Source organism: Cucumibacter marinus DSM 18995 (genome assembly GCF_000429865.1).
Classification (GTDB): Bacteria; Pseudomonadota; Alphaproteobacteria; order Rhizobiales; family Devosiaceae; genus Cucumibacter; species Cucumibacter marinus.
In genome coordinates this window covers 55,163-112,079 of record NZ_AUCR01000010.1, presented here as the reverse complement: position 1 = coordinate 112,079, position 56,917 = coordinate 55,163, and the positions used below count along the sequence as shown (strand labels likewise).

At 63.4% G+C, this 56,917-nt stretch carries 53 protein-coding genes and 1 riboswitch (2 of these 54 cut by a window edge); of the genes, 13 read left to right on the top strand and 40 right to left on the bottom strand.

Annotated features, from left to right (window positions below; translation table 11 throughout):
• Positions 1-383 carry the 5' portion of a 3-hydroxyacyl-[acyl-carrier-protein] dehydratase FabA gene (gene fabA, locus G489_RS0107710; protein ID WP_035871975.1) on the bottom strand. Its footprint begins 145 nt before the window's first position, so the window shows 383 of its 528 coding nt (coding positions 1-383); the start codon lies at positions 381-383; its stop codon lies beyond the left edge, outside the window.
• Between the two features lie 341 nt (positions 384-724).
• Here fabA and irrA point away from each other — a divergent pair, with 341 nt between their 5' ends.
• Positions 725-1,168: an iron response transcriptional regulator IrrA gene (irrA, locus tag G489_RS0107705; protein WP_081691455.1), complete on the top strand. Its 444-nt coding sequence runs from the start codon at positions 725-727 to the stop codon at positions 1,166-1,168.
• A gap of 1,715 nt (positions 1,169-2,883) precedes the next feature.
• Here the strand turns inward: irrA and G489_RS0107690 are convergent.
• A complete protein-coding gene (locus tag G489_RS0107690) occupies positions 2,884-3,447 on the bottom strand; it encodes an SH3 domain-containing protein (RefSeq protein ID WP_029041054.1) in 564 nt (187 codons plus the stop codon).
• An 84-nt stretch (positions 3,448-3,531) separates the two neighbouring features.
• On the opposite strand from G489_RS0107690, the gene G489_RS0107685 reads away from it, so the two are divergent.
• From G489_RS0107685 to G489_RS21710, 3 genes are all read left to right on the top strand, one after another.
• Entirely contained in the window at positions 3,532-4,566 is a 1,035-nt protein-coding gene (locus tag G489_RS0107685; protein WP_051332426.1) for a 2-hydroxyacid dehydrogenase, read from the top strand.
• Positions 4,567-4,602: 36 nt separating this feature from the next.
• Positions 4,603-5,562, top strand: coding sequence for an AEC family transporter (locus G489_RS0107680; protein WP_029041052.1), 960 nt, complete (start codon positions 4,603-4,605; stop codon positions 5,560-5,562).
• 149 nt (positions 5,563-5,711) lie between these two features.
• Positions 5,712-6,194 carry a cupin domain-containing protein gene (locus tag G489_RS21710; protein WP_051332411.1) on the top strand — a complete coding sequence of 161 codons (483 nt, stop codon included), beginning with the start codon at positions 5,712-5,714 and terminating at the stop codon, positions 6,192-6,194.
• 66 nt (positions 6,195-6,260) lie between these two features.
• On the opposite strand, the gene G489_RS0107670 is transcribed toward G489_RS21710, so the two are convergent.
• From G489_RS0107670 to rpsO, 4 genes are all read right to left on the bottom strand, one after another.
• Positions 6,261-6,680 carry a YciI family protein gene (locus tag G489_RS0107670; RefSeq protein WP_029041051.1) on the bottom strand — a complete coding sequence of 140 codons (420 nt, stop codon included), beginning with the start codon at positions 6,678-6,680 and terminating at the stop codon, positions 6,261-6,263.
• Positions 6,681-6,728: 48 nt separating this feature from the next.
• Positions 6,729-7,100 carry a YciI family protein gene (locus tag G489_RS19565; protein WP_051332410.1) on the bottom strand — a complete coding sequence of 124 codons (372 nt, stop codon included), beginning with the start codon at positions 7,098-7,100 and terminating at the stop codon, positions 6,729-6,731.
• A 226-nt stretch (positions 7,101-7,326) separates the two neighbouring features.
• The gene (pnp, locus tag G489_RS0107660; RefSeq protein ID WP_029041050.1) at positions 7,327-9,456 is read right to left on the bottom strand and encodes a polyribonucleotide nucleotidyltransferase; all 2,130 of its coding nucleotides are present in this window, start codon (positions 9,454-9,456) and stop codon (positions 7,327-7,329) included.
• A 300-nt stretch (positions 9,457-9,756) separates the two neighbouring features.
• Positions 9,757-10,026, bottom strand: coding sequence for a 30S ribosomal protein S15 (gene rpsO / locus G489_RS0107655; protein ID WP_029041049.1), 270 nt, complete (start codon positions 10,024-10,026; stop codon positions 9,757-9,759).
• Positions 10,027-10,260: 234 nt separating this feature from the next.
• Between rpsO and G489_RS0107650 the strand changes: the two genes are divergently transcribed.
• A complete protein-coding gene (locus G489_RS0107650; RefSeq protein WP_051332409.1) occupies positions 10,261-11,472 on the top strand; it encodes a serine hydrolase in 1,212 nt (403 codons plus the stop codon).
• 17 nt (positions 11,473-11,489) lie between these two features.
• Here G489_RS0107650 and truB read toward each other — a convergent pair whose 3' ends face one another.
• The 10 genes from truB to trmB all read right to left on the bottom strand — a co-directional run bounded on the left by truB (position 11,490) and on the right by trmB (position 21,141).
• Complete coding sequence (gene truB, locus G489_RS0107645) at positions 11,490-12,398, bottom strand: tRNA pseudouridine(55) synthase TruB (protein WP_029041047.1); 909 nt, start codon at positions 12,396-12,398, stop codon at positions 11,490-11,492.
• A gap of 109 nt (positions 12,399-12,507) precedes the next feature.
• Positions 12,508-12,927: a 30S ribosome-binding factor RbfA gene (rbfA, locus tag G489_RS0107640; RefSeq protein ID WP_029041046.1), complete on the bottom strand. Its 420-nt coding sequence runs from the start codon at positions 12,925-12,927 to the stop codon at positions 12,508-12,510.
• 6 nt (positions 12,928-12,933) lie between these two features.
• Complete coding sequence (locus tag G489_RS0107635) at positions 12,934-13,545, bottom strand: hypothetical protein (protein WP_155889336.1); 612 nt, start codon at positions 13,543-13,545, stop codon at positions 12,934-12,936.
• 68 nt (positions 13,546-13,613) lie between these two features.
• Positions 13,614-16,151, bottom strand: coding sequence for a translation initiation factor IF-2 (gene infB / locus G489_RS0107630; protein ID WP_029041044.1), 2,538 nt, complete (start codon positions 16,149-16,151; stop codon positions 13,614-13,616).
• 3 nt (positions 16,152-16,154) lie between these two features.
• Positions 16,155-16,766, bottom strand: coding sequence for an RNA-binding protein (locus G489_RS19560; RefSeq protein ID WP_035871969.1), 612 nt, complete (start codon positions 16,764-16,766; stop codon positions 16,155-16,157).
• A 25-nt stretch (positions 16,767-16,791) separates the two neighbouring features.
• Positions 16,792-18,417, bottom strand: coding sequence for a transcription termination factor NusA (gene nusA, locus G489_RS0107620; RefSeq protein WP_029041043.1), 1,626 nt, complete (start codon positions 18,415-18,417; stop codon positions 16,792-16,794).
• 29 nt (positions 18,418-18,446) lie between these two features.
• The gene (gene rimP / locus G489_RS0107615; RefSeq protein WP_029041042.1) at positions 18,447-19,049 is read right to left on the bottom strand and encodes a ribosome maturation factor RimP; all 603 of its coding nucleotides are present in this window, start codon (positions 19,047-19,049) and stop codon (positions 18,447-18,449) included.
• Between the two features lie 175 nt (positions 19,050-19,224).
• Positions 19,225-19,893: a ferredoxin reductase domain-containing protein gene (locus G489_RS0107610; protein WP_029041041.1), complete on the bottom strand. Its 669-nt coding sequence runs from the start codon at positions 19,891-19,893 to the stop codon at positions 19,225-19,227.
• Between the two features lie 63 nt (positions 19,894-19,956).
• Complete coding sequence (locus tag G489_RS0107605) at positions 19,957-20,352, bottom strand: YybH family protein (protein ID WP_029041040.1); 396 nt, start codon at positions 20,350-20,352, stop codon at positions 19,957-19,959.
• A 75-nt stretch (positions 20,353-20,427) separates the two neighbouring features.
• On the bottom strand, positions 20,428-21,141 hold the full coding sequence (trmB, locus tag G489_RS0107600) for a tRNA (guanosine(46)-N7)-methyltransferase TrmB (protein WP_029041039.1): 714 nt from the start codon (positions 21,139-21,141) through the stop codon (positions 20,428-20,430).
• Positions 21,142-21,247: 106 nt separating this feature from the next.
• Between trmB and G489_RS0107595 the strand changes: the two genes are divergently transcribed.
• On the top strand, positions 21,248-21,619 hold the full coding sequence (locus G489_RS0107595) for a DUF6713 family protein (protein ID WP_029041038.1): 372 nt from the start codon (positions 21,248-21,250) through the stop codon (positions 21,617-21,619).
• Here G489_RS0107595 and metK read toward each other — a convergent pair.
• The 18 genes from metK to G489_RS0107505 all read right to left on the bottom strand — a co-directional run bounded on the left by metK (position 21,609) and on the right by G489_RS0107505 (position 42,961).
• On the bottom strand, positions 21,609-22,874 hold the full coding sequence (metK, locus tag G489_RS0107590) for a methionine adenosyltransferase (protein WP_029041037.1): 1,266 nt from the start codon (positions 22,872-22,874) through the stop codon (positions 21,609-21,611). The two genes, G489_RS0107595 and metK, sit on opposite strands and share 11 nt — an antisense overlap.
• A gap of 146 nt (positions 22,875-23,020) precedes the next feature.
• Positions 23,021-23,410: a helix-turn-helix domain-containing protein gene (locus G489_RS19555; RefSeq protein WP_051332408.1), complete on the bottom strand. Its 390-nt coding sequence runs from the start codon at positions 23,408-23,410 to the stop codon at positions 23,021-23,023.
• A 101-nt stretch (positions 23,411-23,511) separates the two neighbouring features.
• Positions 23,512-25,125, bottom strand: coding sequence for an apolipoprotein N-acyltransferase (lnt, locus tag G489_RS0107580; protein WP_035871963.1), 1,614 nt, complete (start codon positions 25,123-25,125; stop codon positions 23,512-23,514).
• A 90-nt stretch (positions 25,126-25,215) separates the two neighbouring features.
• Complete coding sequence (locus G489_RS19550) at positions 25,216-26,280, bottom strand: transporter associated domain-containing protein (protein WP_245578845.1); 1,065 nt, start codon at positions 26,278-26,280, stop codon at positions 25,216-25,218.
• Positions 26,281-26,467: 187 nt separating this feature from the next.
• Positions 26,468-26,971 carry an rRNA maturation RNase YbeY gene (gene ybeY, locus G489_RS0107570; protein ID WP_029041035.1) on the bottom strand — a complete coding sequence of 168 codons (504 nt, stop codon included), beginning with the start codon at positions 26,969-26,971 and terminating at the stop codon, positions 26,468-26,470.
• A complete protein-coding gene (locus G489_RS0107565; RefSeq protein ID WP_029041034.1) occupies positions 26,968-27,987 on the bottom strand; it encodes a PhoH family protein in 1,020 nt (339 codons plus the stop codon). The genes ybeY and G489_RS0107565 overlap by 4 nt, the downstream gene beginning before the upstream one ends.
• 59 nt (positions 27,988-28,046) lie before the next feature.
• Positions 28,047-29,453, bottom strand: a complete 1,407-nt coding sequence (gene miaB / locus G489_RS0107560) for a tRNA (N6-isopentenyl adenosine(37)-C2)-methylthiotransferase MiaB (RefSeq protein ID WP_081691453.1) — start codon at positions 29,451-29,453, stop codon at positions 28,047-28,049.
• Between the two features lie 88 nt (positions 29,454-29,541).
• On the bottom strand, positions 29,542-30,387 hold the full coding sequence (locus tag G489_RS0107555) for a lysophospholipid acyltransferase family protein (protein WP_029041032.1): 846 nt from the start codon (positions 30,385-30,387) through the stop codon (positions 29,542-29,544).
• Complete coding sequence (locus G489_RS0107550) at positions 30,384-30,842, bottom strand: Fur family transcriptional regulator (protein ID WP_029041031.1); 459 nt, start codon at positions 30,840-30,842, stop codon at positions 30,384-30,386. The genes G489_RS0107555 and G489_RS0107550 overlap by 4 nt, the downstream gene beginning before the upstream one ends.
• Positions 30,843-30,882: 40 nt before the next feature.
• Positions 30,883-31,359: a ribosomal protein S18-alanine N-acetyltransferase gene (rimI, locus tag G489_RS0107545; protein WP_029041030.1), complete on the bottom strand. Its 477-nt coding sequence runs from the start codon at positions 31,357-31,359 to the stop codon at positions 30,883-30,885.
• Entirely contained in the window at positions 31,359-32,054 is a 696-nt protein-coding gene (gene tsaB / locus G489_RS0107540) for a tRNA (adenosine(37)-N6)-threonylcarbamoyltransferase complex dimerization subunit type 1 TsaB (protein ID WP_029041029.1), read from the bottom strand. Before tsaB ends, rimI begins: the two co-directional genes overlap by 1 nt.
• Positions 32,055-32,250: 196 nt before the next feature.
• Positions 32,251-32,814, bottom strand: coding sequence for a NifU family protein (locus G489_RS0107535; RefSeq protein ID WP_029041028.1), 564 nt, complete (start codon positions 32,812-32,814; stop codon positions 32,251-32,253).
• 521 nt (positions 32,815-33,335) lie between these two features.
• On the bottom strand, positions 33,336-33,845 hold the full coding sequence (locus tag G489_RS0107530) for a universal stress protein (protein ID WP_029041027.1): 510 nt from the start codon (positions 33,843-33,845) through the stop codon (positions 33,336-33,338).
• A gap of 107 nt (positions 33,846-33,952) precedes the next feature.
• Positions 33,953-34,987: a tryptophan--tRNA ligase gene (gene trpS / locus G489_RS0107525; protein ID WP_029041026.1), complete on the bottom strand. Its 1,035-nt coding sequence runs from the start codon at positions 34,985-34,987 to the stop codon at positions 33,953-33,955.
• 88 nt (positions 34,988-35,075) lie between these two features.
• Positions 35,076-36,653, bottom strand: coding sequence for a murein biosynthesis integral membrane protein MurJ (gene murJ, locus G489_RS0107520; protein WP_029041025.1), 1,578 nt, complete (start codon positions 36,651-36,653; stop codon positions 35,076-35,078).
• A gap of 91 nt (positions 36,654-36,744) precedes the next feature.
• A complete protein-coding gene (locus G489_RS19545; protein WP_081691452.1) occupies positions 36,745-39,564 on the bottom strand; it encodes a [protein-PII] uridylyltransferase in 2,820 nt (939 codons plus the stop codon).
• Positions 39,545-42,232, bottom strand: a complete 2,688-nt coding sequence (gene mutS, locus G489_RS0107510) for a DNA mismatch repair protein MutS (RefSeq protein WP_029041024.1) — start codon at positions 42,230-42,232, stop codon at positions 39,545-39,547. The genes G489_RS19545 and mutS overlap by 20 nt, the downstream gene beginning before the upstream one ends.
• A 27-nt stretch (positions 42,233-42,259) precedes the next feature.
• A complete protein-coding gene (locus G489_RS0107505) occupies positions 42,260-42,961 on the bottom strand; it encodes a GNAT family N-acyltransferase (RefSeq protein WP_029041023.1) in 702 nt (233 codons plus the stop codon).
• Between the two features lie 335 nt (positions 42,962-43,296).
• Positions 43,297-43,467: riboswitch (FMN riboswitch) on the top strand.
• A gap of 102 nt (positions 43,468-43,569) precedes the next feature.
• Between G489_RS0107505 and G489_RS0107500 the strand changes: the two genes are divergently transcribed.
• A complete protein-coding gene (locus G489_RS0107500; protein WP_029041022.1) occupies positions 43,570-44,478 on the top strand; it encodes a DMT family transporter in 909 nt (302 codons plus the stop codon).
• Positions 44,479-44,635: 157 nt separating this feature from the next.
• Here the strand turns inward: G489_RS0107500 and G489_RS0107495 are convergent, their stop codons facing one another.
• Entirely contained in the window at positions 44,636-46,057 is a 1,422-nt protein-coding gene (locus tag G489_RS0107495) for a helix-turn-helix domain-containing protein (RefSeq protein WP_029041021.1), read from the bottom strand.
• 220 nt (positions 46,058-46,277) lie between these two features.
• Here G489_RS0107495 and G489_RS0107490 point away from each other — a divergent pair, with 220 nt between their 5' ends.
• Positions 46,278-46,520, top strand: a complete 243-nt coding sequence (locus G489_RS0107490) for a hypothetical protein (protein ID WP_029041020.1) — start codon at positions 46,278-46,280, stop codon at positions 46,518-46,520.
• 222 nt (positions 46,521-46,742) lie between these two features.
• Entirely contained in the window at positions 46,743-48,035 is a 1,293-nt protein-coding gene (aceA, locus tag G489_RS0107485) for an isocitrate lyase (RefSeq protein WP_029041019.1), read from the top strand.
• Between the two features lie 200 nt (positions 48,036-48,235).
• Here the strand turns inward: aceA and G489_RS0107480 are convergent, their stop codons facing one another.
• Positions 48,236-49,279 carry a phosphatase PAP2 family protein gene (locus tag G489_RS0107480; protein ID WP_051332406.1) on the bottom strand — a complete coding sequence of 348 codons (1,044 nt, stop codon included), beginning with the start codon at positions 49,277-49,279 and terminating at the stop codon, positions 48,236-48,238.
• 125 nt (positions 49,280-49,404) lie between these two features.
• Between G489_RS0107480 and cfa the strand changes: the two genes are divergently transcribed.
• Entirely contained in the window at positions 49,405-50,520 is a 1,116-nt protein-coding gene (gene cfa / locus G489_RS0107475; protein ID WP_029041017.1) for a cyclopropane fatty acyl phospholipid synthase, read from the top strand.
• Between the two features lie 25 nt (positions 50,521-50,545).
• Positions 50,546-50,938 carry a hypothetical protein gene (locus G489_RS0107470; protein ID WP_029041016.1) on the top strand — a complete coding sequence of 131 codons (393 nt, stop codon included), beginning with the start codon at positions 50,546-50,548 and terminating at the stop codon, positions 50,936-50,938.
• Here the strand turns inward: G489_RS0107470 and G489_RS0107465 are convergent.
• The gene (locus tag G489_RS0107465) at positions 50,935-52,455 is read right to left on the bottom strand and encodes a YifB family Mg chelatase-like AAA ATPase (RefSeq protein WP_029041015.1); all 1,521 of its coding nucleotides are present in this window, start codon (positions 52,453-52,455) and stop codon (positions 50,935-50,937) included. The genes G489_RS0107470 and G489_RS0107465 overlap by 4 nt on opposite strands.
• Before the next feature lie 230 nt (positions 52,456-52,685).
• Between G489_RS0107465 and G489_RS21705 the strand changes: the two genes are divergently transcribed.
• Positions 52,686-53,522, top strand: coding sequence for a pentapeptide repeat-containing protein (locus G489_RS21705; protein WP_051332405.1), 837 nt, complete (start codon positions 52,686-52,688; stop codon positions 53,520-53,522).
• A gap of 172 nt (positions 53,523-53,694) precedes the next feature.
• Entirely contained in the window at positions 53,695-54,546 is an 852-nt protein-coding gene (locus G489_RS0107455) for a glycoside hydrolase family 25 protein (protein WP_245578844.1), read from the top strand.
• Positions 54,547-54,662: 116 nt separating this feature from the next.
• Here the strand turns inward: G489_RS0107455 and G489_RS21700 are convergent, their stop codons facing one another.
• The 3 genes from G489_RS21700 to G489_RS0107440 all read right to left on the bottom strand — a co-directional run.
• Entirely contained in the window at positions 54,663-55,604 is a 942-nt protein-coding gene (locus G489_RS21700) for a hypothetical protein (RefSeq protein WP_029041013.1), read from the bottom strand.
• A gap of 157 nt (positions 55,605-55,761) precedes the next feature.
• The gene (locus tag G489_RS0107445) at positions 55,762-56,628 is read right to left on the bottom strand and encodes a methylated-DNA--[protein]-cysteine S-methyltransferase (protein WP_029041012.1); all 867 of its coding nucleotides are present in this window, start codon (positions 56,626-56,628) and stop codon (positions 55,762-55,764) included.
• A gap of 57 nt (positions 56,629-56,685) precedes the next feature.
• Positions 56,686-56,917, bottom strand: partial view of a DUF2244 domain-containing protein gene (locus G489_RS0107440; RefSeq protein ID WP_051332404.1) — the final stretch only. Its footprint extends 275 nt past the window's final position; only the last 232 of its 507 coding nucleotides appear in the window; its start codon lies off the right edge, out of view; it ends in the stop codon at positions 56,686-56,688.

The window sequence follows — 56,917 nt, the reverse complement described above, 5'->3', positions numbered from 1 at the left end:
ACGTCATTGGTGATCTGACCGGTGAACTTGATGTCCCCGCCAAGGGCACGGCCGGCGCCGGGCGAGCCGGACCAGCACAGGAAGAATCCCGTCATCTGCCACAGCGCGTCAAGCCCCAGACAGCCCGGCATCACCGGGTCGCCCTCAAAATGACACTTGAAGAACCACAGATCGGGGTTCACATCGAGTTCGGCGCGCACATAGCCCTTGTTGTAAGGGCCGCCTTCGTCGTGGATTTCGGTGATGCGGTCGAACATCAGCATCGGCGGGAGCGGCAGCTGGGCATAACCCTTGCCGAACAATGTGCCGTGCCCGCTTTCGAGAAGCTGCTCGTAGGAGTAGGAGTGCAGCCTGTCGGCCGGGCGCTGGTGGGTTTCCGTCATTGGTCCTCGCGGGTGGATGCGCGGCAAGTGCGCGGGTCAATAACACCTTTTGTGATGGACCGCCAAGCCTTCGCAGACCGCCAAGCCTTCACGCATGTCTTCGCTCTTGCCTCGTTGTGAGCGTCACACACCACTGGACAAAGCCTTCACAGCTGTGTCAACAGCGCAGACCACCTGCAAAACCGGGCAAATCCCGGTTACTATGTCGCAGTCCATCGCTTGAGCAGGCCTCAAGGGCACACTATAGTCTGACCAAACCCACTTCTGGACCAGAATCGCAATTCGTGACTGAGCGCTCCAAATCGCCGACAAGATCCGGCCCGGCCAGCAAGACCGGCCCGATGAGCATTTCCGACCGGCTGAACCGGTTTCCGCCTTCGCGTCGCCCCTGTTTGACGGCGGTGCTGCGGATGGCCGGGTTGCGCCCGACCAAGCAGCGCGTGGCGCTGGCCGAACTGTTGTTCGGCGGTGGACACCGCCATGTCAGCGCCGAGCAACTGCATGGCGAAGCGGAAGATGACGGCGTGCCGGTGTCGCTGGCGACGGTCTATAATACCCTGCGCCAGTTCAAGACCGCCGGGCTCCTGCGGGAAGTGACCGTTGATGCCGCGCGATCCTATTTCGATACCGACACCTCGGACCACCACCATTTCTTCATCGAAGACGAACAGCGGGTGATGGATATCCCAGCCAATTCCATCGTCGTCAAAGGGCTTCCCGAAGCCCCCAAGGGCATGGAAGTCACCCATGTCGACGTGGTCGTCCGCGTGCGCCGCCGGCCCTAGGCCTCGATTTCCGACCAGTGCCGGCATGCTGCCCCGATCTCTGCGACGGGCTGTAGCCCGTTGTGCGCTTGTCCTGGGACAAGCTCAGGGTGAGGGCTCAGAGTGAGGGTTTCTATCCCACGGGCCGCCCCGGACGCCTTTTGCCTCACGCCCGGGGGGCTGATCCGGGGCCTAGACGACTTTACAGGAAGTCCCGGCTCTCTCTTTGTCTCACGGCGCGCACCGCTCCGGTCACGACGCTGGTCGCTGTGACCTCCGCTGCGCCTGCGACGCCGCGGCGCAAAAGTGCGCCGGGGTCCTCATTCGGGCTGCGCCCTCTCTCGTCCTCCTTTTCCCTCGCCAGGTATTTCGGGCCGCCCCGGACTTGATCCGGGGCCAAGATCATTTCTAACGAGGTCCCGGCTCTCTCCTTGCCTCGCGCCGGAGGGCTGGCCGGGACAGCGCGGTATGGGTGCAAGCGTTCACCCCAAAGCGCCCGGCAGGCTTTAACCTCCGAGGTTTCAAAAAGCAGAGCGGGAGTGGGACGCGGAACGTCTCATCCGTAAACTAATAGAAGCGAGGCGCACCGCGTCCCACTCATCCGGGGTTTTGGGCTTGGACTGCGGCAACGGGCTGGGGTCAATCCCCGCTCTCTTTCGAGAGTACACCGCCGCCTTGACGGCAGCCGGCTCCGGCGCAGTTTTGGCCTTCCCTGAGGCGACCCTCATGGAACCCGGACCCTTTCCGGCGGAAGGCTCGTATGCATCCTCGCTCCGTGCCGGCAGGTAGGTGGATGATAAGAGAGGTAGTGTGGGTGGGGATAAGTTTTTCGAAAGAGGCTGCTCCAACTCCCTCGTCACCCTCGGACTTGATCCGAGGGTCCATGAGGCATCGCATGTGGCGCAGCGGTACTGACCAGTCACGAGCGGTACCCGCAAAGCATCTCATCATGGATGCTCGGGTCGAGCCCGAGCATGACGAAGGTGGTGAGCGCAGCGAACCGGTTGGGGGGGTCAAAGAAAGTTCCAGTCACATCCGGTGTCACCCCCACCCTGTCTCGCAACGGATTTGGCAAGCCAAATCCTGCTCAACGTCCCTCCCCGCAAGGGGGAGGGAAAGGCAGATCACAGTCGCTGTCACATTCCGCCCTCGCCCTTTGTGGTTCGACAAGCTCACCATGAGGGCTCGGGGTGAGGGCGTTGATGAGCATCGGCAACCGTCGACCACCCACCTCGTCACCCTCGGACTTGATCCGAGGGTCCATGAGGCGCTGCAACGGGTTCAACGGTTGTGCAGGATTACGACAGGTTTCAGCGCGACATCTCATCATGGATGCTCTTCATGCCCAGTAGAGGCCCCCTCACCCGATCCTTCGGATCGACCTCTCCCCCAAGGGAGAGGTGAAACCCGTGCCAGCCTGGCAGAGGTCCCGGCTCTCTGCTTGCCTCGCGCCGGCGGGCTGGTCCGGGACAGCGCGGTGATTGCAGCTGTTCAACCCTTCGAACGGCCTTTCGAGCATAGCTCTCAAGGCGTTCCTTCGCTTCCAAAGGTCCACCGGACCTTTGGATCAGGCGTTGCCCGACCGCTCCTCACTCTCAGGGTGTTCGTGCGCTGCCAAGGCTCCACCGGAGCCTTGGCTTGGGCTTTGCCCAACCGCTTCTCACTCCCTCAGGCCGGCGGGCTGATTGCCTCAAGCCGGCGGGCTGGTTCGGGATGACGGCGGGGAATGAGGCGGGCTAGTCGATTTCCTCGTCGGGATAGACGCCCCAGAGCTTGTCCTGCTCGATCCAGCCGCCGAAATTCTTCTGGGCGCTGCCCTGTGGCGTGTAGGAGCCGGAGACATCGCACCAGCCGCCTTCGCATTTGCGAAGGTGCACCAGCACCATGGGCCCGACAAAGGCGCGGGCGGCAGCGGCCATATCGGGCCGGGCCTTGAGCGATTCCTGGGTGTCGCGGGCCCAGGGCGCGACCAGCGCGGTGCGCTCGCCGCTCAGCAGGTTCTTGTGAATCCAGCCCTCGGCGCCCTCATGATCGCGGATCTTCCGCCAATTGTCGTATTCCTGGATGATCTCGACCGGCAGGCCAGACTGGACATAGACCCAGGCGACGTCGAAACGCTGGCCGGGGCCGACACGGACATTGATCTCATTGGCGCGCAGGGAGGCGAATCGCGGCAGCGGCAGGCCGGAGGTGCCCGATGTCTGGGCGAAAGCCGGGGTGGTGACAGCGGGCGTCAGAGCCGTGATGGCGAGCATCACGAGCATCAAGATTGCGGCGATGCGATGCCCCGATTTGCTCATTGCCCTCATATCTTTGCCATGCTGCCTGACTTGCTCTAACACTTACGCCCGAAGACCTTAATGGTCGTTGAAGAAGGCGACGGGATGACTGAACAGACTGGTTTCGACACGCGCACAAGGGTGGTGGTCACCCGGCGGCTGCCCGAACCGGTGGAAACGCGCATGCAGGCGCTTTTCGATGTGCGGTTCAACGATGTCGACATCCCCTTGAGCGCCGATGAACTGGTCGAGCGCACCGCCCATTGTGATGTGCTGGTCTCGGCGATCACCGACACGCTGGATGCGGAGACCATTGGCCGGCTTGGTCCCGATGTGCGCCTGATCGCCCAGTTCGGCAATGGTTATGACAATATCGATATCGATGCCGCGGCACGGCGCGGGATCACCGTTACCAACACGCCTTCTGTGCTGACCGACGATACCGCCGACATGACCATGGCGCTGATCGTGGCGGTGCCGCGCCGGATCATCGAGGGGGCGCAGGTCCTGCTGAAGGACGGCACCTGGGCCGGATGGTCACCCACCTGGATGCTGGGGCGGCGGCTTGGCGGCAAATCGCTCGGGATTGTCGGGCTCGGGCGGATCGGCACGGCGGTGGCGCGGCGGGCGCGGGCCTTTGGCCTGTCGATCCATTATTTCGGACGCGAGCGAAAACCGGAGCCGCTCGAAGCGCAACTCGGCGCCCGCTACTGGTCCTCGCTCGACGATATGCTTGCCGAAGTCGATATCGTGACCCTGCACACCCCTCTCAATGCGGGCACGAGGCATATCCTCAATGCCGAGCGGATCTCTCGGATGAAACAGGGCGCCTATCTGGTCAATATCGCGCGGCCCGAACTGGTTGATGAAGCCGCGCTGATCGAGGCGATCGAGGCGGGTCATCTGAGTGGGGCAGCGCTCGATGTGTTCGAACACAAGCGCGGCGTCGATCCCCGGCTCCTGGCGCTGGCACGTCGGCACAAGGTGGTTCTGACCACCCATATGGCCTCGGCAACGCTCGAAAGCCGCGTCGAGACCGGTGAAACGGTCATCGTCAATATCCGCACCTTCCTGGACGGGCATCAGCCGCCGCACCGGGTTCTGCCCGAGCGGGGCAGCGAGGCAACGCCCACCCGCTGATGCCGCCCGGCGCGCGCTCCAACCCCCCGGCCCACCATGCTCGACATCATCGCGATCATCCTGCCGCTGTTCATCCTGATCGGGGTGGGATTCGGCTGCGTGCGCACCGGGTTCTTGCGAAAGCAGGACGTGCGGGTGTTCGGCGCCTTCGTGTTGCATCTGGCGTTGCCGGTGCTGGTGTTCCTGGCGCTGTCGGGCAGCCGTTTCTCCGACATTCTCAACCTCGATTATGTCGGCGTTTACGGGCTCGGCTCGATCGCCTGCTTCATGATCGCGCTCCTGTTCGCGCGTCTTGTGCGGCGCCAGCCGCTCGAGGGATCGGCAATGCTGGCGCTGGGGAGCGCCACCTCCAATAGCGGGTTCATCGGCTATCCGCTGGCGCTGCTGGTGGTCGGTGCGCCGACCGCGGCCATCGTGATGGCGCTCAATATCTTCATCGAGAACGCCTTCATCATTCCGCTGGCGCTGGCCCTCGGTGCGGCGGGGCAAGCCGGCAAGGTCGCGTTCGGGCGGTTGGTGGTCGATACCGTCAAGCGGCTGGCGCGCAGCCCGCTGATCATCGCCATCGTGCTCGGCGCGGGATCTTCCTATTTCGGGCTGACGCTGCCTGGCCCGGTGCTCGATGCGGCCAACCGTCTGGCGGATGCGGCCGGGGCGCTGTCGCTGATTTATGTCGGGGGCACGCTGGCTTCGCTCGAAGTGCGCCGGCTCGGCGCCGATGTGGGCCAGGGGGTGATCGGCAAGCTGTTCCTGCACCCAATGGTGGTGCTGATCGGCATCTGGCTGTGGCCCGGTCTGCCGGCGGACTATGCCACCGCCGCGCTGTTGTTCGCCGCGGTGCCGATGTTTGCAGTGTTCCCGATCTTCGGCGCCCAGTTCGGGCGGCAGGACATGTGCGCGGCGATCCTGTTCGTGACCGTGATCGTCTCGTTTTTCACCCTCACGGGTGTGTTGTGGCTGGTCACCCAGCATCCGGGCTGGCTCGGGCTTTCGTAGCGCCGCCCAGCCGCGCGGGACGCAAAGTCAGACGTTCATTGTCTTTTTGTATATACAATTAAATTCAGCTAAGCTAGGTTTCCTTTGCCCGAGGAATCAACGCTTTCGGGTTTGGTTTAACGCATCAAGTGAACAAGGAATTGGGCAATATGGCCAAGGGAGATTTTGAAAAGTATATCATCCGCAGTCCGCGTTTCGAGGATCTGCCGTTCGGCGCGATGATGTCGGGCAATGACAAGCGCGGCGGCAAGACCAAGGACCGCATCTTTTCGAGCGCCAACTTCATTCCCGGCGCCAAGATGCATATCGATGCGGGCTGGATTTTCGAGATCCCGACCCCCAACCCCTATATCGACACGCATACCCATGACGTCGACGAGATCCTGTTCTTCATCGGCACGGATCCGGACGATATCGACAATCTGCACGGGGAAGCGGAAGTGTTTCTCGACGGGCACAACTACCTGATCGACACCACCTGCGCGATCTATGTGCCGGCCGGGGTGGAGCACTGCCCGATCAAATACAACCGGGTCGACAGGCCGCACCAGTTCATGTCGATCCTGTTGAACGGGACCTATACGGGGTCGGACCAGAACGGTTTCGCCGAGGCGTTTCTGGAAGACGCATAAGCGTTCCGCCTTGGGTTCGAGCGAACCAGGCCGGCCCGGACGCAATGCCCGGGCCGCCTGATATGCCTAGCCGCGCTCGGCGAGCTGGTCGGCAACCTTGTGATGCTGATCGACACCCTCCCCATCACCGAAATCCTCGAGTTCGAAAAGCTGCCGGATCTCGATATTGAAGCCCGACGATGCCGAATCGCCGGGACAGCGGCGGGCCCATTCGGTGGCCTCGGCGAGGCTTTCGCATTGCCACAGCCAGTAGCCGGCGATCAGCTCCTTGGTTTCGGCGAACGGACCGTCGATGACCGAGGACTTGCCATTCTCGATGTGGATTCGGACGCCTTTCGAGCTGGGGTGCAGGCCGGCGCCGTCGATCATGATGCCGGCTTTGACGAGCTCCTCATTGTATTTCCCCATGGCCAGGAGATCTTCCTGGGAGGGCATGATGCCGGCTTCGGACTCCGGCGATGCCTTGACGATGACCATGAAACGCATGCTGTTTCTCCTTGATGGCCGCGCGCCTCAGGGCGGCGGCGCGAACAATTATTCGGCGGCGGGGACGTCTTCCATGCGGCGGATCTCGCAGGTGACGTCGGTGTAGCCGGTCCGGGTGTGCAGCCCGATGAATTCGCGCACGACCTCGCGGGCATGGGCTTCGTCCCTGACATCGACGATCGCGTAGCCGCCGATGATCTCCTTGGCCTCGGTGAAGGGGCCATCGGTGATGGAAATCTCGCCATTGCGGGCATGGGCCTTGAAGCCCTGGCTCGAGGGCATGAGCCCGGCGCCATCGACGAAAATGCCTTCTGCAGCCATCCGTCCGATATATTCGCCCATCAGGGCCTGCAATTCGTCCGAGGCGGGTTTGCCGGCCTCGAAATCGGCATCGCCCATCACCATCATCATGTAACGCATGTCACTCTCCTCATGACCGGGCATTGATGCGGGAACCCTCATGGCCCGGCTCGACAATGCCCTTACACAATCACGTCGAACGGGGTTCGAACAGATCGACAGTGACACCAGGATTTTTTGATTTTTTTCGCATCGCTGCAGCGGGAAACGCGCAAAGGCTTGAAATCAAAGAAAAAGGCCCGGGGCAGCGCCCCGGGCCTTCTGCAGTCCAGAAAGGGAGAGACGATCAGTCGTCGTCTTCGTCCTTCTTGATTTCCTTGCCGGTCTCCTGATCGACGACCTTCATCGACAGGCGGACCTTGCCGCGCTCGTCAAAGCCCATCAGCTTGACCCAGACCTTGTCGCCTTCCTTGATCACGTCGGTGGTCTTGGCGACCCGGCCATCGGTGAGCTGGGAGATGTGCACAAGGCCATCGCGGGCGCCGAAGAAATTGACGAAGGCGCCGAAATCGACGGTCTTGACGACGGTGCCCTGGTAGATCTCGCCCACTTCCGGCTCGTCGGTGATCGACTTGATCCACTTGATGGCGGCTTCGATCGACTTGCCGTCCGAAGAAGCGACCTTGATGGTGCCATCGTCGGCGATGTCGATCTTGGCGCCCGTCTTTTCGACGATCTCGCGGATGACCTTGCCGCCGGTGCCGATCACTTCGCGGATCTTGTCGGTCGGGATGTTGATGGTTTCAATGCGCGGAGCGAACTCGCCAACCTCATCACGGGCGGTGTCGATGGCCTTGGCCATCTCTTCCAGGATGTGGATGCGGCCGCCATTGGCCTGTTCGAGGGCGATCTTCATGATCTCCTCGGTGATGCCGGCGATCTTGATGTCCATCTGCAGCGAGGTGATGCCGCCAGCGGTGCCGGCCACCTTGAAGTCCATGTCGCCGAGGTGATCCTCGTCCCCGAGAATATCGGAGAGCACGGCGAATTTTTCGCCTTCGAGGATGAGGCCCATCGCAATACCGGAGACGGCACGCGGCATGGGCACACCGGCATCCATCAGCGCCAGCGAGGTGCCGCACACGGTCGCCATGGAGGACGAGCCGTTGGATTCGGTGATCTCGGACACCACACGCAGGGTGTAGGGGAATTCCTCGGTGCCCGGACGGACCGGGTTGATGGCGCGCCAGGCCAGCTTGCCGTGGCCGATCTCGCGGCGCGAGGCACCGCCCATGCGGCCCGCTTCACCGACCGAATAGGGCGGGAAGTTGTAATGCAGCATGAAGTTCTGCTTGTAGGTGCCCTCGAGCGAATCGACGAACTGTTCGTCGTCGCCGGTGCCAAGGGTGGCCACAACCAGCGCCTGGGTTTCACCGCGGGTGAACAGGGCCGAACCATGGGTGCGGGGCAGAACGCCGACTTCGGCAACGATCGGGCGGACCTGGTCGAGGTCGCGGCCGTCAATGCGCTTCTTGGTGTCGAGGATGTTCCAGCGCACGATCTTGGCCTGAAGCGACTTGAAGACCGCGTTCACCTGTTCACCGGTGAATTCAGGCTCTTCCTCGCCCTCAGGCAGCAGGGCTTCCTTGACCTTGGCCTTGGCGGCGTCGACGGCGTCGTAGCGTTCCTGCTTGTCGGTGATCTGATAGGCAGCGCGCAGATCGTTTTCGACGATGCCGAGCATCTTTTCTTCGAGCGCCGAGAGATCCTCTGGCTGGAATTCGCGCGGTTCCTTGGCGGCCAGTTCGGCGAGCTTGATGATCGCCTCGATCACCTTCTGCATCTCGCGATGGCCGAACATGACGGCGCCGAGCATGATGTCCTCGGACAGCTCCTGGGCCTCGGATTCAACCATCAGGACGGCGTCCTGGGTGCCGGCGACGGTCAGGTCGAGCTTGGAATCGCCACGCTGGTCGATCGGGGTGTTGAGCACATATTCGCCATCGATATAGCCGACGCGGGCAGCGCCGATCGGGCCCATGAAGGGAATGCCCGAAATGGTCAGGGCCGCGGAGGCGGCAACCATGGCAAGAATGTCGGGTTCGTTTTCCATGTCGTGCTGGAGAACGGTGATGACGACCTGGGTCTCGTGCTTGTAGCCCTTGGGGAAGAGCGGACGGATCGGCCGGTCAATCAGGCGCGAGGTCAGGGTTTCCGCTTCGGTCGGGCGCCCTTCGCGCTTGAAGTAGCCGCCCGGGATCTTGCCGGCGGCGAAGAATTTTTCCTGATAGTTGACGGTCAGGGGGAAGAAGTCGATGCCGACCTTGGGTTCCTTGGCCGACACGGCAGTGGCGAGAACCACGGTCTCGCCCAGGGTGGCGAGCACGGCGCCATCAGCCTGGCGGGCAACCTTGCCCGTTTCCAGGGTCAGCGGCTGGCCGCCCCAGTTGAGTTCTACCTTGTGGTGATCAAACATTGATTGTCCTCATGTTCCAAAACGCAGGCCGCCCCCATGGCGGCCGGCGCGTCGCCGGTCCGGGTGTCGGGTGGAACATGGGCAAGATGGCAAGACGCTTCTGAGGGGCCCGAAGGGCCGGGAATTCAAAAGCGGCCGGCGATCCTGCCATGCCCCACTTCAGCACGGCGAACTGGCCTGTCGAACCGGGGCGGATCGTCTTGGTTCCGCAGGTCCGGCCCGTTGCCCCGGGCACCCGTTGCCGGCATGCCCAAAGCGCAACGCCGCGCCCGGTGGGCGCGGCGTCAGATCTTTCGCCGGTTAGCGGCGCAGACCAAGCCTTTCAATGAGGCTCTTGTAGCGCGCCTCGTCGCGAGCCCTGACATAGTCAAGAAGACGGCGGCGCTGGCTGACAAGCTTCAAAAGCCCACGGCGGGAATGGTTATCCTTCTTGTGGGTGTTGAAGTGCTCGGTCAAATTCGAGATGCGTTCGGTCAGGATCGCAACCTGGACTTCCGGAGAACCGGTATCGTCCCCTTTGGTCGCATATTCCTTGATCAGTTCCGATTTGCGCTCAGGCGTAATCGACATCGGATTTCCTTTCAAAATGAGAGGGGTGAGACGCCCTGTGCCGGGATGTCGTCCAGCATGGGCCAAAGTCACCGCGCATGCGGTTGCGGCGGCTTATAGGGCAAGGCACGGTTTGTGTAAAGCACCAGCCCGGCGGGCGGGGCGCGAGATGCGCAAACCACGTGTTGAAACCGATGGCGCGCTTCCCATGTTTGCCGAACAGGCCATCAGACAGCGAGAGCAAAGGACCCTTTCATGACCCGCCTCCCGAACACCACTTTGGGCCGCATCGTGACTTTCCTCATGGCACTGGGCGCTGCCAGCCTGATGGTCTCGCCTTCGCTCGCCCAACCCGCCAACCCCGAAAAGGAGGTCATCGAAGAGCTTTTGACCGCGGGCGAAGCGGAGGCCAACCAATTCGCGCCTTCGTTCTTGCAGATGGTGCCGGTCTCAGAGGTCAACACTCTGCTCAGCCAGCTTCACAACGATATCGGGGAGCCAACCGGGATAGAAGGCAGTGACGGGCGCTATGTGGTGACCACACCGAGCCATGAAATGGTGGTCGAGATCGTCCTTGATCAGGAGGGCAGGATTGCCGGGCTGTTGTTCCGCGCACCGGTCGAAACCGGCGGCGAATTCACCGCGCAGGCCGACAAGCTGCTGGCGTTCGGGGAACAGGTGCATCTGCTTGTGACGCGCAATGGCGAAGTGATCCATGAGCACGGCGCCAACACCGAACTGGCTGTCGGGTCGGCCTTCAAGCTGGGCGTATTGCAGGCCCTCACAGACAAAATCGAGGCCGGCGAGCATGATTGGGACGAGGTCATTACCCTGACCGAGACCGACCGCTCGCTGCCCAGCGGCATATTACAGGCCTATCCGGCCGGATCACCGCTGACCATCCACACGGCGGCCAGCCTGATGATCTCGCAAAGCGACAACACGGCCACCGATTTGCTGATGCGGGTTGTCGGACAGGAGCCGGTGGAGGCGGCGCTGGGCGGTCAGGTCACCATGCGCACCCAGGACCTGTTCAAGCTCAAGGCCGAGGATGATCTGCGCAAGCGCTTTGCCGAGGGCAGTGATGCCGAAAAACGGGCAGTGCTTGCCGAGCTGCAGGATCTACCGCTGCCTGCCGCCCGTGACGTCGGCGCGCCGCATGAAAAGGGTGTCGAATGGTATTTGAGCGCCTATCAGCTTTGCGGGCTGATCGAGGATGTGCGCGATCTCGACCTGTTTGCCATCAATCCCGGGGTGGCCGACGCCAATGACTGGGCAAAGATCGCCTTCAAGGGCGGCAGCGAGACCGGCGTGCTCAATCTCACCACATGGCTCGAAAACGAGGATGGCGACGGGTTCTGTGTCGCCTATACGGTCAACGACCCCGAGGCGATCGACGAGAATGACGCGATCACCGCCTACGGCTCGCTTCTCGGCCAACTGGCAAGGGACGACAGCGCCAATTGATCAACAGCGTGATGTGATCAACCCGGCAGGATCACCCGGCTGGGCTTGAACTGGCCCTTTTCGACATAGCCGATGGCGACGAGCTCGCCGGCGCAGATGGCGGCGGCCTCATCCATGGCAATCGGAGCATTGGCCCCGGTCAACAGCACCGGATTGCCGAGCCGGATGGTGGCTGACTGGCGGGTGTCGACATTTACTTCGGGCAAATCCGCAATCCCGGCAGAGACCGGCAGCAGCATGGCGTCGCGGTCATCGCGCGACACCGCCTCGAGCGCATCGACGGTGACCGCATCCTCTTCGGCAAAAGGGCCGACACGAGTACGCCGGAGCGCGCCGACATGGCCGCAGGTACCGAGCACCCTCGCCAGATCACGGGCCAGCGCGCGCACATAAGTGCCCTTCTGGCAGGTGACCTCGAAGCTGGAGCGCTCGGGCGAATGAGAAATCAGCTCAAACGCCTCGATCTCGACCTCGCGGGGCGGCACTTCGACCTTCTCTCCGGCGCGGGCGAGATCGTAAGCCCGTTCGCCCTTGATCTTGATGGCGGAATAGGCCGGCGGGATTTGGGTGATGACCCCGGTGAATTGCGGCAGCGCATTGCGCAATTCGTCTTCGGTCGGGCGACGATCGGAGGTCTCGATGACCGCGCCTTCGGCATCGTCGGTCTCGGTCGCCGAGCCCCAGACAAGGTCGAAGCGATAGATCTTCTCGCCATCCTGGATATAGGGGACGGTCTTGGTCGCTTCCCCGAGCGCGATAGGCAGGATGCCGGTCGCCAGCGGGTCCAGCGTGCCGGCATGGCCGGCCTTTTTGGCCTCGAACAGGAATTTGAGCTTGCCGACGGCCTGGGTCGAGGTCACGTCGAACGGCTTGTCCAGAACGATCCAGCCGGAGATGTTGCGCTTGTTGCGCCGCTTTTGAGTCATTTGTCCGCCGCTTTGCGGAGAGGGCTTGGTGTCTGTCACGGGGTCTCTTGAAATTGGCGCGCTGGCTGAGCCTTGGCGGGTGGCCTCCCTTGCCGGTTCGGCGAACCGGCTAGTCCTCGTCCTGGGGGTCATCATCCCGGGGTTTCTCGAGGTCCTGGCGCACCTTGTCGGACTTCAACAGCGCATCGATCCGGCTGGCCTCGTCAAAGGTCGTGTCGACGAAAAAGCGCAGGTCCGGGGTGAAGCGCATATCGACCCGGTGGCCGAGTTCGCCGCGGATGAACTTCTTGTTCCGGGTCAGTGCGGCAACGATCTTGTCGGCGCCCTCGCCGCCGAGCGGCAGCACATAGACCGAGGCGAGCTTCAGGTCCGAGGTCATGCGCACTTCGGGCACGGTGACCATGACCCCGTCGAGCTCGGGGTCGGCGACTTCGCCGCGCGCGAGCAGATCGGAAATGGCGTGGCGGACCAGTTCGCCGACGCGCAGCATGCGTTGGGAGGGGCCGCGGGATTTTTGGTTCTTGGGCATGATTGTTCAGTTCTTGTCTTGCGCGTCGCCGATCCGGGCCGATAGATGCATGAAGGCGAGGCGCAGCGTGATTTCCTGTTCTGATATCGGCCAGGTCCCTTCGTTTTCAAGGGAAAAGGCGGGTCCGCGAAATTCCTCGTAGAAACGGACGGAACCGCCCTCGTTTTCCAGGATCACGGCGAGCAGGATCTCACCCATCCCGTCGGCGGTGCCGGTGTCGGTTCCCGTGAACTCTCCACACAGGATGACATAAGAAGCGCCTTCATAACCCGGCTGCGGCGGCAGCTTGTTGAGCGAGAGCGAAGACGGGGCGCAATTGAGCACGAAGGCCTGGGCCAGCATTGGCTCCTGGCTTGCAATGGTGCTGCCCGGTTGCTGGATCGACAGCACGGCAGACAAGCGGGTCCAGGTCTCGAAGGTCTCGGAAACCGGGATCATCTCGAACAAGGCCACGCCTTGATCGTTTTCGTCGTGATAGGTGCGGACATGCCCGGCGACATCTTCGGCAGGGACAGAAGGCAAGACCCAGTCGGGTCTGGCGAGCTCGATTTCCACGCCGGTCATCTCGATGCTGACCGTGTTCTCGCCGGCCCGGAAATTGGGCTCGGCCTGGCCCATTGCCGGACCTGCAAAAGACAGAGCCGCGGCGCAAACCGCGGCTCCAAAATTCCGCCGGACCGCGATCATCACAGCGTCCGGGTGACGTGCTCGACGCGGTAGCATTCGATGATGTCGCCGGCGCGCATGTCCTCGTATTTTTCGAAGGCCATGCCGCATTCCTGACCGCCCTGCACTTCCTTGACCTCGTCCTTGAAGCGCTTGAGGGTCGAGAGCTTGCCTTCGTGAATGACGACGTCGTCGCGGATCAGGCGGACGCCAGCCCCGCGTTCGACCATGCCTTCGGTAACCCGGCAACCGGCAACCTTGCCGACCTTGGTGATGTTGAACACCTCGAGGATCTCGGCATTGCCGATGAAGGTCTCGCGGCGTTCGGGCGACAAAAGGCCGGACATGGCCGACTTCACGTCGTCAACAAGATCGTAGATCACGTTGTAATAGCGGATCTCGATGCCTTCGCGCTCGGCAGACTCGCGGGCCTGCTTGTTGGCGCGGACATTGAAGCCGATGATGATCGCGCCCGAGGCCTGGGCCAGGGTCACGTCGGATTCGGTGATACCACCGACACCCGCCATCAGGATCTGGGCCGTCACCTCATCGGTGCCGAGCTTGTCGAGCGCGCCGACAATGGCTTCGACCGAACCCTGCACGTCGCCCTTGATGACGAGCGGGAACTTGGCCAGATCGTCCTTCTTGAGCTGGGTCATCATCTGCTCGAGCGAGGTCACGCCGCCGCCTGCCGATTTTTCGCGCAGCTTGCGCTGGCGGTATTCGGTGACTTCGCGGGCACGCGCCTCGCTTTCAACAACCGAGAAGCGGTCGCCGGCATCGGGGACACCGGAGAAACCGAGCACTTCGACCGGGGTCGAGGGACCGGCTTCCTTGACCTGCTGGCCCTTGTCGTTGATCAGCGCGCGGACCTTGGCCCATTCGGCGCCGGCCACGAGAATATCGCCGACCTTGAGGGTGCCGCGCTGGACGAGCACGGTCGCCACGGCGCCGCGGCCCTTGTCGAGCTTGGCTTCGATGACGGTACCTTCGGCGCGGCCATTGGGATTGGCCTTGAGTTCGAGCAGTTCGGACTGCAACAGGACCGCATCGAGCAGCTTGTCGAGATTGGTCTTCTTGGCTGCGGACACCTCGACCTCGAGCACTTCACCGCCCAGAGATTCAACGAAGACTTCGTGCTGAAGCAGTTCGTTGCGTACGCGGGAAGGATCGGCCTCGGGCTTATCCATCTTGTTGATCGCCACGATGATCGGCACGCCGGCCGCCTTGGCATGTTTGATCGATTCGATGGTCTGGGGCATGACGCCATCATCCGCCGCCACCACCAGAATGGCGATGTCGGTCGCCTGGGCGCCACGGGCGCGCATGGCGGTGAAGGCTTCGTGGCCCGGCGTATCGAGGAAGGTGATCTGATTGTCACCCTGGGTCACCTGATAGGCGCCGATATGCTGGGTGATGCCACCGGCCTCGCCCGAAACCACATTGGCCGAGCGCAATGCATCAAGCAGCGAGGTCTTGCCGTGGTCGACATGGCCCATGATGGTGACGACCGGCGGGCGCGGCTGCAGATCGGTATCCGCATCGGCGCTGGCTTCGTCGAACAGGCCTTCTTCCACGTCGGATTCCGCCACGCGCTTGACCGTGTGGCCCATCTCGGTGGCGATCAGTTCAGCCGTATCGGCGTCGAGCACATCGTTGATGGTGGCCATCTGGCCCTGCTGCATGAGCAGCTTGATCACATCGACGGAGCGCTCGGCCATGCGGTTGGCCAGTTCCTGGACGGTGATCGCCTCAGGAATGGTCACCTCACGGGCGATCTTCTCATGGCTGGCGGTCTGTTTGCCCTTCTGCTTTTCGCGGCGGCGGCGCATCGCGGCCAGCGAAGGCGCGCGATCACGGTCGCCATCGCCAGACAGGGCACGGGTGACGGTCAGCCGGGTGCGACGGCGATCGTCGCTTGTGGGCTTTTTCGAAGGCGCAGGCTTGGCCGCGCGCTTGGCGCGGGCCAGTTCGTCCTCGTTGACGAGCGGCGCGCCGCGATTGGTGTTGCGCGTGATCGGCTTTTCCGAAGGCGGTGCGGGCGGTTCGGCCGGCACGTCGGGGGCCTTGGCCGGCTGCTCGCGCTTGCGGGTCTTGGCCTCCTCGCGTTCCTTCTTTTCGCGCTCGGCCTCGAGCCGCGCTTCCTCTTCGGCGCGCAGGCGTTCGGCTTCTTCACGCTCGGCCTTGCGGCGGGCGTCTTCCTCGGCGCGGCGCTTGGCCTGGCGTTCGGCTTCCTCGCGCTCCTGAACGGCGCGGGAGGCCGCCTCGCGCAGGGCGCGTTCGCGGGCCTCGGATTCGCGCTCGGTCAAACCGGCGGAACGCGGCACGGCGGACCTGCGGTTTTGCGGGCTGCCGGGGCGTCCCTTGTCGGCAGCGGGCTGCGGACGCGACGGACCGCCCGGCGCGGCGACGCGGCGGGTCCGTTTTTCGACCACGACAGTCCGGGAAGACCGCGATCCGCCCGGGCGCGAGCCAAGATTGGCCGGGCCCTTCAGCGTCAGGGTCTTTTTGCCCCCGGCACCGAGCGTTGAATCGCTGCGCTTGTCCTTGTCACTCATTCGCTACCTAACTGATTCATCCGTTGTTGCGGTATAGCGGGCCAATCTGTGGTACCGGTCCACCGCCGTTTTTGCCGCCGCTCCGTCGATGAGCGCAGCATGTATCACATTTTCGCCTCCCAATGCCAAACCCAATCGGTCACTGGAAAACGATTCAATATGCGGCGTGTGATCGATGCGACCGGCACGCTGCATGACCGCCAGAATTTTGCGCCTGCCATCGGGTCGGGCATCGCTGGCTGTGATCAGCGCCAAAACGGTCCCGGCAGCAATCGCCGCTTCGGTTTTGGCTGCGCCCATGACCAGTTGCCCCGCCTTGCGCGCCAGGCCCAACGCGCCAAGGAGCCGCTGTTCTAAACGCGCACGGGTCAGATTGGCAAGGTCCGAGGGCACCGAGACCGGCGATTTGAGCGCCCGCGCGAAGGCATTGCGCCGAACCGCCTCGTCCACCCGGGCCTGATCGAGGGTGACCCAGGCCCCGCGCCCGCCCGCGCGATTATCGATATCAGGGGCGAGCGACCCGTCCGGCCCCACGGCAAAACGCACCATGTCCGCCGCCGGCAGAGACTGCCGGGTCACACAGCACTGGCGCTCTATTTCGCCGCGTTTGGGCATCGGGCCGGGTCATCCTCTCTGACCGTCAGGCGCTGGTCTCGGCGTCGGCTTCAGCCTCCGCCTCGACATCGCCATCGGTTTCTTCTTCGGCCGGGGCGAGGTCTTCCTCGGTCACCCAGCCGGCCTTGAGGCGCGCGGTCATGATCATGTCCTCGGCTTCCTCGCGGGAGACCGGGAACTCAGACAGCGTGCCTTCAAAGCGTTTCACTTCGCCATCCTGGCGCTCGACCCAACCGACCAGATCGTCAGCGGCGCAACCGGCAAAGTCTTCCATCGTCTTGATGTCTTCCTTGCCGAGGGCCACGAGCATGGCAGCGTTGAGACCGTCGATCTCATAAAGATCGTCGGAAACGCCAAGCGCCTGGCGTTCTTCATCGCGATCGCGCTCGAGCTGTTCGAGGAACTCGCGGGCGCGGGCCTGGATCTCGGCAGCGGTGTCTTCGTCAAAGCCCTCGATCGAGGAGATTTCCTCGGGCTCGACATAAGCGACTTCCTCGAGCGAGGAGAAGCCTTCGGACGCCAGCAGCTGGGCCACCATCTCGTCGACATTCATGGCGTTCATGAACAGCTCGGAGCGTTCGGTGAATTCCTTCTGGCGGCGTTCGGATTCTTCCTGCTCGGTCAGGATGTCGATATCCCAGCCGATGAGCTGGCTGGCGAGACGCACATTCTGGCCGCGCCGGCCAATGGCCAGCGAAAGCTGTTCGTCGGGCACCACGACCTCGATGCGCTCGGCCTGTTCGTCGAGCACGACCTTGGCCACTTCGGCGGGCTGCAGGGCGGAGACGACGAGATCGGCGATCTGGTCGGTCCAGGGGATGATGTCGATCTTTTCGCCCTGGAGTTCGTTGACCACAGCCTGGACACGCGAACCGCGCATACCCACACAGGCGCCGACCGGATCGATCGAGGATTCGTTCGAGGTGACGGCGATCTTGGCGCGCGAGCCCGGATCGCGGGCGATCGAGCGGATCTGGATGATGCCGTCGTAAATCTCCGGCACTTCCTGCATGAACAATTTGGCCATGAATTGCGGGTGCGAGCGCGACAGGAAGATCTGCGGCCCGCGCTGTTCGCGGCGCACATCGTAGATATAGGCGCGGACGCGGTCGCCATAGCGGAAGGTCTCGCGCGGGATCAGCTCGTCGCGGCGGATGATGGCTTCGCCACGGCCGAGATCGACGATGACATTGCCGTATTCGACGCGCTTGACGGTGCCATTGACGATCTCGCCAATGCGGTCCTTGTATTCCTCGAACATGCGCTCGCGCTCGGCCTCGCGGACCTTTTGCACGATCACCTGCTTGGCCGACTGGGCGGCAACGCGGTTGAACTCGAGCGGGGGGAGCGGCTCGGTGATATAATCACCAAGGGTCGCGGCGCTGTTCTTGGCCTTGGCATCCTCGAGCGAGATCTGGCGGCCATATTCCTCGACATTGTCGACAATCTCGAGTAGGCGCCACATGCGCAGTTCGCCGGTCTTGGGATTGATCTCGGCGCGGATTTCGGTCTCGGCGCCATAGCGCGAACGGGCCGCCTTCTCGATGGCGTCCTCCATCGCGTCGATGACCAGGGTGCGGTCGATGGATTTCTCCCGCGCGAGCGCGTCCGCGACCTGCAAAAGCTCAAGCCTGTTGGCGGAAACGGCCATTGTCGTTCACTCCTCGATTGGCGGGCGCATCAGGCGCCGGCATCCTCGTCATTGTCAGTTTCGGTTTCGATCTCGGGATCCTCGAGCGGATCGGCCTCGCGCTGGCGCTTGGCCGCCTCGTCCAGCAGCCGGTCGGTCAGGACCAGCTTGGCCTCGGCGATCTCGGAGATCGGGAAGCGGAATACCGGGTCGGTGCCCTCGGGGGCGTCGGGCAGGCGAATGCCGACTTCATTGCCCTCGACCGGTTCGAGAAAACCACGGAACCGGCGGCGACCATCGATCATGGCATGCAGTTCGATCTTGGCGTCGTGGCCCACATAGCGCTCGAAATCGACAAGCCGAACCAAAGGGCGGTCAACGCCGGGGGACGAGACCTCGAGATGGTATTCGGTCGAGATCGGGTCCTCGAGATCGAGCACCGGAGACAGATCGTGGCTCAGCGTCTCGCAATCGGCGATCGAAAACTCGCCATCCGGGCGCTCGGCCATGATCTGGACCGTGCAGCCGCGTTCGCCGGTCACCCTGACACGCACGATACGAAAACCGAGCCCGTCGGCGACCGGTTCGGCGATCGCGGCGATGCGGGCTTCGACACCGGATTCGCGGATATGGCGTTTGTCTGTCGCTTCCACGTTGGCCCTTTGCAACTTGACGCTTGCTTGACGCTTGCTTGACCCTTGGCGGGCAACAAAAAAGAGCGGGGCCGGTTGGCACCCACTCTCCGGTTAACCCTGAGATGTTGGGGACTATATAAACCCGATCCGGTTTGCCCGCAAGGGGGCGGAATCACGGCGGCTTCCAACAGACCTATTCCTCGAAGGTCAGTGCGTCTGGCTCGGCCCCCATCTCGGTAAGGATCGACTTGATGTCGTCGACCATATCGTCGGGCCCGCAGACATAGAAGTTCTGGGTGTTGTCTTCGACATGGCGCTTGAGGAAATCGCGGTCGACAAAGCCCTGCATGTGCTCGGGCGCGCTGTCGTCATCGGTCACGACCCAGACGCATTCGAGCCCGGGCATGGCCTCGAATTCCTCACGCAGGATGATGTCACGCTCGGTCTTGTTGGCGAAGATCAGCCTGTGGCCGGCCAGCCCGCCTTCAGCATTGCGGGCGCGCAGGATGGCGATGAAGGGCGTGACGCCCGCGCCGCCGGCGATGAAGGTGCCGGGGCCCTTGTAATTGATCGTGCCCCAGGGGTCTTCGAGAATCAGGCGGTCCCCGGCGGCAAGCTCACCGATCCGGGCGGTGAGACCGTCATGATCGGGGTAGATCTTGATGGTGAATTCCAGATCGTCCCACTCATTGAGCGAGGTGAAGGTGAAGGGATGGCGCTCCTCGCGCCAGCCATCGCGGTCGATGCCGACAAGCGTCGCCTGGCCGGGGGTAAACCGGTAGCCATCGGGCTTTTCGACGCGCAGGCGGCGGACATTGTGGGTGACGGGGCTGGCTTCAAGGATTTCGACGGTGTGTGTCATGCCCTGAAGACGCATGGCGGTGCGAAAAGTTCCCGGGCCGGTTACGCCCTGAAACGAAGGGTTTCAGCCCTCGGGCAGGGTGAAGCCGATACAGGCATTGACCAGCCAGTCGCCCTCGATCCGGACCCAGTAGAACATCTGGCGGAAGGTCCAGCCCGGTTCGTCGGGATCACGGGGGGTCACGCGGTAGTCGGTGAAGTCCCAGCCGGCGTCACCGGCGACCCAGGAGCGAATCGGGATAACCTCAACCCTATCTTTTTGCACGACTTCCTCGAACAGGCCGCGCAGTGCCTCGCGGCCTTCATGGCGGGGATAACCGTGATATTCCCACAGTGCATCCGGCGTGAAAAACCGGGTCAGAACAGGTTCGGGGTCCTTGTCCTCAAAAGCGCGTTCATGAAGCCGGTATTTCGCGTCGATGGCGGCCCTGAAGGCCTCGAATTCCTCGGTTCCGGTCATGTGGTCTCCCCTTGTGCAAGGGGAGACGCTAGGCGATCAGAATCGAGCCCGCAATCAACCGAAATATCGGGGCGATCATTTACGGCTGAAAGTCAGATACCAGGACTTGTTGCGGCCTTCGCGCCGCGCCTTCATTTCATAGCGGGTCGGTTTCCAGCCCGGGAAGGGTTCGTGCCAGCGGCCCGATTCGGGCGCGGCCCAAGTGAAATCCGGATGATCGAGGATGTGGGCCAGGGTCCAATCGGCATAGTCCTCGATATCGGTAGCGAAGCGGAATTCGGCGCCCGGTTTGAGCGCAGCGGCGAGGGCATCAAGGGATTGCGGGGAGACAAAGCGGCGCTTGTGGTGGCGGCGCTTGGGCCAGGGATCGGGATAGAGCAGGAAGGCCCCCGAGAGCATGCCCGGCTGCATGGCCAGGAGAAGCGGCAGGGCATCCTCGGTGTGGAGCCGGACATTGGAAAGATCCTGATCCCGGATCGCGGTGAGCATCTTGCCGATGCCGCCGGTAAAGACCTCACAGCCGATGAAGTTGACCTCGGGCTGCAGGCCGGCCTGCCGCGCCAGATGCTCGCCGCCGCCATAACCGATTTCGAGCCAGACCGCATGGTCGTTGCCGAACAGGGCCTCGCCGGTGAGCGGGGCGTCATCGAGGCTGACCGCCAGTTCGGGCAACAGGTCGCGCATCAGCGCCTCCTGCCCTTCATGCAGGCGATGACCGGCGCGGCGGCCGAAAAAGGCGCGCGGTTTGTCTGGGTCGTAGAAGCCGCGGGTCGCGCGCTTGTCGGTCATGCGTGTGTTGCCCCTTGGGTCCATGAACGCGGGCTCAATACCCAAGCCGCTTGTTAGGCTCAAGCCCGACCGTAATACTCTGCGCCGATTCGGGCGGGAGGGGATGATGCTGGAGACCGTGTTTACGCTTAGCGTGGCGCTGATCGTGACCCATGAAATCGATGCGGTGGCGCGCCATGAATGGCGGGTGCTGCCGCTGACCGCCTTTCTGCCTGAGAAGGCCGGTTTTGCGGTCTTCGTGCTAGCGCATGTGCCGCTCATATGGCTGGCGCTGTGGGGCGGCTATCACGCGGAAGCGGGCACCGCCGCCCTCTCCCGGTTGCTGATCGCCGGGTCCTGCGTGGTGCATGTGGGGCTGCATTTCATCTACCGGAAGCATCCGGCCTATGAATTCGACAATCCCTTGTCACAAAGCCTGATCTGGGGCGCCGGGGCTGCCGGCGCCGCCTATCTCGCGGGTGCTACATTCAGCCCTTGAGCGCTGCCTTGAGCGGTTTGGCGAGGTCGGTCTTCTCCCAGGAGAAAGTGCCGCCGCGCCCGGGCTTGCGCCCGAAATGGCCATAGGCCGCGGTCTTGGCGTAGATCGGCTTGACCAGATCGAGATGCCGGCGAATGCCGGAAGGCGAAAGGTCCATCACCTCACGCAGGGCGGTTTCAAGCGCGGCTTCGTCGACCTTGCCGGTGCCGTGCAGATCGACATAGATCGAGAGCGGCTGGGCAACGCCAATGGCGTAGGAAAGCTGGATGGTGCAGCGGTCGGCCAGCTTGGCGGCAACGACATTCTTGGCGAGGTAGCGCGCCGCATAGGCGGCGGAACGGTCGACCTTGGTGGTGTCCTTGCCCGAAAAGGCACCGCCGCCATGGGGCGCGGCCCCGCCATAGGTATCGACGATGATCTTGCGGCCGGTCAGCCCCGCATCCCCGTCGGGTCCACCGATGACGAACTTGCCGGTGGGGTTGATGTACCATTTGCAGTCGCTGTCGATGGCGATGTCGGAAAGAGCCTCCCGGATCACGGGTTCGACGACTGCGCGGACCTTTTTGGAATCCCAGCCCGGATCGAGATGCTGGGTCGACAGAACGATCTGCGTCACCCCGGCAGGCATGCCGTTTTCATAACGCACGGTGATCTGGGTCTTGGCGTCGGGGCCAAGCCTGGCGATGTCGCCCTGGCCGGCCTTGCGGGCCTCGGCCAGCATTTCGAGGATCTTGTGCGCGTAATAGATCGGCGCCGGCATGAGCTCGGGGGTTTCGCGGCAGGCATAGCCGAACATGATGCCCTGGTCGCCCGCGCCTTCCTGGTTATCCGCATCGGAGGCCTTGTCGACGCCTTGCGCGATATCGGCGCTCTGGGAGTGCAAAAGCACATCTATCTTGGCGGTGTTCCAGTGAAAGCCGGCCTGCTCATAGCCGATGTCGCGAATGGCGCGGCGGGCCGCGGCACGGAAGCGGCGCGGCGCAACGACCGGATTGCCGGCCTCGTCGGTTGCCACCTTGCCGGACTTGTCGGTCTTCAACAGCGTCTCTGGCACGCGCACTTCACCGGCGATGACCACGCGGTTGGTGGTGGTCAGCACTTCGACGGCGGCGCGCACGGATTGCGGATCGGTGCCGGTCTTTTTCGCCTCTTTGTAGATCATGTCGACGATTTCGTCGGAGATCCGGTCGCACACCTTGTCGGGGTGCCCTTCGGAGACGGATTCGGACGTAAACAGGTAAGAGGATCTGGCCACGTCGGCACCCCCGCAAGCAATAATGGAATCGGGACCGCCCCAGCGGGCCCCCGGGGCTGCGTTTGTGCCAGCCGCGCCGGGTCAGGTCAAGACGGATATAAAGCAAGTGTTATATCCGTCGGCCGCGCCAGATTGCGGCCCGAACTTTATTCCCGGCGGCTCGAGACGGCGAGCTTTTCCGCCAGTTCGATCAAGGACCTGCGGGTGTCCGGATCGGCAATCCGCTCCATGGCGTTGACCAGCCGCGCGATATCGCCGGTTTCGGGATCGAGCGCGCTCTGATCGGTATCGGCAAAGCCGCCATTGGCGTGCTCGACCTTGTCGAGAAAATAGCTGGTGGGCACGCCCAGAACCGTCGCCGCCATCTTCAACTTGGAGGCGGTGATGCGGTTGACGCCCTTTTCGTATTTCTGGATCTGCTGGAAAGAAACGCCGAGCGCGGCGCCAAGAGCGCTCTGGCTCATATTGAGATCCTTGCGCCGCTTGCGGATCCTTGTGCCGACCATCACGTCGGTGGGATTGGGTGTGCGCGGCACGCTAGCTTCCCTCAAATTCCATCCGCCAGCTCGGCGTCGATCAGACCGGATCAGTCCGGCGATACGCAGGCCGGCCGCCGGGCCAGTTCACTTGAAACGCTCTAGCGCGACGATCGTTCAGCCCTGTTGCGCAGGAAAACGATCGCGGCCGAGACCAAAAGCATAAGCAACAGGGGTGCATCACGATAGCGGGAAAAGGCAGTTTTGTTAACAGGTTTATTAATTTGACCGTCAAGCACTCCCGATTCATCGGGGGATAATCTTGCAGTGATCCGCCCGAGCGGATCGACCAGTGCGGTCACCCCGGTATTGGCGACGCGCACCAGCGGCAATCCCTCCTCGACCGCCCGCAACCGGGCATGGTGGAAGTGCTGGTCAGGGCCGATCGAACCGGTGAACCAGGCGTCATTGGTGAGATTCAGGATCCATTCGGCATTATCCGCCTTGGAGCCGAGATCGCCGGAGAAGATCGCCTCATAGCAGATCAGCGGCAGAACCGGAGGCGTGCCGGCGGGGGCGAAGGCCCGCTCGGTGCCTGCACCGGGCGCGAAGCTCGACTGGCTGGCGACGAGCTCGGAAAAGCCGAGCGCCGCGAACACGGGCCTGAAGGGCAGGAATTCGCCGAACGGCACAAGGCGCAGCTTGTCATAGGTCGCAGTGATCTCGCCCTGATCGGAAATCGCAAGGATCGAGTTGAGAACACCGGTTGCCTCGTCGCCGGTGAAGGAGGTGGCCACCTCTTCGCGCGCGGCGCCGGTGATCAGGGTGGTGCCGGGCGGCAGGAGCCGGGCGATCCGTGCCAGCGCATTGGGGTGCTCGGCGACCAGGAAGGGAAAGGCGGATTCAGGCCAGATCAGATGGGTCGCGGCAATCAGCCCGGGATTGTCGGGCGTGGTGCGCATGGCGGAGAGATCGAGGAAGCGGGCGAGGATGAACTCCTCATTGCCGGGGCGCCACTTGTCCTCCTGCGCGATATTGGGCTGCACCAGGCGCAGGCGCATATCGGGCCGGATCTCGAGGCTGGTCATGTCGAGCCGGAGTTGACCGCCGCCAACCCCGAGCGCAAGCGCCAGCAAACCGGTGACAAGCGGGGTGGCGCGGCGCCACACCGGCTGGCCGCTGGCCGGCCATAACAACGCCGGGGTGGCGGCAATCGCCAACGCCACGAAGGTGAGCCCATAGACCCCGATAAAGGCCGCGCCCTGCATCAGCTGGGGCGCACCGGTGAGGGCATAGCCGGGCAGGTTCCAGGGGAATCCGGTAAGGATATGCCCGCGCAGATATTCGGTGAGGGACAGGGCGCCGGCCAGCGCCAGCACCCGATGGCCGCCATCGCTCCAGAGCAAATGGGCCAGCGCCGTGCCCGCCCCGAAGAACAGGGCGAGAATCGCCGGCAGGGCAATGATGGCGGCGGGTGCGAGCCAGCCGGTCAATGCCGGATCGACGAAAAAGGCGGTGCCGATCCAGTGCAGGGAGGCAATGAAATAGCCGAAGCCGAAGGCCCACCCCGTGCCGAAAGCGGCAAAGGGCAGGCGGCGGCGGGACGGCCGCGGCATGCCATCGATCAGCCAGACCAGAAGGGTCATGCCGAGGAACAGGCCGGGCAGGATGAAGAAGGGCGGCATGGCGGCCGCAGAAACAAGGCCAGCCAAAAGCGCAATGAGCAGCCGCCGCCAGCCATCGGTCAGCATGATAGAATGAGCGATGGCGGTCACGCGCGGGCGACTCCGGTGATCGATTGCAATCTCAGGCGCAAGATTGGTCGCGCGTTGGCGCGCCGGGGTCAAGCCCCGGCGGCACGGGGTCTATTCGGCGGCACTGCGCTCGGATTCGCGGTTTGGCTCGCTGGACGCCGGACGGTCCTGAACCGGCCGTTCGGTGCCAGTCCGCTGCGAAGCAGGGCGGTCTGACACAGGGCGTTCTGACACGGGGCGGTCTGACACGGGGCCTGGGGGCGGCCCCTCGCCGGCAGCGGGTGCCTCGGTCCCGCGCGGGGCCGCGCGGCTGCGGCGGCGGCGGGTGATCTTGACCTTCTTGATGCGGCGCGGGTCGGCCTGAACGACTTCGAACTCGAACCCGCGCAGACGCGAGATCACTTCGCCCCGTACCGGGACGCGGCCGAGCAGGTTGAACAGCAGCCCGCCAAGCGTGTCGACTTCATCGCCATGGCGGCCCGGATCGAAAGGCGGGCCGATCATCTCGGCCAGCGCATCGAGCTCGACACGGGCATCGGCCATATAGACGCCATCGGCGATCTGGCGCACCAGATCGGCATCGTCCTCGTCATGCTCGTCCTCGATGTCGCCGACAACGGTTTCGAGCAGGTCCTCGATGGTCACGAGCCCGTCGGTGCCGCCATATTCATCGACGACGATCGCCATATGCACCCGGGTCGCCTGCATGGACTGCAAAAGATCGGACACCGGCATGGAGGGCGGCACGTAAAGCACCTTGCGGATGAGGTCGGCGCGGCCGATGCGGGATTTGAGCACCGAGGAGCGCAGCCTGACCGGCAGGCCGGACGCGCTGTTCTGGGGGGCGGGCTCGGACAGCTTGGCGACGAGGTCCTTGATATGGACCATGCCGACAATGCGGTCGAGATTGTCTTCAAAGACCGGCAGGCGCGAATGCTCGGCACGGCGGAACTCGTCCACCAGATGGGCGACCGAATCGGCGATATCGACCGCCTCGATATCGGCGCGGGGCACCATGACATCATCGACGCGGACCTGGGAGAGCTTGAGAACGTTCTGGATCAGCGAGCGTTCGCCGGCGGAGAACATGTCGTCGCCATTGACGGATTCATCACGCAAGGCTTCGTGAAGATCGTCGCGAAGGGAAGCCGAACGGCGGGTGAATAGGGCCTTCAAACGGGTCCATAAACCCGGTTTCATGCCGTTGGCGGAGAGTGCGTGGTCGCCCTCGGGGCGATGCGGCCGGGACGCCGCGGCGCTAGATTGGTCTTTGTCGTTCATCTCAAAAGGGGCTGATGGAACAGCCCGATCTCTCCTCGATTAATCGGTCCGGCCCGCTTGGACCGGCGGTTTCGCCGCCCAGTCAGCCGGACGCGCCCTCCAGATCGTTGACCCCCATATGGTCATAAGGGTCGGGAATGTCCAGTTGCGCAAGGATGGTGCGCTCGCGCGCTTCCATGGCCTCGGCCTCATCGTCTTCGATGTGATCATAGCCCAGTATGTGCAGAAAGCCATGCACCAGCAGATGGGCGAAATGATGGGCAAAGGGTTTTTGCTGCTCTTCGGCCTCGCGCTCAAGGGTCTCGATGGCGAGGGAAATATCGCCCAGAAGCCCCATGACCGGGTCTTCCGGCTCGATCTGGGGGAAGCTCAACACATTGGTCGGCTTGTCGATCTCGCGCCAACGCGCGTTCAATTCGCGCTGGGCGGCATCGGTCGTCAAAAGCACAGAAATCTCTGCCGGACCGGCCAGCGCACGGCCCGACCCCTCGAGCGCGGCGAGAAGCGCGCGCTCGGCCAAGGGCTCGAGATCGGCGGGCCAGTCGCCCGCCTCGATGGTGATGTCGATGGAAAGGTCGGGGGTCATTGCGGGGCGGGGCCGCCGGCCTTTTCGTCATAGGCGCGCACGATGCGGGCCACCAGTTCGTGGCGCACCACGTCCTTGTCGGTGAACTTGGTGATGTGAATGCCCTCGACGCCGGACAGGATCTTGAGCGCTTCGACAAGCCCGGACACCTGGCCGCGCGGCAAATCGATCTGGCTGGGATCCCCGGTGACAATCATTTTCGAGTTTTCGCCCAGCCGGGTGAGGAACATCTTCATCTGCATCGAGGTGGTGTTCTGCGCCTCGTCGAGGATGACCACCGCATTGGTGAGCGTGCGCCCGCGCATGAAGGCGAGCGGGGCAACCTCGATGACGCCGGAAGCGATGCAGCGCTCGACATGTTCGGGCTGCATCATGTCGTAAAGCGCGTCATAGAGCGGGCGGAGATAGGGATCGACCTTCTCCTTCATGTCCCCGGGCAGGAAGCCGAGCCGTTCGCCGGCCTCGACCGCGGGGCGCGAAAGTATGATGCGGTTGATGTCGCCGCGCTCGAGCAGGGTCGCGGCATAGGCAACCGCCAGATAGGTCTTGCCGGTACCCGCAGGGCCGGTGCCGAAGACGAGCTCGCACCGGTCCATGGCACGGATATAGGTATCCTGGGCCGGGGAACGGGCGACGATGGTCGATTTGCGGGTGGCGATCTGGGCCATGCGCACGCGGCCACGCTTTTCGAAGCTGGGGAGCGTCAGCTGGCTGTCATCGGTCAGGATCATGCGAATCACTCCATCGACATCGCCGATGACGACCGAACGGCCTTCCTCGAGCATGTCGTAAAGCGATTCGAGCACGCGGCGGGCCTGATCGACCCCGCTGGCGGGACCGCGCAGCATGACGTGATTGCCGCGCGGGGCAGCCTCGACGCCGAGTTTCTGCTCGATAAGGGCAAGATTCTGGTCGAATTCGCCGTAAAGCTGGGAGACAAGACGGTTGTCTTCGAAAGCCAGTTCCAGATGGGCGGCCTCGCGGCGGCCGCCAGGCGCGGACCTAGTCTCGGTCAAGCGGTGGGCTCCAAATGACGGATCATTGCATCAAACGCTTAGCATCCTTGGGAAGATTGTTATGTGACAATCTTACCAAAAAGTGAATTTTTGCCGACCCCGGTGATCGTAACCTGCGAAATCGTTCCAATTTGAGACAAATCGGTATCAACCAGCACGGTCTGCAGGTAGGGAGAACGCCCGGCGAGCTGGCCGGGTTCCCGGCCGCGCTTTTCGAACAGAACCGGCATGGTGCGGCCTTCACAGGCCGAATTGAACGCGGTCTGCTGGTCCGCAATCAGCGCCTGGAGGCGCTGCAGGCGCTCGTTCTTGACTTCTTCGGGGACCTGATCGGTCAATTCGGCTCCCGGGGTGCCGGGGCGCGGGGAATATTTGAACGAGAAGGCGGAGGCGTAGCGCACCTCGCGCACGATCTGCATGGTCGCCTCGAAATCGGCCTCGGTCTCGCCGGGAAAGCCGACGATGAAATCGCCGGACATGGCGATATCGGGCCGGGCGGCGCGGATGCGCTCGAGAAGCTTCAGATAATCATCCGCCGTGTGGCGGCGATTCATGGATTTGAGGATCGCGTCCGACCCCGATTGCACGGGCAAATGCAGATAGGGCATCAAGGTGTCGAGCTCGGCATGGGCGGCGATCAGATCGTCATCCATGTCACGCGGATGCGAAGTGGTGTAGCGCAGGCGCTCGAGCCCCTCGATTTCCGACAAACGGCGCACCAGCCCGGCCAGACCCACGGTTTCGCCGGTGCCGTCGAGCCCGTGATAGGCATTGACGTTCTGGCCCAGAAGCGTGATCTCGCGCACCCCGGCATCAACGAGCTGGCGGGCTTCGGCTTCGACCTGGGCAACCGGGCGCGAGGTTTCGGCGCCACGGGTATAGGGCACCACGCAGAACGAGCAGAACTTGTCGCAGCCTTCCTGGACGGTGAGGAAGGCGGTGACGCCCCTGGCAATCGTCGCCTCCCTGGCGGGCGCGGGCAGGTGCTCGAACTTGTCTTCGGCCGGGAAATCGGTCTCGACCACCGGGCCGGCCTTTGCGCGGGTCAGAAGGTCGGGCAGGCGGTGATAGGATTGCGGGCCGAACACCAGATCGACCATGGGCGCGCGGGCGATGATCTCCTCGCCTTCGGCCTGGGCGACGCAGCCGGCGACCCCGATCATGGTGGATTTGCCCTCAGCCGCTCTTTGGGCCTGCAGGATGCGCAGGCGGCCCAGCTCGGAATAGACCTTTTCGGCGGCCTTTTCGCGGATATGGCAAGTGTTGAGGACAATGAGATCGGCCTCGTCAGCGGTCTCGGACATGGCATAGCCGGCGCCGGCGAGCGCATCGGTCATGCGGTCGCTGTCATAGACATTCATCTGGCAGCCATAGGTCTTGATGAAGAGCTTTTTCGGCTCCTGATCGCCTGGCATCGCATTGTCTGTTCCGGAGACTGGCCCGGAACGGCTCTGGGTATCGGCCATTACTCATCCTTGCGGGCGCACCGCCCGATGAAACCCGCGCTGACTACACCAAATGCCCCCGGCGCGCCAAGGGGTGACCGGATCACGGCTATTCGGCGGCCTTCTGAGGCGGCTCGATGGCCTCAACCGGATCGCCATGGGCGGGCGGCAGCGGGCGGTGGCGATTGAGCGCCACCAGCATTTCGCGGACCTTGATCTCGGCGAGCCTTGTCACCGCCTTGCGGTTGGTCTGAGGCGTCACGATGATCGGCTCGCCAAAGGCGATGGTGACGGCCTTGGTGCCGGAATTGAGAATATCGAAGAGATTGTCCATCACCCCCATATCCCCGACCCAGGCGATCAGGGACCGCTCCGTGCGCCCCAGCGGCATGCCGTCGAGCCGCGTATAGGCGATGGTCATGGGCTGGATGACCATCTCCTCGGTGCCGGAAAAAGCCATGGCCTCCTGGGTGGCCCCGACCAGCGCCGAGCGGAAGGGCAGCACATGGGTGCCGATATCGGAGGTGCCTTCGGCAAACAGCACCACTGCTTCCCCCCTTGCGAGGCGCTGACCCATTTCCCTGGAGGTGCGCGCGGAATCGGTGCGGCGTTTGCGATTGACGAAGATGGTCTTTTGCAGCCCGGCCATGAAGCCCACGATCGGCCATTTGGCGATGTCGGACTTGGCGACAAAGGCCATGGGCAGCGATGCGCCGATGGCGGGGATATCCATCCAGGAAATGTGGTTGGAGACGATGAGGTTCGGCTTGTCGGTATAGGGCTTGCCGACAATGGTGATCTTGAGCCCGAGAAAACGCGCGCACAGCTTGTGAAAGCCGCGCGGCAGCACATTCCAGCCCGGCAGGCGCAACAGGATGATCAGAATCTGCACCGGCAAGAAAATGACGGTGTAGGGCAACAGGATGAAAATGAAAAACAATAGCCTGAAGGTCATTGTCCGGAGCCGGTGCCGTCCTTCTCGTCGTCCTCGATCGGCACACCATAAAGCTCAAGCCGGTGATCGACCAGCTTGAACCCCAGGGTTCTGGCAATATGCTCCTGGATCGCCTCGATTTCCTCGTTGCGGAACTCGATGACCCGGCCCGAGCGCACATCGATCAGATGGTCGTGATGCTCGTCTGGCAACTGCTCGAAACGGGCGCGGCCATCCTTGAAGTCATGCTTGGCGATCAACCCCGCATCCTCGAACAGATTGACCGTACGGTAGACGGTCGACAGGGAAATGCCGGAATCAACGGCCGAAGCGCGGCGATAAAGCTCCTCGACATCGGGATGGTCGGTGGCCGCCTCGAGCACACGCGCGATCACGCGGCGCTGCTCGGTCATGCGCATGCCGCGTTCGACGCAAAGATGCTCGAGATTGGATTCGGCGGGCTGATCCTGGGTCATACTGGCCCCTTCACGCTGGCCCCTGTTCGGTTGAGGCGGCTTAACCGAGTTCCAGCCGCAAGACAAGGGCGGTGGCCGGCCGCCCGTCGGGCCTTGGATAATAGCCCTGCCGGCTGCCGATTTCAGCAAATCCGAGCCGGGAATAAAGACGCCGCGCGGCGGCATTGTCCTCGTCGACCTCTAGGAGAAGCCGCCGGGCCGGCGTGGTGCCGAGATCAGCGGTGGCAGCCGCCATCAACGCGCGCCCCAGGCCCTTTTTGCGCCGGCGCTTGTCGACAGCGATGGTCAGCAATTCGGCCTCGTCGGCGGCGATGCGGATCATGGCAAAGCCGGCGATCCGGTGTTTGGCATCGCAGGCGATATAGGTGCGGATATCGCGCTCGGCGAGAAACCGCTCGAACTCGCTCACCGACCAGCCACGAAAGAACGACGCCGCGTGGAGCTTGGCCAAAACGGTGGAATCCTCGGTGCGGGCGGGTTCGATATGCAGGCCGGCGGGGGCCATCCAGTATTGCATCACCTGCCCTCGCGTCTGTTCTGGCGGGCGACGGCAAAGCCGGTCTGGGGCTTGGCGTCAGGTGCGCGCAGATAGAAGGGGTCGGGCGGAAAGTCCGCCGGATCGGCGGTCTGCGCGAAGCGTGCCAGCGCCGCGATACCGACAAAGCCCCGTGCCGCGGGCGCGAGATGGGCTTCGAGATCGACAGCGCCCCGTGTCTCACAGGCCAGCGGGGCGCCGGTGCCCAGCACCGCATCACCGGGTTCGAGCCCTTCGAGTGCGGCTTCGACGGGCAGGATCGCGGCGTCACCGACCGGGAGGCCGGGCCCTGCGAAATCCTGACGATACATCTCATCCCGCCGCGCATCGACAAGGATGCGGGCCGAGGTGTTTTCGGGCATGGCGAGCGACATGGCCAGAAGCGTCGGCACACCAATGACGGGAATATCGAGCGACAACCCAAAGGCACGGGCAGCGGACAGCCCGACACGCAGGCCGGTAAACGACCCCGGTCCCGTGGTCACCGCGATCCGTTCGAGATCGGCATAGGCGAGGCCGGCGCGGGCCAGAAGGGTATCGACCTGCCCGATCAGGACCTCGGCGTGGCCTTTCTGGCGGTCCTCGATCTCGCTGAGCGTGGTCCCGTCACGAAGCGCCAGCGCGCATTGGCAGCGCGGCTGGGCGGTGTCGAGAGCGAGGGTAAGCGGGAGAACCATAGGCTTGCCGGGTTGGGCGTCAGAATCAGTGACGCATCATGACCGGCGCGGCCGCCTGTCGCCAGATGGAATTGATCTGGAGGGCGCGCGAAAAGTCGCGCGGGTGAGCTTGTTTTGCCTCACGGGCCGCGCCGCTTCGGCCATGACGGCGCCAGATCCGCGCCAATGCCCTTCGCTGGCCCTCCGGCCGGGTGTGTCAGACCTGCTGGACCTGTTCGACGCCGGGTACGAAATGGCGCAGAAGATTCTCGATGCCGTTCTTGAGCGTTGCCGTCGATGAGGGGCAGCCCGAGCAGGCGCCCTGCATGTGCAGGAACACGGTACCGTCGCGGAAGCCGCGGAAGGTGATATCGCCGCCGTCCATGGCCACGGCAGGACGCACGCGGGTGTCGAGCAGTTCGCGGATCACCTCGACCATTTCCGCGTCGCTTTCATCGAAGAACACCTCGCCGCCGGAGTCCTCGGGCGCGGTTTCGCCATCGGCAAGGATCGGATTGCCGGAGAGGAAATGCTCCATGATCGCGCCGAGCACGGCAGGCTTGAGGTGCGACCAGTCCGTGTCGTTCTTGGTCACGGCGACGAAATCGGACCCCAGAAACACGCCGGTGACGCCATCGACCGAGAACAGGGCGCTGGCCAGCGGGGACCGGCCGGCGGCCTCTTCATCCCGGAAATCCATCGGCTCGCCGGACAGAACCTCGCGGCCGGGCAGGAATTTGAGCGTCTGGGGATTGGGGGTGGCTTCGGTCTGGATGAACATCTCGTGTCTCCGTGGCGGCGCGGTCAGGGGCTTTACCGGTCCCGTATCATGACCGCCGGAATCCTGTTTAGAACGGTTCTAGGCAAGATAATCAGTTGGCCCGCGAACGCAAGAGGCCGGTTGGTCAAATCTTGGTGGTGTCGGATGAGGTGGCCGGTTTCGGGGCTTGTTATTCTACTGAATGGGAGATGGACCACCCAGCAGGAAAACCGCCCTCGCCCTTCGCCCTTCGACTAGCTCAGGAGGCTCAGGGTGAGGGCTGTATCGTGTTGAGAGCCCACCCGCGGCGTCATTCCGACGAACGTCGGAATCTACTCGCATCGGCTCTTGAGCAAATCGCCAGCACTTCTGGCCAACCGCGTGAGCGAGTGGATCCCGGATCAGGTCCGGGATGACGGCGGAGTGTATGGCGGGCGTTCGCCTATCATATTGCCCGGCCTCGTCCTTCGAGGCTCGGCTCCGCCTCGCACCTCAGGATGAAGGCCGACAGGAGCCGAGAGCGAAGCAATCCCACCCTCAGTTCAGCTCAAGGCCTCGATCTCTTCGTCCGAGAGGCTGCCGGGAACGATGGCGACGGGAATCGGGAAGGCGTTGGACGAGCGCGAGGCAATGGAGGAGACCAGGGGCCCCGGCCCTTCATTGGAGGTGCCGGCGGCGAGAACCAGGATGGCGATGTCGGGGTCCTCGTGGATCAGGGCCTCGACCTCTTCGGCCCGGTCACCCTCACGCACCACGCGTTCGACCTTGATATTGCCGCAAGCCTTGATGCGGCTTTCATGCACATCGAAAAGCGCATTGGCCTCTTCCATGGCCTCCGCTCGCATGATGTTTTCGACCCCGAGCCAGTGCTGGAACTGGTCGGGCTCGATCACCACCAGAAGAACCACTGTGCCCCCGGTGCGCCGGACGCGATAGGCCGCAAAGCTGACGGCCTTGGCGCACTCCTCGGTGCCATCCAGAACCACCAGCCATTTGCGATTGTATTCGCCCCGCTTTTCGGCGCCCTCACGGGCTTCGCTTTCGCCGCTCATAAGATCATGCTGCCATCGGACGGGGGCTTTGCCAAGCCGGGAAATACCACGCCCGACACTGGTCAAGACCCGGTCGGTGAACCGGCATCCCCTTCACCTGGAACGCCCTAGGACACGAAGCCGATGATGCGCTTGACGTCCTGGAGCACCGGCTCGGCAATGGCGCGGGACCGCTCGGCCCCGTCGCGGAGCACCGCCTCGATGGCGCCCTTGTCGTCCATCCAGCGGCGCATTTCGCCTGCCATGGGCGCCAGGGTTTCGACCGCGAGGTCGGCGAGGGCCGGCTTGAAGGCTCCAAAGCCCTGCCCGCCGAACTCGGCAAGCACCGCCTCGACCGGCTTTTCGGCCAGCGCGGCGTAGATCTCGACGAGGTTCTTGGCCTCCGGCCGGTCGTCGAGCCCCTTGGCCTCGGAGGGCAACGGCTCGGGATCGGTCTTGGCCTTCTTGATCTTTTTCGCGATCGCGTCCGCATCGTCCATCAGATAGATGGTCGAGAGTTCGGACGGCTCGGATTTCGACATCTTGCGCTTGCCATCCTTCAAGGACATGACGCGGGTTGCCGGGCCGGCAATGATCGGCTCGGTCAGGGGGAAGAACTCCTCCCCGAGGCCGAGCTCCTTCAGCCGGGCGGCGAAATCGTGGTTGAACTTGCCGGCGATGTCGCGGGTCAGTTCGAGATGCTGTTTCTGATCCTCGCCGACCGGCACATGGGTGGCCTTGTAGACAAGGATATCGGCGGCCATCAGCGCGGGATAGGCGAACAGCCCCAGCGAATGCTTTTCGGCATCCTTGCCGACCTTGTCCTTGTACTGGGTCATGCGGCTCATCCAGCCCATGCGCGCAATGCAGGAAAAGATCCAGCCCAGCTCGGCATGCTCGTGAACCTGCGACTGGTTCATGACGATATGCTTTTTCGGGTCGATCCCGGCGGCAAGATAGGCGGCGGCGATTTCAAGGGTCCCGCGCTTGAGATCAGCGGGGTCCTGCCAGACGGTGATCGCATGCATGTCGACGACGCCAAAAATGCAGGCATAGTCATTCTGCAACGGCACGAAACGGCGGATGGCGCCGAGATAGTTGCCGAGGTGGAGATCGCCCGAAGGCTTGATGCCGGAAAAGATCCGGGGGGTGAAATCGGCCATGATCGTCTTTGTCCATTTCAACGGGTAAGCCCGGGCTTCAAGCCCGGGCGGTGCGCTTATCACCCGAAACCGCGTGGCGAGGCAACACTCAGGACGCTTCGGGCGTTTCCTTGCGGGTGAGATCGGCGATCAGGCGGTCGATGCGCTGCACGCCGGTGAGGTGAATAGGCACCAGATAAAAGCCGATGCCCGCGATCACCAGCGCCCCGAGCGCCAGGATGCGGATGAAGAGACCGGCGCCGGTTTCAAGGAATGGGCCCAGGGGCATGGCGATAGCCCAGACGGCCAGCCCCATGATGGCGGCGCTGACCAGCAAGAGCCCGTAACGCCGCCATTGCCGTCCGGTGACGGTGAACTGGCCGCGCGCGGCGAGACGGGTCGCCAGCAGGACCACGTTGACCCAGGCGGCGATGGAGGTGGCGATGGCGATGCCGACATGGGCGAATTGGGGAAAAAGGATGACCGAAAGGGCGATGTTCACCCCCGCCGAAATGGCGGCGAACAGGGTCGGCGTCGCGGTATCCTCGCGGGCGAAGAAGCCGGGCTGGAAGACCTTGACCAAGACGAAGCCGGGCAGGCCAAACGAGAAGGCCATCAGCGCGGCGGCGGTCTGGCGGGTGGCCCCGGCATCAAAGGCGCCGCGCTCGAACAACACCGAAATCACCGGGCCGGCGATGACAGCGAGGGCAACTGCAGCAGGAACCGTGAGCAGAAGCGCGAAGAGCAGCGACTGGTCCTGTGCGCGGCGGGCATCGTCGAGCCGCCCACCTTTGAGGTGCCGGGACAGTTCGGGCAGGAGCACGATGCCAATGGCAATGCCGATAATCCCGAGGGGGAGCTGATAAAGCCGGTCGGCATAATAAAGATAAGAGATGGCGCTCGGTTGGATCGAGGCGATGATGGTGCCGACGAAAATATTGATCTGGGTGATGCCGCCGGTGAGGATGGCGGGCAGGGCCAGCACCCAGAAGCGAGCGACATTGCGGTTGAAGCGCGGGAAGACGAGGCCGGGGAAATAGCCGGTGCGCGACAGGCCCCAAGCGACCAGCGCAAGCTGAGCCACGCCGCCGACGATAACGCCGACGGAAACCCAGATGGCGGTGTCGGCAGCACCGGATTCGGCCCACAGCACCAAAAGACCAAGCGCGATGATCAGCACGACATTGAGCAGCGCCGGGGCGATGGCAGCGATGAAGAATTTGCGCAGCCCGTTGAGCATGGCGCCATAGGCCGCCATCAGCGACATGCAGGCGAGATAGGGAAAGCAGATCCGGGTCAGCAGCACCGTCAGGTCGAAGATTTCCGGATCATCGAGAAAGCCGGGCACGAAGGGCACCAGCAGCCAGGGCATGAAGATCTCGGCCAGTACGGTGAGAACCAGCAGGAAGGCAATCAGCCAGGAGATGATCTCGCGGGCAAACTGCCGGGCCGGCTCCTCGCCGCCCTGTTCGAGGGCCTTGGAGAACAGGGGCACGAAAGCGGCGTTGAAAGCACCTTCGGCAAAAAGCCGCCGGAACAGGTTGGGGAAGCGGAAGGCGGCAAAGAACGCATCGGCGACCGGGCCGGTGCCAAGCGCTGCCGCCATCAGCATGTCGCGGACAAAGCCGAGCACGCGGGAGACGAGCGTTGCGCCCCCGACATTGGCGAAATTGCGCAGCATGCTCATCGTGTCGTCAGCCCCTCACCGGCCTAATGCCGATCACCATGGATTCACGTGAATTCAGGCGGAATTGCAACCGGTTTCGCGGCGGCTTTCGTCAGGCGATGGCCGGGTGGCGCTCGGCGCCCTCCTCGGCATGGGCCGGATCGAGCGCGGCCATCAGCTTATCGCGGATGCGCTTTTGCCGTGCCTTGTTCTCGACCCGCATGCCGGTGAGATCGGTGACGTAGAAGACATCGACCGCCTTTTCGCCATAGGTGGCGATATGGGCCGAACCGATGGTGAGGCTGAGGTCCGACAGGGCGCGGGTGAGATCGTACAAAAGGCCGGTACGGTCGAGGCCCGAAACCTCGATGACGGTGAATTTGCGCGACAGGGAATTGGAAATCTGCACCTCGGCGGGCACCGAGAAGGGCCTGAGCCGCTTGTTGTGGCGCGAATCGAGCCCGAGCCCCTTGGGCAGGTATTTCTGGCCGTGCAGGAGCTGTTTGACGTTCTGGATGATGCGTTCGGCGCGGATGCGCTCATCTTCGTCGCCGGTGAAGGCGCGCTTCACCCGGAAGGTATCGAGGGCATAGCCGTCACGGGTCGAAAAGATCTGGGCGCCGATGATATTCGCATCGGCCAGCGTGCAGGCGCCGGCGATCACCGAGAGAAGCCGGGGGTGGTCTGGGGTGAAGAAGGAAATCTCGGTCACCGCCTCGAAGGCCTTGACCCGGTGGAAGCCGGCAAAGGGCTCGCCGGCGCGCTCGGCCTTTCTGACCATGCGGGCATGGTCGATCTGCAGCTCGTGTTCGGCGCGCAGCCAGTAGGCCGTGTATTGCCGCTCGACGAAACCGGAAATCTCATGATCGGCAAAATCGCCCTTGAGCGCTTCGATCAGGGCATCGCGGGCCTCGGCCACACGGTCGATCTGGGCGACCTGGGAATGCCCGCCGGACAGGAGCGGTTCGGTCGCATAGTAAAGGGCGCGCAGGAGCGAGCCCTTCCAGCCGGTCCAGACCCCGGGACCGACGGCACGGATATCGCAGGCGGTGAGGATGAGGAGAAGGTTCAGCCGATTGAGGCTTTGGACCTCGTCGGCGAAACGGCGGGCGGTTTCGGGGTCCTGGATGTCGCGGGACTGGGCGATCTCGCTCATGTCGAGATGGTGACGCACCAGCCAGACGACGGTCTCGGTTTCCGCGGCATCGAGGCCGAAACGCGGGCAGAGCTTTTTCGCCAGCCGGGCGCCGGCGACGGAGTGATGCTCGCGGCGGCCCTTGGCGATGTCGTGCAGGAACAGCGCGACAAACAAGAGCCGCTTGTCCGCGAGATGGGGCAGCAATTCATGGGTGAGCGGCAGTTCGTCCGTCAGCCCGCCTTCCGTGATCTCGCCGAAGACGCCAACCGCGCGGATCAGGTGCTCGTCGACGGTATAGTGGTGATACATGTTGAACTGCATCAAGGCGACGACGCGCCCGAACTCGGTGACGAACTTGCCGAGCACGCCGGATTCGTTCATGCGCCGCAGGATGCGCTCGACCGATTTGCCATGGGTCAGGATGTCGAGGAAATAGGCATTGGCCTGAGGGTTCTTCCTCAAATCCTTGTCGATCAGGCGCATCGAGCGGGTGATCAGGGTCAGGGCGTCGGGGTGGAACAGCAACCCCTCGCGCCCGGCGACCGCGAAGATCCTGATGAGATTGACCGGATCGCGCACAAAGACCCCATCGTCGGCGACCGAAATGCGGCCGTGTTCGATGACGAAATCGGTTTCGCCCTTGATCTTCTTGCGGCGGGAGATGCGGCGCATGACACGGCCGATGACATCGACATCCTTGGCATGCTCGAATTCGAGCGACGCGCAGAAGATGCGGGTCAGGTCGCCCACATCCTTGGCCACGAGGAAATAGCGCTTCATCAGCCGTTCGACGCCCATCAGCCCGTGCCGGCCGGCGAATTGCACCCGGTCGGCGAGCTCGCGCTGAAGTTCGAAGGTGAGCTTGTTGCCGGACCGCCCGGTCAGGAAGTGCAGATGGCAGCGAATGGCCCAGAGGAAGTCTTCCGAGCGCCGGAAGCGGCGCAGTTCGGTGGCGGAAAACACACCCTTGCCGACCAACTCCTTGGCGGATTTGACCTCGAAGAAATATTTGCCGATCCAGAACAGGGTATCGAGGTCCCTGAGGCCACCCTTGCCTTCCTTGATGTCGGGCTCAACCACATAGCGGGTGTCGCCCATGGCCGCGTGGCGCGCATCGCGCTCGGCAAGCTTGGCGGCGATGAATTCGGGACCGGTGCCGGAGACCACTTTCTCGAAAAACCGCTTCTCAAGCGTGTCGAACAGGGACCGGTCGCCGGTAAGGAAGCGGGCCTCGAGCGTGGCCGTGCGCACGGTCATGTCGGACTGGGCCATGCGGATGCAATCATCGATAGCGCGCACGGCGTGGCCGACCTTCAGCCCCATATCCCACAGCATATAAAGGATATATTCGGTGACGCTCTCGCCCCAGGGTGTCTGCTTGTAGGGCAAAACGAACAACAGATCGATGTCGGAGCCCGGCGCCAGCGTGCCGCGGCCATAACCGCCGACCGCCGCGATGGAGAGGGTTTCACCCGAAGACCGATTATTGACCGGATAGACGTGTTCGGAGGCAAAGCGGAAGATGGCGCGGATGATCTCGTCCTGCGCGGCGCACAGATCATGGGCGCAACGCCGCCCCTTGCCGGAAGCGTAAAGGTCTGTTTCCGCCGCGTTTTGTGCCCGCTTGTGCACGGCCCGGAGCTGAGCCAGGAACGCGTTGCGCGCATCCATGCCGTCGCGCGGCTGGTCGCCCAGTTCTTGTTCGATAGCGGAGAGGATGTCCTCCGCCTTTTCAAGCACGAAGACGCGTTTGGGGGTTGGGCGGGGGCGCGGTTTATGGGGTTCGGCGGGCATTGCGCAGTCGTTTAAGCTCATAGATCAGGTCGATCGCCTGCCCCGGGGTCAGGGCGTCAGGATCAACACTATCCATCCTTTCGCTTAAGGGATCGTCGATATTCTGCGTTTCTTCGCGGCGCGGTCGGCGGGCAAAGAGCGGCAAATCTCCTGTTCCATTATTGTCGGCGCCATTTGACCGGCTTTCAAGGTGTTCGAGCACTTCACGGGCGCGGGCAACGACTTCGGGCGGCAATCCGGCGAGGCGCGCAACCTGAATGCCATAAGACCGGTCGGCGGCGCCGGGGGCCACGGCGTGGAGGAAAATCACGTCGCCCTTGTATTCACGGACCGTCATGGTGTGGTTCGACACCCGGTCGAGCCGGTCCGCCAGTGCGGTCAGTTCATGGTAGTGGGTGGCAAACAGGGCCCGGCAACCGGTCTGCTCATGCAGCGCCTCGACCGCAGCCCAAGCAATCGACAGACCGTCAAAGGTCGCGGTGCCGCGCCCGATCTCGTCGAGCACCACAAGCGAATGCCGCGTGGCGCGGTTGAGAATGGCGGCGGTCTCGATCATCTCGACCATGAAGGTCGAGCGGCCATGGGCGATATCGTCGGCCGCGCCGACGCGCGAGAAGATGCGGTCGATGACCCCGATATGGGCAGCATTTGCCGGCACGAAGCCGCCCATCTGCGCCATCACCGCGATCAGCGCGTTCTGGCGCAGGAATGTCGACTTACCGCCCATATTGGGCCCGGTCAGGAGCCAGAGCGCGCCGCCGGCGTCTCCGCCGAGATCGCAATCATTGGCAACGAAGCGGGTTTCACCCGCTGCCTCGAGCATTTGTTCGACGACCGGATGGCGGCCCTCGTCGATATCGAAGGCAAGGCTTTCATCGATCTTCGGGCGGCAATAGTTCCGGGTCTGGGCGATATGGGCGAGATTGGCGGTGAGATCGGTTTCCGCCAGCGCATCGGCAATCGCCTGCAGGCGCGGTGTTTCATCGAGCACGGCCTGGCGCAGGTTTGCGAAAATCGCCAGTTCGATCTCGAGCGCCGCCGCGCTTGAATGGGCGATCCGGGTTTCAAGGTCTGCCAGTTCGGTGGTGGTGAAGCGCAGCGCGTTGGCGGTGGTCTGCCGGTGGATGAAGGTGGCGTTGAGTGGTTCCGCCAGCAGGCGCGGGCCATGATTGGCGGGCACCTCGACGAAATAGCCGAGCACATTGTTGTGCTTGACCTTCAAGGACTTCACCTCGGCCAGCTCCGCATATTTGGCCTGCAATGCGGCGATGACCGAACGGCTTTCCTGAGACAAGGAGCGCTGCTCGTCGAGGTCAACGTCATAGCCCTTGGCAATGAAGCCGCCGTCGCGGGTAAGCAATGGCAAGTCTTCACCCAGCGCGCGATCGATTTCGGCCATCAGGTCCCGGGGCACATCGGACAACGCGGCGGCGAGCCGGGCCAATCCGCCAGCCGTATCGCGCACAGGGCCGAGTTCACCGGCCAGTGCCTCTGCGCCCGACAGGGCGCCGCCAATGGCGCGCAAATCGCGTGGACCGCCACGCTCGAGCGAGAGGCGCGTGAGCGCGCGGGCCATGTCGGGCACGGATTTCAAACGGTCGCGCAGCCCGTCGGTGACCATGGTGTCGGCGTGAAGCCCTGCGACCATATCGAGCCTGGCCTCGATTTCGACGGGATCGGCGGAGGGCGCCGATAGCCGGGCGGAGAGAAGGCGCAAGCCTGGCGCGGTGACGCAGCGGTCGAGGCAATGGCGCAGCGACCCTCGCGCCTCGCCGCGATTGGTGGCGATCAATTCGAGCGAGGCGCGGGTGGCGGCATCGATGATCAGGGTCTTGCGGGCGCCCAGCTGCGGCGACCGCAAGGGAATGCTGGCGCCTTTCTGGGTGTCAGCGACATAGCCGATCAGCGCGCCCAGCGCCGAACGGGCAACCCGGGTCAGCGAGGTGGGGTCGAGCACGTCCGCCGGGTAGGCCGCGGTAATCCTGTCGGTGGCGTTCTCGGTATCGAACAGGTCTCGGGACTGAGTGATGATCTGGCACGAATCGGGGTGCGGCAGCGCTTTTTCCAGCGCTTGAAGGCTCGCATCGGTGAGGATGATTTCGGCAGGGCCGATGCGGGCGATCTCATCCGACAGTCCGGCCTCGGGGATCTCGGTGCAGCCGATCTCCCCTGTCGAAATGTCAGCCCAGGCCAGCGCCAGATCGCTGTCGCCATGGGGCAAAAGCGCGATCGAGACGAGGTAGTTGTTGGTGTCGGCGGGCAGCAGATCGTCTTCGGTCAGGGTGCCGGCGGTCACGAGCCGGACCACATCGCGTTTGACGACGGATTTCGAACCGCGCTTCTTGGCTTCGGCAGGGTCCTCGGTCTGTTCGCAGACCGCGACCCGGTGACCCAAGGAGATGAGTTTTTTCAGATAGTCCTGGGCGGCGTGCACCGGCACACCGCACATCGGAATGTCGTCGCCCTGGTGCTTGCCGCGCTTGGTGAGGGTGATGCCCAGCGCCCGCGAGGCGATTTCCGCATCCTCAAAGAAGAGCTCGTAGAAATCGCCCATGCGGTAGAACAAGAGGCAATTGGGATTGACCGCCTTGATCTCGAAAAACTGGGCCATCATCGGGGTCATGCCCGAAGTGTCCGGGGATTTGTCGGCCGCTGCTTTGTCAGCCATGGGGAACGAGGTCTCCGGCAATTCGGGTCATGGCGCGGCGAGAAGGGCAGGCCGGGTGAAATGGCGGCGATAGCGCTCGGGCACGTCGGTGAGATCAAGGGCGACGAAGACATCGAGCGTGTCGAAGCGGGTGTCGGCAAAGCCCCCCTGCCCGACCCGCGCGCCAAGGCTGAGATAGCCGCGCAGCAATGGCGGCAGCGGCGGCGGTGTCGCGCCGGGTTTACCGGCGCCGGACGCTGCCGGGTCCCGGCTTGTGACCTGAATATCAAGGCCATGATGGGCCGCCAGCCAGCCCAGCGCTGCGGCGTGACAGGCATGATCGGCATTCGGCAGGCTGGCCATGCCGAAAAAGCCCGTGACCCGGTGTTGCGCCGCGTAAGCGGCCAGCCCGGCAAACATGACCCGGGTCAGCAGCCCCCCGGGGAGCCCCGGGGCAAAGCAGAAGCGCGAGACCTCGCAGGCGCGGCGATAGGCGCGCCGGGCGACGAATTCGCGGACATGGAACTCGGCGGCGCACAGCGGAATGGCCGGCGCGCGCAGCAGCCGGCAGGTGGCGAGCACCGTGCCGGTATCATCGCGAGCGATAAGATGGTCACAATCGGCGTCATGGCTGTCGGCGTCCTCGCCGGACAGGCCAAAAAAGGCGCGCTGGCGCAATTGCCGGGCCGCGCGGAACTCGTCCCCGGTGCCGGCTACGACAACGCTGAGCCCGCCCAGCCGCGCAAGCACGGGGTTCCCGCCGCTGGCGGTGGGGCCGGGGTCGGGCGCCTGTTGTTTTCCTAATGTTGCCGCGTATGACATTTCCGGGCTGTTCGGCTCGTTTCGGGATCAATTTCTACTCTAGCGGGACCGCGGCCGCGATCAATCGGATCGGCACCGATGTCCCCGCTCGCATGACCCACAGGGAAACACAAGCCCCGTCGGACCGGAGCGAGGGACGGGGCTTGGGTCGGAGCAAGGGACGGGGCTTGGGACAGAGCTTGGAACGGGACACAGAATTGTTCCTTCTTGATCGGCAAATGACGATGGACTAGATTGAGACCAGCGCCGGATGACCGGCGCCATGACGTTCTCAGGGCGGGGTGAAAGTCCCCACCGGCGGTGACGGGCCTCAGGTCCGAAGCCCGCGAGCGCCCTTTGCCGGACCCGCCTTGCAGGTCGATCCGGGAAAGGGGTCAGCAGATTCGGTGCGATTCCGAAGCCGACGGTGATAGTCCGGATGAAAGAGAACGGCGATCGAGGCGGGCGCGTTGCGCCCGGTGGCGTACGCATTCTCGTGAGCGCCGGTGAACTGCCTTGGTCCCGTAGCCCTGTCTGTTGGGTTGAAAGGACCAGAAATGCAACAGGCAGTTTCCCTCAATGCGCCGGTGCGCGGCGCGCTTCTCATGGTCTTGGCGGGCATCGGCTTTGCCGGGCTCAATGTGACCACCCAATATGCCGGCATGATCGCGGGCATTCCCTCGACGACAGTGGCCTTCTGGCAATATGCGATTGCCGCAGCGCTGGCCCTGCCCTTTATCTGGCGCGGCGGGTTTGCAGCGCTCAGGACCGACCATCTCGGCCTGCATGTGCTTCGGGTCGTCTTGTCGGCGGGCGGCGTTCAGCTCTGGGTGCTGGCACTCTCGGCGGTGCCGATCTGGCAGGCGGTGGCGCTGGTGATGACCTCGCCCTTTTTCGTGATTGCAGGGGCCAAGCTGTTCCTCGGCGAACGGATCACAGCGGTGCGGCTCGGCGCGGCGGTGGCCGGGTTTTCGGGCGCTGTGATCATACTCGAACCCTGGTCGGCGGGATTCACCCCGATGGCGCTTTTGCCGGTGGCCGCAGCGGCGCTGTGGGCCGGGGCCTCGGTGATCACCAAATATCTGACCCGGGACGAAAACCCGCTTTCGATCACGCTCTATTTGTTGTTGCTGCTGACCCCGGTCAACGCGGCGATCCTTGTGGGCTCGGGTCTCACCCTGCCGCTCGCCGCGCAATGGCCTGTGCTTTTGACCGCCGGCATTTTGACTGCGGGCTCGCAATATGTGCTGACACGAGCCTATTCGGTGGCCGATGCGACCTATCTGCAGCCCTTCGACGACTTGAAGCTGCCTTTGAACATCCTGTTCGGCTGGGTGGTGTTCGCAAGCGCGCCAGGGGCCAATTTCTGGCCCGGCGCGGTGCTGATCGTTCTCGCCTCGCTGACGCTTGTGGCCCAGGAACGGGCACAAGCGAGTGCGCAGATGCAGCGGTTGAAGGCGGCTTAAGCCTTCCGGCCGCGCTCACAACCACCCTCGTCCTTCGACAAGCTCAGGATGAGGGTGGAAGAGAATTGCTCGCTCCCGATGTCATTCGTGGTTCGCCCTTCGACGCGCTCAGGAGGCTCACCATGAGGGGTCAGGATGAGGGTTGTGGCTCGTGCCGCTACAGCATCCGCCCGTAAAGGCTTTCGGCGCGGATGCCGTCCTCGAGACGGAAGCGGTGGTCGGCGGGCGGGTGCGCCCGCTGGCCGCATTCGAGCCGCGGACATTGGCGGCAACCCACACCAATAGGGATCGACAGCGCCTCGTTTTCGAGATCGATGCCGTCCGAATAGATCATCTCGCGGGCCTGGGCGATATCGCAGCCAAGCCCGATGGCAAGATGCCGGGTCGGGGCATTGTAGCGGTAGTCGCCTTTGACGATGGCCTTGGCGATGCAGAAAAAGCGCTGACCGTCGGGCATTTGCGAGATCTGCACATTGATGCGCTCGGGCTGGAGGAACGCCGCATAGACATTCCAGCGCGGGCAGGCACCGGAATGGCGCGGAATATGGATGCCCGAAAGCGAAAAGCGCTTGGAAATGTTCCCCGCAATATCGGTGCGCACCAAATGCAACGGGATGCCCCGGGCGCCGGGCCGCTGCAGGGTGGTCATGCGGTGGCAGACCTGTTCGAAGCTGGCCGAGAAGCGCCGGGCGCAACGCTCGATGTCGTAGCGATAGTCACGGCAGGCCTTGAGGAAGGGCTCATAAGGCATCATCAGGGCGGCGGCGAAATAGGAGGCGAGGACATTGCGGGCCAGCGCCGGGGCGTCGTCCTCGGGCAGGTCGCTTTGCTCGATGATGGCATTGATCTGGGTTTCGGCCGTGAGCAGCCCGATCTGATGGGCGACAGCGAAAATGGCGGATTCGGCCGGCAGCGTGTCGGCGATTTCAATCACCCGCCCGTCTTCGGCGAGGCGTCGCGCGATGCCGCGCGGCAGGGAAGCCAGTCGCCAATCCATGCCGAAGACATTGCCGAGATAGGTGCGCAGCCCCAGGCTCAAAACGTCCGAGGCATTGTCGATATCGGCACGCACACGCTCGGCGGCACGCTCGAGGCTGTCGAAATGATTGGCGTTCTCCTGGATGAAATCGGAGATCGCATCGGTTGCCGCGTGATGGCCGGCGGTGCCGGGCAGGATATCGCCATCATCGGCAGGCGCGCTTGAGCGGTTGCGGTGCTCGTGGCGATAGCGGTCGTAAAGCCTCAGAACGGCGCGGGCGATAGCGGGGTTTGAAGCCGCGAGATCGCGGATATCGTGATTGGTGAGATCATTGTCGGCGAAGACATCGTCGCCGAACATTTCCATGAGATCGCCAGAGAGGCGGCTTTCATCGCTTTCAGCGAGTTCGCCCGGCTCGACCCCGAAATGGCCCGCGAGCTTGAACAGAAGCGGCACGGTGATCTTGCGGCGGTTGTGTTCGATGAGATTGAGATAGCTCGCCGAAATGCCGATAGCGGCCGCAAGGTCCGCCTGGCTGAGGGCGCGCTGACGGCGCAAGCGCCTGATCTTGCCACCGATTTGCGGATCGGAATCGTTCACGCCGCTTTCCTCCCTTTACCGGCTTTACAAGGTCTGGGACTGCAGTGGACTTTACAAGCTTTACATCTTGTCAAGCCCGGCTTTGCAAGTCTTTACGCCGTGACACCGGGATATGCCGATTTATCTTGCATCTGCGCGGCATTTGTCAAATCTTTACATCACGGCGCTGCAGGAAACCAATAGCGGTACCGGCAGAGGTCAAGTGCCAAGGAGAAATGCCATGACCGACATGATCGCAACCCCCGCCCCCGGCGATGAATACGTCACCATCATCGCGCGCAGCATCAACGAAGCCATGGGCCAGTTCCGTGCCCGCGGTCTCGATGCCAAAGGCTATTCGATCGTAGGTCAGGTCAACCGGCACGTCTTCGCCTTTGCCGAAGGCCCCGCTGCCGCCAGCGAGCTTTTTGACGGGAATGCCATGGTCGCGGCCACGTTCCGCCGGCCGGCGGCCAGGGGCTAACCCCGTCATCCAACGGGTGGCCGGCTCGCCCTGAGGCTGGCCACCCGTTCTTTAACCCCGAACCCCGAAATCGCCATCCGCCAAGAGGCGCTGCTCCCATAGGCCTTGTTCCGATGGGCAGCCGGATGGCGCCCCTATGTCCGGCCCAAAGGCCAGACCCCGTGAACGGCGCCCTAAACGCCAAACCAGACAAGACAGAATTCAGAGTTTTTGGAGGAGACCATGCTCGACAAGCCGCAAAACCCGACCGAATTCGAGACGCCTGACTGGGCGCCGGATCGCTGGGACAACATCAAGCGCGATTTCACCCCCGAAGACGTGCACAAGCTTTCGGGCAGCCTCAGAATCGAGCATTCGCTGGCCCAGAACGGCGCCAAGCGGCTTTGGGAATTGCTGCACACAGAAGACTTCGTGCCGACCCTTGGCACCTTCACCGGCAACCAGGCGGTGCAGCAGGTCAAGGCCGGGCTCAAGGCCATCTATCTGTCGGGCTGGCAGGTGGCGGCTGACGCCAATCTGTCGGGCAATATGTATCCCGATCAGAGCCTTTACCCCGCCGACAGCGTTCCGGCGGTCGTCAAGCGCATCAACAAGGGCCTGCAGCGCGCCGACCAGATCCAGCACATGGAAAAGCTCTCGGGCACCGCGACCACGGATTATGAGTTCATGGTGCCGATCATTGCCGATGCCGAAGCCGGGTTTGGCGGTTCGCTCAATGTCTTTGAGCTGATGAAAGGCATGATCGAGGCCGGTGCCGCCGCGGTTCATTTCGAAGACCAGCTCGCCTCCGAAAAGAAGTGCGGACATCTGGGCGGCAAGGTTCTGGTGCCGACCCGCACCTTTGTGCGCACGCTTAACGCGGCCCGGCTCGCCGCCGATGTGATGGGTGTGCCGACACTGATCATGGCGCGGACCGACGCCGAAGCCGCACGGCTGATCACCTCGGATATCGATCCTTATGACGCGCCGTTCGTCACCGGCGAGCGGACCGAGGAAGGCTTCTATCGTCTCAAGGGCGGGTTTGAATGCGCGATCGCCCGCGGGCTCGCCTATGCGCCCTATGCGGATCTGATCTGGTGCGAGACCTCGACCCCGAGCCTTGAAGACGCCAAGCGCTTCGCCGAGGCGATCCGCGCCGAATATCCCGATCAGATGCTGGCCTATAACTGCTCGCCTTCATTCAACTGGGCCAAGCATATGGGCGAAGCGGAGATGGCGCAGTTCCAGCGCGAACTCGGCGCGATGGGCTACAAATACCAGTTCATCACCCTTGCCGGGTTCCACAATCTATCGCTGTCGACCTTCAACCTGGCCCGCGCCTATGCCGGGGACGGCATGGCCGCCTATTCGAAGCTGCAGCAGGCCGAGTTCGCCGCCGAAAAGGACGGGTTCTCCGCCACGCGCCATCAGCGCGAAGTCGGCACCACCTATTTCGATGCGGTCTCGGTGGCGGTCAGCGCCGGCTCGAGCTCGACAACGGCGATGGCGGATTCGACCGAAACCGCCCAGTTCTAAGGCGTTACTGCCTTTCACGCTCCCTCGCAGCGGGAGCGGCGCACCGGGTGATCGCGTGGTCTCATGGGCATGCGGTCACCTCACGAAATACCGGTTCAGTTACCGGAATTGTCCTGATCCCATCTCCCCCTATTCGACCTCTCCCTCGCTAGACCCGTTCAAGATTTCCCGGAATCGGTGAACGGGTCTGGCTCCTTTTTTCAGGATTGATGCTGTTGGGGAGAAGGGCGCAGCGCCCGGCCGGTCACCGCCCAGATGAGCAGCACGACCACGATCGAGACATAGCCATCGATCGCGTAGTGCCAGCTGAGATAGACCGAGCCAAACAGGATGACGCCGGCAAAGGCCCATGCGGCGGCGCCGAGCCAGCGATTGATCGAAGAAAGCACCAGCGCATTGCAGGTCACGACCGCCACATGCATGGACGGCATGGCCGAGATGCCGCTGCCGGCCTGCCCGGAGAAGCCGTAATAGGCGGCGAGCAGGTAATCGCGATAGCCGGCGACCGCATCGCCGACCGGGCCGGCCAGTGCGGCCTCGAGCGGGGCGAACCGGGCGGAACCGACAAGCGGCCCGTAAAAGACAGGGCCGACCGAAGAAAGGGCAGCGGCAAGAAGCGTGCCGAGCCCGACAATCGCCAGAGCCATGGTCCACAAATAGCGCAGGCGCAGATGACGCTCGTGCCAGAAGGCCATGACCAGAATAGTGGCGAACCAATAGACCATCCAGATCTTGGAATAGATATAGGCGAGCCCCCAGGCGAGTTGCCGGGGCAATATTGCATGGGCCCAGACCCAGGGATCGCCGCCATGAAGGGCCGCGTCGATATCGGCGAGGACCGGGTCGGCATAGAAGGGCACGAGATCGGGGATGGAGAGCTTGAAGGTGGTGAAGCCGGCCATGCCGAGAATGAACAAGGCGATGGTGGCGGCACTGCGGGGCAGGATGCCGGTGCTCCGTTTCAACAGCGCAATCGCCTCGGAGACCGGCGCAGCCGGGTTCCTGGACAGACACCCGAGCGGCAGGGCCACGCCCAGCAGCAAGGGCACTGCCATAAGGGTCTGCAAGCCATAAACCGGCAGAAGCTGGAAATAGATCGCCGGCGATAAGGCGGCAGCGAGCGCGGCATAGACCAGCACCAGAAGGGCCAGCGCGGTGCCGGCATCGCGCTGGAGCGCGCGGCCCGCCGGGGCGGAGACGGCGGATATGCCGGGGTCTGAGCTTTGTTGGCGCGGCGTGTTCATTGCGCGCGATGCTAGTATTCGCCTGCTTCGATTTGGTTAAGCGCGCGGGATCCGCAATCCAAGGAATTGAATTCGCGGACAAAAATACCAATAATGAGAAAAGCAGAACATGGGTGGGTGGAGCCATGGCGGGCCGCGCGGAAACGCTGATCACCGAACTTCTCAACCAGTGCGACATCGCGGTGGGCGGGCCGAGCCCCTGGGATGTGCATATCCATGACGAGCGGTTGTTCGACCGGGTAATGCTGCAAGGCACGCTCGGGCTCGGCGAAGCCTATATGGACGGCTGGTGGGACGCCGAAGCGCTCGACCAGGCGCTGTTCCGGCTGATCGATCACGACGTGCGCAACCGGATCAAGATCGATCTGGGACTGATGCTGTCGCTGGTGCGGGGCCGGCTGTTGAACCTGCAGCGGCTCAACAAGGACGAGGTGGGGCGCAAGCATTACGATCTCGGCAATGATCTCTTCGAGGCGATGCTCGACCCGCTGATGATCTATTCCTGCGGCTATTGGCGCGAGGCAGATGATCTCGCTGGCGCACAGCGGGCGAAGCTCGACCTGATTTGCCGCAAAGCCGGGTTGAAGCCGGGTGATCGGGTGCTCGATATCGGCTGTGGCTGGGGCGGGTTCCTCGGATATGCCGCCGAGAATTACGGCATTACCGGGATGGGCATCACGATCTCGAAGCAGCAGGTCGCCTATGCGCAAGAGCGCTACAAGGACGCGCCGCTCGATTTCCGCCTTGTTGACTATGCCGATGTTGACGGCCGGTTCGACAAGATCATCTCGGTCGGCATGTTCGAGCATGTGGGCTACAAAAACTACAATGCCTATTTCGAAAAAGTCGCCGAGCTCCTGCGCGATGATGGCTTGTTCGTTCTGCACACGATCGGGGGCAATCAGTCGACCAGCCATGGCGACCCCTGGACCGAGAAATACATCTTTCCCAATTCGATGCTGCCTTCGATCAAGCAGATCGCTGCCGCGGCGGAAGACGATTTCGTGATGGAAGACTGGCACAATTTCGGCGCCGACTACGATCACACCTTGATGGCCTGGCACGCCAATTTCGAGGCGGCCTGGCCCACCATCAAGGACAATTACGATGAGCGGTTCCACCGCATGTGGCGGTATTATCTGTTGATGTCCGCCGCGCTGTTCCGCGCCCGCTCGACCCAGCTCTGGCAGATCGTTTTTGCCAAGAACGGGGTGCCCGGCGGCTATCCCAGCATTCGCTAGAGCAAGATCGGGGCGAGCCGGCACCATGGCGGATTCCCGGAACCGGCCTATCGCCCATGCCATCGCCATTCTCGGCGGGGCTGAGAAGATCGTCCAGCACGGGCTGACCGCCTTCTGGTTCGTGGCGCCGATCGAGGGGCTTACCGTGCCCGATATCGGTGAGCGGTTCGATGTTTCGGCGCCGGTGATGGCCGGGCTCAACCTTGTCTATGCACTGGCTTTTCTCGCCGCTCTTGTCGGGGTCTGGCAGCACAGGCGGATAGCAATTGCCGTGCTTTTAGGGTTGGCGATACTCGATATTGTACTCGAATTCACCTTTCACGGCCCGGGTTTCATCACCGTCTCGGTGATCGTCTCGCTGCTCTTGAGCGGTGCCTGTTTGCGGCTCTTGATGCGCGAGCGGCGCTCGCAGTTCTAGCTGGCGGAAAAATCGAGACGGTAGCTCAGCGCCTCGGCGATATGGGGCCGGGCGACCGTGTCGGCGCCTGAAAGATCGGCCAAAGTGCGGGCAACCTTGAGGACGCGGTGATAGGCCCGGGCGGAAAGCGAGAATTTCTCCGCCGCCCGGACCAGCAGGTCCCGAGACTCTGTATCCGGATCCGCAACCTGTTCGATGAGTGCCGAGGATGCCGCAGCATTGGTGTAGGTGCCGGGCACGCCCATTTGCCGGTAGCGTTCGGCCTGGGCACGGCGCGCCGCAGCAACCCTTTTGGCAACGGCCTCACTGGGCTCCGACCGGTTCGGTGCGATCATGTCGGTGGCCGAGACGGCGGGGACGTCGATGCGCAAATCGATGCGGTCGAGAAACGGACCGGACACCCGGCCCTGATAATCCGCCGCGCAACGATCCCCACGCCGGCAGGTGTGGCCGGGTGTGCCGGCCATGCCGCATTTGCACGGGTTCATTGCCGCGATGAGCTGGAAACGGGCGGGATAGGCCACCCGCGCATTGGCGCGGGCGATCACGGCCTCGCCAGACTCGAGCGGCTGGCGCAGGCTGTCGAGCACGGCGGGTGCGAATTCGGGCAATTCGTCGAGGAACAAGACACCGTTATGGGCAAGCGAGACTTCGCCCGGGCGGACCTTGAGCCCGCCGCCGACCAGCGCCGCCATGGAGGCGGAGTGATGCGGAGCGCGAAACGGCCGCCGGTCGCTCAGCCGCCCGCCGGCCAGTTCCCCGGCGATCGACTGGATCATCGACACATCAAGCAGTTCGCGCGGATTAAGCGCGGGCAGGATGGAGGGCAGGCGCGAGGCAAGCATGGATTTGCCGGCGCCTGGCGGGCCGATCATCAAGAGGTTATGTCCCCCGGCTGCCGCCACCTCGAGCGCGCGGCGGGCCACTTCCTGCCCCCTGATTTCGCCAAGGTCGGGCAGCACCGCATCCGCCTCACGCTTTTTCGGCTGTGGGCGGGCGGTCAATTGCGTGCCGGCCAGGTGGTTGACCAAGGCAAGCAGGCTTGGCGGGGCGATGATGTCGAGATCCTCGCCGGCCCAGGCCGCCTCGGACCCGCAATCGGCCGGGCAGATGATGCCCATATCGCGGGCCGTCGCATCGATAGCCGCCGGCAAGGTGCCCGAGACCGGGGTCAGCCGCCCGTCAAGCGCGAGCTCGCCGATGACAACATGGCCGGCCACCGCATCGCCGGGCACGGCACCCAGCGCGATCATCAGCCCCAGCGCAATCGGCAGATCGTAGTGACTCCCCTCCTTGGGGAGATCGGCGGGGGCCAGATTGATGGTGATGCGCTTGGGCGGCAGGGACAGACCGGAGGCAATGAGCGCGGCGCGGACCCGTTCGCGGCTTTCGGCAACCGCCTTGTCCGGCAGGCCGACAATGGCAAATCCCGGCATCCCGGGCGCGATCTGCACCTGCACATCGACCGGCACGGCTTCAATACCGCGAAAGGCAACCGTCTGCACCCTTACGGCCATTTACTTATCCGTATTTCCCCTCATCTGCATAGGCTAGCATTATGCTTGATCCTCTACAAGAACATTCAAAGAACATCTGAATACAGTCCGGTTCTGTTTCGATCAGTCCTGATTGCGGTTGACCCGAGGATCAACGCTGGTGCCCGGTCGTCCCGGCCTTGCTGGGTCTGCCTTGACCCCTTCGGGAACCGGGCGCACAGTCGGACCCAGCAGGCAGGAAGGGCGGCAAGATGATCGACTGGGCCATTGTCCTGATGTCGGCGGCGCTGGTCTTCGCACTGGCGCTGGGGCTGCTTTTCTGGCTGCGCCCCCGGGTTCTGGGATTTCAGAACAAGACCGTGTGGGACTGGCTGTCGCTGTTGCTGGTGCCGTGCATTCTGGCCACCGCCTCGTTCGGGGTCGGGACCTTTCAGAGCCAGTTGCAGTTCGACCGCGCCCAGGAAGAAGGCGTGCAGCAATATATCGACCGGATCAGCGCCCTGATGCTCGAACCGGCAACCCGAACCGACCCGGCGACCATCGATGCGGTGGGGCGGGCGCACACCGCGGTTGTGCTCAGGCTCACCGACCGGGACCGCTCAGGCCGCGTCCTGACCTTTCTCGACGAGCTTGACCTGCTGCAACGCTTCTCGGTCAATCTCGAGGGACTTGATCTGACCGGTGCCAATCTCAAGGGCATCGCATTCGGTGCGATCGAGTTCGAGGACGCCCGGCTCTCAGGTGCCGATCTCGAGGATGCAGAACTCCGAGGGGCGGATTTCGAAGGTGCAGACCTCAGCAATGCCGACCTGAAGTTCACCGATCTTCGGGATACCGATTTTACCGAGGCCCGTCTGGCCGGTGCCAATCTCGATTATGCCGACTTGAGAGGTGCCGATATTCGGGCCGCACATGCGCTCGAGATCAGCCAGTTGCGCCTCGCCTGCGTCGATGCCGCCACGCTGCTGCCAGCGGGGTTTGAGCGGTCCTCCCTTTCGCCCGATGCCTGCCACGCGCTCGACGATGATGACGGCGAAATCGACGATCATGACGAGGACGAAAGCGGTGATGGCGGGGCCGGAGACTGAGCCGCGAAATCGCGGTGGCAACCGGCGCGAAAGCGACCCCGAAAACCGGGCCGTTCGGGCACGGCGGCGTTAACCATCCTGAGCGACAAGCGGGCCCCGGTGAGGTTCCGTTAATTGATTTGGATTTGAGTCAAATCCAATCGATTTCTCAGTTTCAGGGTGCGTCCACCAAATGGATCGCTTGCGTTCCGTTCTCCGCTTCGTGCGGTCGAATATCGCCGTTCTCAGCCACATGGTTCTCTATGTGGCGCTGTTGTTCACGCTCACCGCCTGCGGTGCGATGCGCGGCTACACCGTGAAGGGCGACAATGACCCCCATCACGGCGTGCGACGGGCACACACCATGCCGATCCAGGGCATCGACATCGCCCGCTATCAGGGGGATGTGGATTTTTATGCCGCGCGGCAGGCCGGCATGCGTTTCGTCTATATCAAGGCGACCGATGGCGGGGACTATCTCGACCCCAATTTCCATTCCAACTGGCGCCGCGCCCATGATGCGGGGCTGGCCCGCGGGGCCTATCACTTCATGTATTGGTGCCGCCCGGCCGAAGAGCAGGCGGCGTGGTTCATCAAGAATGTGCCTGCGGACCCGACCGCTCTGCCCCCGGTGCTCGATCTCGAGTGGAACAGCCATTCACAGACCTGCAAGCGCAAGGTGAGCCCCGAAGAAGCGCTGCGCTCGGCACGGGTCATCCTGGCGGCCATGGAGCGGCATACCGGCAAGGTGCCGGTGATCTATACCGACATCAATTTCCACCGCGATGTGCTCGAAGGGCACGGCTTCGACAATCCGTTCTGGCTGCGCTCGACCGCCGCGGAACCGCATGAAGTCTATCGCCGGCGCGATTATGCCTTCTGGCAATGGACCAAGACCGGCACGGTGCCGGGCATTCGAGGCGAGGTCGACCGCAATGTCTTTTATGGCGGGGAAACCGAGTGGGTGCAGTTCCTGCTGACGGGCTGCGACCCGCGGACCGCGCATATCCTCGGCCCGCAGGGGCGGTGTTCGAGCCTGAAATAGGCTCTCCAACCGGCACGGCAAAAGAAAAGGGCGCCTTCTGGCGCCCCTAAGCCTGCGTGACAGTAGGCGTGGAGATCAACCTCTCCTGGGCTCCGCATTCGGCCGGGGATGCCGGCTTATTGCGCTACCTGGAGCTGGTTGAGATAGTCGTCAATGGTCCCGTCGTAATCGCCGGTTCCCAATGTCTGCTTCGCCCAATCGAGAATCTCGGGCGAGACATAATCGTCGCTCAAACGGTTCTTGTTGGCGGCGGCCTCGAGAGCGGCGACCAGATCCTCGTCGGCAGTGCCTTCCTCGGCAGCCAGTGCCTGGCCTTCGGCGATGGTGACGTCGTTCTGGGCCGCAATCAGATCGGCGGCTTCGGGGCTCGCATTGATGGTGTCGAGGGCACCCCCCACCGCGGCGAGTTCATCCTGATAGGCGAGGTAGTCGGCATAGGCCGGATCCTCGGGCGCGACTTCAGGCACCGGGTTGGCCAGCAGGTCGTCATAGGCAGCTTGCAGGTCCGGGTAACCGGCGCCGGCGTAGTCGGGCCAGCTATCATCGAGCGTGTCGACCACACCGCCGACCAGTGCATTGAAGTCGTCCTGAGCGCCACCGAGGGTCTCCTGCGCCGCAGCAAGATTGGCCAGCGCGATCTCGTATTCCGCATTGTCGACGACATATTGCCGGACAAGGGTCATGCGCGGATCAGAGCTGTTCATCAACCCGTTGACGTTGCGCTTGAGCGAATTGAGCCCGGCAAGCTGGGCGTGGATATTTTTCTCTTTGGCCTGGCCGGGCGCGGCAGAAATCTCGCTGCTCAGCGAAGCCTGCTTTTTGGCCTGTCCACGATTGGAGCCGGCGTTGGACGGCTTGTTCGACTTCGAGGATCTGGTGGACTTTTTCGGCTTCTTTGAAGACTGGTTCTTTTTCGCCTTTTCGGACTTGGCATAGGCCGAGCCCGAATCGATATGAAGCAGAACATTCGCCGCTGGCGGGATCGCAACCGAAAGTGCCACAGCAGAAAGAGAGACGAGCGCAAGCTGGCGCAGTGCGCTAACGGGTTTGATCGTCATGACAAATTGGCCTCTTTGTCTTTGACCCGACTGTTGGATCCGCTTCCTGGGTCCGCCCTTCCCGGACTAGACCCTTCGGGTCAATGCCGCGCAAAAGGCGCGGCTTTCAATTGAGTCAATTTGTCAAAGCCCGGCTGACCGATGGGTGAAGGGGCTGTCAGCCTTCTGTCAGCCCGGCCTCCCAGCCGAGGATCGCCTGTTTCCGGACCAGTCCCCAATGATAACCGGTGAGGGTTCCCTGGCGGCCGAGAACGCGGTGACAGGGGACAACAAAGGAGACCGGATTGCGCCCCACGGCACGCCCAACCGCCCGCGCAGCGCCGGGTTGACCGAGATGAGCGGCGATATCGCCATAGGTCGTGGCCAGGCCCGCAGGGATGCGCAAAAGCGTCTCCCAGACCCTCACTTCAAAATCGGTGCCGATCATAACCACTCGTAAAGGCTGTTCGCGTTTCCAGCGCAAAGGCTCGAAAACCCGCGACGCCCAGGGCGCGGTTTCCTCCGGCGCCTCGATGTAGCGGGCATTGGGCCATCGCCCGGCAATGTCCTCGAAAGCGGCGGCGCGGGCGCCGTCATCGACGAACCCGACCGCGGCAAGCCCGTAATCGGTGATCATGATGACGGCTTCGCCGAAAGGCGAGGGGTGGAAGCCATAGCGAATGTCGAGGCCGGCACCGCGGGCGCGATAAATGCCCGGTGGCATGGCCTCGTGGGTGACGAAGAGATCGTGCAGCCGCGCGGTCGAGGACATGCCCAGTTCATAGGCCGTGTCGAGCACGGTCATCGAATCGGTGAGCATGCGGCGGGCCTTGTCGAGCGCCACGCAATGAGCAAAGGCGGTGGGGGTCAGCCCGGCCCAGCGCTTGAACAGTGCCGTCAGCTGCCGCTGGGTCAGCCCCAGATCACCGGCAAGGCGCTCGATGTCGACCTCGTCGGCGGTGTGGTTCGAAAGATATTCGATGGCGCGAGTGACGAGGCGATAGTCGCCTTCACCGGCGATTTGGGAAGAAAAGCTCGTGTTCATGGGGCCAATCTACTCCCGGGCGTGACGGCCGGCGACCCGGTTTTGACGGGTGTCGTGTTAGCGCCTGGCGCGATGAAGCGCCTCGGAAAAGGCCTTGGCGAAGCCCGCCTTTTCGTCGGGTCCCAGGAAGCGGGCGATCTCGACAGTCTTTTGCCGCATGGCGAGGGTCAGCCGGGTGACATTGTCGTCGTGGTCGCGCTCGATGCCGAAGCGCACCCAAAAGGGATTGAAGGCGTGGCGGCGGCGTTTGCCCAGGGGCGAAATCTGGTCGATCTCGAGCCGGTCGCGC

What these genes read in the sequence shown, in the direction of transcription:
- irrA (WP_081691455.1), top strand. Translation starts at nt 725, where the DNA reads ATGAGCATTTCCGACCGGCTGAACCGGTTTCCGCCTTCGCGTCGCCCC.
- G489_RS0107690 (WP_029041054.1), bottom strand. Translation starts at nt 3,447, where the DNA reads ATGAGCAAATCGGGGCATCGCATCGCCGCAATCTTGATGCTCGTGATG.
- G489_RS0107685 (WP_051332426.1), top strand. Translation starts at nt 3,532, where the DNA reads ATGACTGAACAGACTGGTTTCGACACGCGCACAAGGGTGGTGGTCACC.
- G489_RS0107680 (WP_029041052.1), top strand. Translation starts at nt 4,603, where the DNA reads ATGCTCGACATCATCGCGATCATCCTGCCGCTGTTCATCCTGATCGGG.
- G489_RS21710 (WP_051332411.1), top strand. Translation starts at nt 5,712, where the DNA reads ATGGCCAAGGGAGATTTTGAAAAGTATATCATCCGCAGTCCGCGTTTC.
- G489_RS0107670 (WP_029041051.1), bottom strand. Translation starts at nt 6,680, where the DNA reads ATGCGTTTCATGGTCATCGTCAAGGCATCGCCGGAGTCCGAAGCCGGC.
- G489_RS19565 (WP_051332410.1), bottom strand. Translation starts at nt 7,100, where the DNA reads ATGCGTTACATGATGATGGTGATGGGCGATGCCGATTTCGAGGCCGGC.
- pnp (WP_029041050.1), bottom strand. Translation starts at nt 9,456, where the DNA reads ATGTTTGATCACCACAAGGTAGAACTCAACTGGGGCGGCCAGCCGCTG.
- rpsO (WP_029041049.1), bottom strand. Translation starts at nt 10,026, where the DNA reads ATGTCGATTACGCCTGAGCGCAAATCGGAACTGATCAAGGAATATGCG.
- G489_RS0107650 (WP_051332409.1), top strand. Translation starts at nt 10,261, where the DNA reads ATGACCCGCCTCCCGAACACCACTTTGGGCCGCATCGTGACTTTCCTC.
- truB (WP_029041047.1), bottom strand. Translation starts at nt 12,398, where the DNA reads ATGACTCAAAAGCGGCGCAACAAGCGCAACATCTCCGGCTGGATCGTT.
- rbfA (WP_029041046.1), bottom strand. Translation starts at nt 12,927, where the DNA reads ATGCCCAAGAACCAAAAATCCCGCGGCCCCTCCCAACGCATGCTGCGC.
- G489_RS0107635 (WP_155889336.1), bottom strand. Translation starts at nt 13,545, where the DNA reads ATGGGCCAGGCCGAGCCCAATTTCCGGGCCGGCGAGAACACGGTCAGC.
- infB (WP_029041044.1), bottom strand. Translation starts at nt 16,151, where the DNA reads ATGAGTGACAAGGACAAGCGCAGCGATTCAACGCTCGGTGCCGGGGGC.
- G489_RS19560 (WP_035871969.1), bottom strand. Translation starts at nt 16,766, where the DNA reads ATGCCCAAACGCGGCGAAATAGAGCGCCAGTGCTGTGTGACCCGGCAG.
- nusA (WP_029041043.1), bottom strand. Translation starts at nt 18,417, where the DNA reads ATGGCCGTTTCCGCCAACAGGCTTGAGCTTTTGCAGGTCGCGGACGCG.
- G489_RS0107610 (WP_029041041.1), bottom strand. Translation starts at nt 19,893, where the DNA reads ATGACACACACCGTCGAAATCCTTGAAGCCAGCCCCGTCACCCACAAT.
- G489_RS0107605 (WP_029041040.1), bottom strand. Translation starts at nt 20,352, where the DNA reads ATGACCGGAACCGAGGAATTCGAGGCCTTCAGGGCCGCCATCGACGCG.
- trmB (WP_029041039.1), bottom strand. Translation starts at nt 21,141, where the DNA reads ATGACCGACAAGCGCGCGACCCGCGGCTTCTACGACCCAGACAAACCG.
- G489_RS0107595 (WP_029041038.1), top strand. Translation starts at nt 21,248, where the DNA reads ATGCTGGAGACCGTGTTTACGCTTAGCGTGGCGCTGATCGTGACCCAT.
- ybeY (WP_029041035.1), bottom strand. Translation starts at nt 26,971, where the DNA reads ATGACCCCCGACCTTTCCATCGACATCACCATCGAGGCGGGCGACTGG.
- miaB (WP_081691453.1), bottom strand. Translation starts at nt 29,453, where the DNA reads ATGGCCGATACCCAGAGCCGTTCCGGGCCAGTCTCCGGAACAGACAAT.
- G489_RS0107555 (WP_029041032.1), bottom strand. Translation starts at nt 30,387, where the DNA reads ATGACCTTCAGGCTATTGTTTTTCATTTTCATCCTGTTGCCCTACACC.
- G489_RS0107550 (WP_029041031.1), bottom strand. Translation starts at nt 30,842, where the DNA reads ATGACCCAGGATCAGCCCGCCGAATCCAATCTCGAGCATCTTTGCGTC.
- rimI (WP_029041030.1), bottom strand. Translation starts at nt 31,359, where the DNA reads ATGCAATACTGGATGGCCCCCGCCGGCCTGCATATCGAACCCGCCCGC.
- tsaB (WP_029041029.1), bottom strand. Translation starts at nt 32,054, where the DNA reads ATGGTTCTCCCGCTTACCCTCGCTCTCGACACCGCCCAGCCGCGCTGC.
- G489_RS0107535 (WP_029041028.1), bottom strand. Translation starts at nt 32,814, where the DNA reads ATGTTCATCCAGACCGAAGCCACCCCCAATCCCCAGACGCTCAAATTC.
- G489_RS0107530 (WP_029041027.1), bottom strand. Translation starts at nt 33,845, where the DNA reads ATGAGCGGCGAAAGCGAAGCCCGTGAGGGCGCCGAAAAGCGGGGCGAA.
- trpS (WP_029041026.1), bottom strand. Translation starts at nt 34,987, where the DNA reads ATGGCCGATTTCACCCCCCGGATCTTTTCCGGCATCAAGCCTTCGGGC.
- murJ (WP_029041025.1), bottom strand. Translation starts at nt 36,653, where the DNA reads ATGAGCATGCTGCGCAATTTCGCCAATGTCGGGGGCGCAACGCTCGTC.
- G489_RS19545 (WP_081691452.1), bottom strand. Translation starts at nt 39,564, where the DNA reads ATGCCCGCCGAACCCCATAAACCGCGCCCCCGCCCAACCCCCAAACGC.
- mutS (WP_029041024.1), bottom strand. Translation starts at nt 42,232, where the DNA reads ATGGCTGACAAAGCAGCGGCCGACAAATCCCCGGACACTTCGGGCATG.
- G489_RS0107500 (WP_029041022.1), top strand. Translation starts at nt 43,570, where the DNA reads ATGCAACAGGCAGTTTCCCTCAATGCGCCGGTGCGCGGCGCGCTTCTC.
- G489_RS0107490 (WP_029041020.1), top strand. Translation starts at nt 46,278, where the DNA reads ATGACCGACATGATCGCAACCCCCGCCCCCGGCGATGAATACGTCACC.
- aceA (WP_029041019.1), top strand. Translation starts at nt 46,743, where the DNA reads ATGCTCGACAAGCCGCAAAACCCGACCGAATTCGAGACGCCTGACTGG.
- G489_RS0107480 (WP_051332406.1), bottom strand. Translation starts at nt 49,279, where the DNA reads ATGAACACGCCGCGCCAACAAAGCTCAGACCCCGGCATATCCGCCGTC.
- cfa (WP_029041017.1), top strand. Translation starts at nt 49,405, where the DNA reads ATGGCGGGCCGCGCGGAAACGCTGATCACCGAACTTCTCAACCAGTGC.
- G489_RS0107470 (WP_029041016.1), top strand. Translation starts at nt 50,546, where the DNA reads ATGGCGGATTCCCGGAACCGGCCTATCGCCCATGCCATCGCCATTCTC.
- G489_RS0107465 (WP_029041015.1), bottom strand. Translation starts at nt 52,455, where the DNA reads ATGGCCGTAAGGGTGCAGACGGTTGCCTTTCGCGGTATTGAAGCCGTG.
- G489_RS21705 (WP_051332405.1), top strand. Translation starts at nt 52,686, where the DNA reads ATGATCGACTGGGCCATTGTCCTGATGTCGGCGGCGCTGGTCTTCGCA.
- G489_RS0107455 (WP_245578844.1), top strand. Translation starts at nt 53,695, where the DNA reads ATGGATCGCTTGCGTTCCGTTCTCCGCTTCGTGCGGTCGAATATCGCC.
- G489_RS21700 (WP_029041013.1), bottom strand. Translation starts at nt 55,604, where the DNA reads ATGACGATCAAACCCGTTAGCGCACTGCGCCAGCTTGCGCTCGTCTCT.
- G489_RS0107445 (WP_029041012.1), bottom strand. Translation starts at nt 56,628, where the DNA reads ATGAACACGAGCTTTTCTTCCCAAATCGCCGGTGAAGGCGACTATCGC.